Source organism: Epilithonimonas sp. JDS, from assembly GCF_021261315.1.
Taxonomy (GTDB): domain Bacteria; phylum Bacteroidota; class Bacteroidia; order Flavobacteriales; family Weeksellaceae; genus Epilithonimonas.
The window spans coordinates 519043-576713 of the sequence record NZ_JAJSAX010000001.1 but is presented as its reverse complement, the minus strand read 5'-3'; the positions used below and the strand labels follow the sequence as shown (position 1 = coordinate 576713).

48 protein-coding genes and 5 tRNA genes (2 of these 53 only partly in view) are annotated in these 57671 nt (G+C 37.7%); 37 read left to right on the top strand and 16 right to left on the bottom strand.

Going from position 1 to position 57671, the window contains the following annotated elements; genetic code table 11:
• The 8 genes from LUD75_RS02675 to LUD75_RS02640 form a co-directional block, all read left to right on the top strand.
• Nucleotides 1-548: the 3' portion of a pyruvate dehydrogenase complex E1 component subunit beta gene (locus LUD75_RS02675; RefSeq protein WP_034966457.1), read on the top strand. 436 nt of this gene lie to the left of the window's left edge; only the last 548 of its 984 coding nucleotides appear in the window; its start codon lies off the left edge, out of view; its stop codon occupies nt 546-548.
• A gap of 510 nt (nt 549-1058) precedes the next feature.
• Nucleotides 1059-1256 (top strand): 30S ribosomal protein S21, encoded by a 198-nt coding sequence (rpsU, locus tag LUD75_RS02670; RefSeq protein ID WP_232704162.1) that lies wholly within the window; start codon nt 1059-1061, stop codon nt 1254-1256.
• Between the two features lie 76 nt (nt 1257-1332).
• Nucleotides 1333-2211: a tyrosine-type recombinase/integrase gene (locus LUD75_RS02665; protein WP_232704161.1), complete on the top strand. Its 879-nt coding sequence runs from the start codon at nt 1333-1335 to the stop codon at nt 2209-2211.
• Between the two features lie 68 nt (nt 2212-2279).
• The gene (locus tag LUD75_RS02660; RefSeq protein WP_034976831.1) at nt 2280-2570 is read left to right on the top strand and encodes an HPF/RaiA family ribosome-associated protein; all 291 of its coding nucleotides are present in this window, start codon (nt 2280-2282) and stop codon (nt 2568-2570) included.
• Between the two features lie 275 nt (nt 2571-2845).
• A tRNA-Thr gene (locus tag LUD75_RS02655) sits at nt 2846-2919 on the top strand.
• A gap of 18 nt (nt 2920-2937) precedes the next feature.
• A tRNA-Tyr gene (locus LUD75_RS02650) sits at nt 2938-3018 on the top strand.
• A gap of 86 nt (nt 3019-3104) precedes the next feature.
• Nucleotides 3105-3177, top strand: a tRNA-Gly gene (locus LUD75_RS02645).
• Between the two features lie 38 nt (nt 3178-3215).
• Nucleotides 3216-3287: transfer RNA gene (locus tag LUD75_RS02640), tRNA-Thr, on the top strand.
• 119 nt (nt 3288-3406) lie between these two features.
• On the opposite strand, the gene LUD75_RS02635 is transcribed toward LUD75_RS02640, so the two are convergent.
• Nucleotides 3407-4921, bottom strand: a complete 1515-nt coding sequence (locus LUD75_RS02635) for a DUF4394 domain-containing protein (protein ID WP_232704160.1) — start codon at nt 4919-4921, stop codon at nt 3407-3409.
• A gap of 238 nt (nt 4922-5159) precedes the next feature.
• Between LUD75_RS02635 and tuf the strand changes: the two genes are divergently transcribed.
• The 4 genes from tuf to nusG all read left to right on the top strand — a co-directional run bounded on the left by tuf (nt 5160) and on the right by nusG (nt 7253).
• Nucleotides 5160-6347, top strand: a complete 1188-nt coding sequence (tuf, locus tag LUD75_RS02630) for an elongation factor Tu (RefSeq protein ID WP_028123380.1) — start codon at nt 5160-5162, stop codon at nt 6345-6347.
• A gap of 55 nt (nt 6348-6402) precedes the next feature.
• A tRNA-Trp gene (locus LUD75_RS02625) sits at nt 6403-6473 on the top strand.
• Nucleotides 6474-6486: 13 nt separating this feature from the next.
• Nucleotides 6487-6690 carry a preprotein translocase subunit SecE gene (gene secE, locus LUD75_RS02620; RefSeq protein ID WP_034977874.1) on the top strand — a complete coding sequence of 68 codons (204 nt, stop codon included), beginning with the start codon at nt 6487-6489 and terminating at the stop codon, nt 6688-6690.
• 17 nt (nt 6691-6707) lie between these two features.
• Nucleotides 6708-7253 carry a transcription termination/antitermination protein NusG gene (nusG, locus tag LUD75_RS02615; protein WP_232704159.1) on the top strand — a complete coding sequence of 182 codons (546 nt, stop codon included), beginning with the start codon at nt 6708-6710 and terminating at the stop codon, nt 7251-7253.
• 51 nt (nt 7254-7304) lie between these two features.
• On the opposite strand, the gene LUD75_RS02610 is transcribed toward nusG, so the two are convergent.
• Nucleotides 7305-8153, bottom strand: coding sequence for an AraC family transcriptional regulator (locus LUD75_RS02610; RefSeq protein ID WP_232704158.1), 849 nt, complete (start codon nt 8151-8153; stop codon nt 7305-7307).
• A 121-nt stretch (nt 8154-8274) separates the two neighbouring features.
• Here LUD75_RS02610 and LUD75_RS02605 point away from each other — a divergent pair, with 121 nt between their 5' ends.
• The 12 genes from LUD75_RS02605 (at nt 8275) to LUD75_RS02550 (ending at nt 29510) form a co-directional block, all read left to right on the top strand.
• Nucleotides 8275-9504, top strand: coding sequence for an MFS transporter (locus tag LUD75_RS02605; protein ID WP_232704157.1), 1230 nt, complete (start codon nt 8275-8277; stop codon nt 9502-9504).
• Entirely contained in the window at nt 9494-10978 is a 1485-nt protein-coding gene (treF, locus tag LUD75_RS02600) for an alpha,alpha-trehalase TreF (RefSeq protein ID WP_232704156.1), read from the top strand. Before LUD75_RS02605 ends, treF begins: the two co-directional genes overlap by 11 nt.
• A gap of 14 nt (nt 10979-10992) precedes the next feature.
• A complete protein-coding gene (locus LUD75_RS02595; protein ID WP_232704155.1) occupies nt 10993-13443 on the top strand; it encodes a TonB-dependent receptor in 2451 nt (816 codons plus the stop codon).
• A gap of 389 nt (nt 13444-13832) precedes the next feature.
• The gene (gene rplK, locus LUD75_RS02590) at nt 13833-14276 is read left to right on the top strand and encodes a 50S ribosomal protein L11 (protein WP_034966475.1); all 444 of its coding nucleotides are present in this window, start codon (nt 13833-13835) and stop codon (nt 14274-14276) included.
• Nucleotides 14277-14287: 11 nt separating this feature from the next.
• Nucleotides 14288-14980 carry a 50S ribosomal protein L1 gene (rplA, locus tag LUD75_RS02585; protein WP_034966476.1) on the top strand — a complete coding sequence of 231 codons (693 nt, stop codon included), beginning with the start codon at nt 14288-14290 and terminating at the stop codon, nt 14978-14980.
• Nucleotides 14981-14997: 17 nt separating this feature from the next.
• Nucleotides 14998-15591, top strand: coding sequence for a 50S ribosomal protein L10 (gene rplJ, locus LUD75_RS02580; protein ID WP_232704154.1), 594 nt, complete (start codon nt 14998-15000; stop codon nt 15589-15591).
• A gap of 48 nt (nt 15592-15639) precedes the next feature.
• Nucleotides 15640-16005, top strand: a complete 366-nt coding sequence (gene rplL / locus LUD75_RS02575) for a 50S ribosomal protein L7/L12 (protein WP_232704153.1) — start codon at nt 15640-15642, stop codon at nt 16003-16005.
• A 553-nt stretch (nt 16006-16558) separates the two neighbouring features.
• Nucleotides 16559-17881, top strand: a complete 1323-nt coding sequence (locus LUD75_RS02570) for a hypothetical protein (protein ID WP_232704152.1) — start codon at nt 16559-16561, stop codon at nt 17879-17881.
• 30 nt (nt 17882-17911) lie between these two features.
• Entirely contained in the window at nt 17912-20497 is a 2586-nt protein-coding gene (locus LUD75_RS02565) for a T9SS type A sorting domain-containing protein (RefSeq protein ID WP_232704151.1), read from the top strand.
• 404 nt (nt 20498-20901) lie between these two features.
• Complete coding sequence (gene rpoB, locus LUD75_RS02560) at nt 20902-24729, top strand: DNA-directed RNA polymerase subunit beta (RefSeq protein ID WP_034976851.1); 3828 nt, start codon at nt 20902-20904, stop codon at nt 24727-24729.
• 123 nt (nt 24730-24852) lie between these two features.
• Nucleotides 24853-29118: a DNA-directed RNA polymerase subunit beta' gene (rpoC, locus tag LUD75_RS02555; RefSeq protein WP_232704150.1), complete on the top strand. Its 4266-nt coding sequence runs from the start codon at nt 24853-24855 to the stop codon at nt 29116-29118.
• 86 nt (nt 29119-29204) lie between these two features.
• Nucleotides 29205-29510, top strand: a complete 306-nt coding sequence (locus tag LUD75_RS02550; RefSeq protein WP_063970465.1) for a DUF3467 domain-containing protein — start codon at nt 29205-29207, stop codon at nt 29508-29510.
• A 201-nt stretch (nt 29511-29711) separates the two neighbouring features.
• Here the strand turns inward: LUD75_RS02550 and LUD75_RS02545 are convergent, their stop codons facing one another.
• Together LUD75_RS02545 and LUD75_RS02540 are read right to left on the bottom strand one after the other, a co-directional pair.
• Nucleotides 29712-30275, bottom strand: a complete 564-nt coding sequence (locus LUD75_RS02545; protein ID WP_232704149.1) for a hypothetical protein — start codon at nt 30273-30275, stop codon at nt 29712-29714.
• Between the two features lie 48 nt (nt 30276-30323).
• Nucleotides 30324-31442: a GTP-binding protein gene (locus tag LUD75_RS02540; protein ID WP_232704148.1), complete on the bottom strand. Its 1119-nt coding sequence runs from the start codon at nt 31440-31442 to the stop codon at nt 30324-30326.
• Nucleotides 31443-31761: 319 nt separating this feature from the next.
• Between LUD75_RS02540 and LUD75_RS02535 the strand changes: the two genes are divergently transcribed.
• Both LUD75_RS02535 and LUD75_RS02530 read left to right on the top strand, forming a co-directional pair.
• Nucleotides 31762-32964 carry a hypothetical protein gene (locus tag LUD75_RS02535; RefSeq protein WP_232704147.1) on the top strand — a complete coding sequence of 401 codons (1203 nt, stop codon included), beginning with the start codon at nt 31762-31764 and terminating at the stop codon, nt 32962-32964.
• Between the two features lie 158 nt (nt 32965-33122).
• Nucleotides 33123-34403 carry an ectonucleotide pyrophosphatase/phosphodiesterase gene (locus LUD75_RS02530; protein ID WP_232704146.1) on the top strand — a complete coding sequence of 427 codons (1281 nt, stop codon included), beginning with the start codon at nt 33123-33125 and terminating at the stop codon, nt 34401-34403.
• Nucleotides 34404-34569: 166 nt separating this feature from the next.
• On the opposite strand, the gene LUD75_RS02525 is transcribed toward LUD75_RS02530, so the two are convergent.
• Nucleotides 34570-35634, bottom strand: a complete 1065-nt coding sequence (locus LUD75_RS02525) for an NAD(P)-dependent alcohol dehydrogenase (protein ID WP_232704145.1) — start codon at nt 35632-35634, stop codon at nt 34570-34572.
• Between the two features lie 51 nt (nt 35635-35685).
• On the opposite strand from LUD75_RS02525, the gene LUD75_RS02520 reads away from it, so the two are divergent.
• Nucleotides 35686-36117: a VanZ family protein gene (locus LUD75_RS02520; protein WP_232704144.1), complete on the top strand. Its 432-nt coding sequence runs from the start codon at nt 35686-35688 to the stop codon at nt 36115-36117.
• Here LUD75_RS02520 and LUD75_RS02515 read toward each other — a convergent pair.
• Nucleotides 36104-37786 carry an OmpA family protein gene (locus LUD75_RS02515; protein WP_232704143.1) on the bottom strand — a complete coding sequence of 561 codons (1683 nt, stop codon included), beginning with the start codon at nt 37784-37786 and terminating at the stop codon, nt 36104-36106. The two genes, LUD75_RS02520 and LUD75_RS02515, sit on opposite strands and share 14 nt — an antisense overlap.
• 91 nt (nt 37787-37877) lie before the next feature.
• Entirely contained in the window at nt 37878-38225 is a 348-nt protein-coding gene (locus LUD75_RS02510; protein WP_232704142.1) for a T9SS type A sorting domain-containing protein, read from the bottom strand.
• Between the two features lie 112 nt (nt 38226-38337).
• On the opposite strand from LUD75_RS02510, the gene hemB reads away from it, so the two are divergent.
• The gene (gene hemB, locus LUD75_RS02505; RefSeq protein ID WP_232704141.1) at nt 38338-39324 is read left to right on the top strand and encodes a porphobilinogen synthase; all 987 of its coding nucleotides are present in this window, start codon (nt 38338-38340) and stop codon (nt 39322-39324) included.
• 279 nt (nt 39325-39603) lie between these two features.
• On the opposite strand, the gene rmuC is transcribed toward hemB, so the two are convergent.
• The 3 genes from rmuC to LUD75_RS02490 all read right to left on the bottom strand — a co-directional run bounded on the left by rmuC (nt 39604) and on the right by LUD75_RS02490 (nt 42475).
• Nucleotides 39604-40947, bottom strand: a complete 1344-nt coding sequence (gene rmuC, locus LUD75_RS02500; RefSeq protein ID WP_232704140.1) for a DNA recombination protein RmuC — start codon at nt 40945-40947, stop codon at nt 39604-39606.
• Between the two features lie 79 nt (nt 40948-41026).
• Nucleotides 41027-41905, bottom strand: coding sequence for a polyphosphate kinase 2 family protein (locus LUD75_RS02495; RefSeq protein WP_232704139.1), 879 nt, complete (start codon nt 41903-41905; stop codon nt 41027-41029).
• 78 nt (nt 41906-41983) lie between these two features.
• Nucleotides 41984-42475 (bottom strand): DUF1573 domain-containing protein, encoded by a 492-nt coding sequence (locus LUD75_RS02490; RefSeq protein WP_232704138.1) that lies wholly within the window; start codon nt 42473-42475, stop codon nt 41984-41986.
• Nucleotides 42476-42593: 118 nt separating this feature from the next.
• Between LUD75_RS02490 and LUD75_RS02485 the strand changes: the two genes are divergently transcribed.
• The 7 genes from LUD75_RS02485 (at nt 42594) to LUD75_RS02455 (ending at nt 50818) form a co-directional block, all read left to right on the top strand.
• A complete protein-coding gene (locus LUD75_RS02485; RefSeq protein WP_232704137.1) occupies nt 42594-45212 on the top strand; it encodes a valine--tRNA ligase in 2619 nt (872 codons plus the stop codon).
• Between the two features lie 66 nt (nt 45213-45278).
• Nucleotides 45279-45923, top strand: a complete 645-nt coding sequence (locus LUD75_RS02480; RefSeq protein WP_232704136.1) for a DUF4241 domain-containing protein — start codon at nt 45279-45281, stop codon at nt 45921-45923.
• Nucleotides 45924-45997: 74 nt separating this feature from the next.
• Nucleotides 45998-46906, top strand: a complete 909-nt coding sequence (locus LUD75_RS02475; protein ID WP_232704135.1) for a ribokinase — start codon at nt 45998-46000, stop codon at nt 46904-46906.
• A 56-nt stretch (nt 46907-46962) separates the two neighbouring features.
• Entirely contained in the window at nt 46963-47826 is an 864-nt protein-coding gene (locus LUD75_RS02470) for an alpha/beta fold hydrolase (protein WP_232704134.1), read from the top strand.
• A gap of 109 nt (nt 47827-47935) precedes the next feature.
• Complete coding sequence (locus LUD75_RS02465; protein ID WP_232704133.1) at nt 47936-48580, top strand: HD domain-containing protein; 645 nt, start codon at nt 47936-47938, stop codon at nt 48578-48580.
• 28 nt (nt 48581-48608) lie between these two features.
• Nucleotides 48609-49205 carry a hypothetical protein gene (locus tag LUD75_RS02460; protein WP_232704132.1) on the top strand — a complete coding sequence of 199 codons (597 nt, stop codon included), beginning with the start codon at nt 48609-48611 and terminating at the stop codon, nt 49203-49205.
• A 323-nt stretch (nt 49206-49528) separates the two neighbouring features.
• A complete protein-coding gene (locus tag LUD75_RS02455) occupies nt 49529-50818 on the top strand; it encodes an aldehyde dehydrogenase family protein (RefSeq protein WP_232704131.1) in 1290 nt (429 codons plus the stop codon).
• Between the two features lie 238 nt (nt 50819-51056).
• Here the strand turns inward: LUD75_RS02455 and LUD75_RS02450 are convergent, their stop codons facing one another.
• Complete coding sequence (locus LUD75_RS02450) at nt 51057-52085, bottom strand: L,D-transpeptidase (protein WP_232704130.1); 1029 nt, start codon at nt 52083-52085, stop codon at nt 51057-51059.
• Between the two features lie 116 nt (nt 52086-52201).
• Complete coding sequence (locus LUD75_RS02445; protein WP_232704129.1) at nt 52202-53164, bottom strand: YpdA family putative bacillithiol disulfide reductase; 963 nt, start codon at nt 53162-53164, stop codon at nt 52202-52204.
• 66 nt (nt 53165-53230) lie between these two features.
• Here LUD75_RS02445 and LUD75_RS02440 point away from each other — a divergent pair, with 66 nt between their 5' ends.
• Nucleotides 53231-53842, top strand: a complete 612-nt coding sequence (locus LUD75_RS02440; RefSeq protein ID WP_232704128.1) for a hypothetical protein — start codon at nt 53231-53233, stop codon at nt 53840-53842.
• On the opposite strand, the gene LUD75_RS02435 is transcribed toward LUD75_RS02440, so the two are convergent.
• From LUD75_RS02435 to LUD75_RS02425, 3 genes are all read right to left on the bottom strand, one after another.
• A complete protein-coding gene (locus LUD75_RS02435) occupies nt 53839-54144 on the bottom strand; it encodes a chaperone modulator CbpM (protein WP_232704127.1) in 306 nt (101 codons plus the stop codon). The genes LUD75_RS02440 and LUD75_RS02435 overlap by 4 nt on opposite strands.
• Nucleotides 54145-54146: 2 nt before the next feature.
• Nucleotides 54147-55058: a DnaJ C-terminal domain-containing protein gene (locus LUD75_RS02430; protein ID WP_232704126.1), complete on the bottom strand. Its 912-nt coding sequence runs from the start codon at nt 55056-55058 to the stop codon at nt 54147-54149.
• Nucleotides 55059-55340: 282 nt separating this feature from the next.
• On the bottom strand, nt 55341-55883 hold the full coding sequence (locus LUD75_RS02425; protein WP_232704125.1) for a lipocalin family protein: 543 nt from the start codon (nt 55881-55883) through the stop codon (nt 55341-55343).
• A gap of 151 nt (nt 55884-56034) precedes the next feature.
• Between LUD75_RS02425 and LUD75_RS02420 the strand changes: the two genes are divergently transcribed.
• Nucleotides 56035-57465, top strand: coding sequence for a M20/M25/M40 family metallo-hydrolase (locus LUD75_RS02420; RefSeq protein WP_232704124.1), 1431 nt, complete (start codon nt 56035-56037; stop codon nt 57463-57465).
• Nucleotides 57466-57542: 77 nt separating this feature from the next.
• On the opposite strand, the gene LUD75_RS02415 is transcribed toward LUD75_RS02420, so the two are convergent.
• Nucleotides 57543-57671, bottom strand: partial view of a 2Fe-2S iron-sulfur cluster-binding protein gene (locus tag LUD75_RS02415; protein WP_232704123.1) — the final stretch only. It continues 204 nt past the right edge of the window; only the last 129 of its 333 coding nucleotides appear in the window; the start codon falls outside the window, past its right edge; it ends in the stop codon at nt 57543-57545.

Genomic DNA, 57671 nt, shown 5'->3' with positions numbered 1-57671 from the left:
TCATTCCTTCCAATCCTTACGATGCAAAAGGACTTTTGAAATCTGCGATCCAAGACAATGATCCAGTGATCTTTATGGAATCTGAGCAGATGTATGGTGACAAAATGGAAATCCCGGAAGAAGAATATTACATCCCGATCGGAAAAGCAGACATCAAGAAAGAAGGAAAAGATGTGACTTTGGTTTCTTGGGGTAAGATTATGAAAGTAGCTTTGCAAGCTGCAGAAGACTTGGAAAAAGAAGGAATCTCTGTAGAAGTGATCGACCTTAGAACAATCCGTCCTTTGGATTACGATACGATTCTGGAGTCCGTAAAGAAAACAAACAGATTGGTAGTTCTGGAAGAATCCTGGCCATTTGCAAGCATCTCTACCGAGATCACTTATATGGTTCAGCAAAAAGCATTCGACTATTTGGATGCGCCGATCAAAAGAATCACCACGCCAGACGCATCAGCGCCATATTCTGCGCCATTGTTCGCAGAGTGGTTCCCGAAAGTGGAAAAAGTGAAAGAAGAGATCAAAAATGCTCTTTACATCAAAGCATAATACAAAACTCTCGGATTCATTCGGGAGTTTTTATTTTGTAGAATATTTCAGGAGCTGTTTGACGCAAGTCGAATAGCTTTTTTAGATTTTTTATTTGGAGCTATTTGATTACATCGAACAGTTTTTATTGATTTTATTTTTGGAGCTGTTTCCCGCTTTCCGTTGCAATCTTTTTTGCCCGACGATTTCCCTCTACTTAGAACGTTGAGCAAATGCAAAAAAGGATTTCCACTGCAATCGGGGCTAGGGGTTTGTCATCCAATCAACATTTAGTATAAAATACAATCTTGCCATTCCATAGGGAACCTAACGTTTGATTTATTTCTTTGATGAGTTTTACGCCTTTGCGAACCTTAAAAATATTTTCAATAATGTCAAAAAATCTCTGCGGACTTTGCGTTAAAATTATTTAGATGAAAAAAGTTCTTGATAATTTTAAAAATAACTCTCCAGAAATTTGCGAATTAATAAATAATTCATATTTTTGCAATCCAAAATGAGATGTAATATATGTTAATAATTCCAGTAAAAGACGGAGAGTCTATCGACAGAGCTTTAAAAAAGTATAAGAGAAAATTTGATAAAACAAGAGTTGTAAGAGAACTTAGATCAAGACAACAATTTATCAAGCCTTCTGTAACTTTGAGACAATCAAAACTTAAAGCAGCTCACAAACAGAGAAACGCAAGCATCGAAGAACAAGCTTAAGTTCTTTTTTTGCAAAACATAAGATAAATCACTTTCAAATTTCTATATTTGGAAGTGATTTTGCATTTATAGACCTATGATAGAAAGATTCCTGGAGTACATCGAAGTGGAAAAAAGATATTCTCCACACACGCTTACCAATTACACAAAAGACCTTTCGGACTTTTCAGCTTTCGTCTTGAAAACAGAAGCAACGGAAGATGTGGTCCACGTTCACAAAAAAGTAATTAGAAACTTTATCGTAGAACTCAGCAATTCCGGACTCAGTAAAAGAAGCATCAACCGAAAACTTTCATCACTCCGCAGTTTCTATCTATTTTTGCTCCGTTTGGAGGAGATAAAAGTCTCGCCAATGGAAACCATAGATTCGCTCAAATTCTACGCAGAAAAGCGCATTCCGTTCTCTGTGGAAGAGATGGACACAATGAAAACGGAAGTGGAGGAGAAGGGACAAATGACACTTCTCGAAAAACTCATCATAGAAACGCTTTACCAAACCGGAATCAGAAAGGCCGAACTTTGCAATCTCATGTTAAATAACGTCGATTTCTCAAAAAAGGAGATCTTGGTCATCGGAAAAGGAAACAAGGCAAGGATCATCCCTATTGCAGACGAATTGCTTTCCGATTATCAGACCTATCTTGCTACAAGACTTCCGGATTCTGAGAACCAGCAATACTTTTTCATTAATAAAAAAGGAAAAAAACTGGGCGAAAAATTTGTTTATGTAGTCGTTAATAGGTACTTTAGTAATGTTACTTCCAAGCAGAAAAGAAGTCCACATATTTTAAGACATACTTTTGCTACACACATTCTAAACGAAGGTGCAGAGATATCAAAGGTTCAAAAATTGATGGGACATTCCAGTTTGGCAAGTACGCAAGTTTATACCAGTGCGAATATTGAGAAGCTGAAAGAAGTTTACAAGAACGCACATCCAAGAGAAAAAAAATAAATTTGATAAAATAGAGAAGATGGAATGATTTTTACTTTTTTATTGTTTAACCATTTAAAACAGACGTTATGAAGATTACAATTCAGACTGCAGGTGTTACACCGCACGAACCATTAAAAGAAAGAATTGAAAAAAAATTAGCCAAGCTTGAGACCTTTTATGACAAAATTGTTGAAGCTACGGTTTACCTTAAAGTTGAAAATACTACCGAGAAGTTAAATAAAACGACCGAGCTCGTTATCAAAGTTCCTGGTGATGATATCGTCGTAAAAAAGACTTGTGCTACTTTTGAGGAAAGTTTAGACGAATCTGTTGATACCGCTAAGAAACTGTTAATCAAGAAAAAAGAATTAGCTTAAAAAAAAATACGTTTTTTTTGTAAAAAAACATTTGTAGGTTTCAAAAAAGAGTCTCATATTTGCACTCGCAAAACGGAAGCAACCGGATTGCAGAAATATGATCTTTAATTTGAAACCTACTTTTTTGTTTAAACTGAGTGTTTAGATTAAATAAAAAAAATCAAATTTTTTTTAAAAAATATTTGCAGGTTTGGAGAAAAAAGTCTCATATTTGCACTCGCAAAAAGGAAGTAACCTTAGCGCAAGATTGACGATCTTTATCAAAAAAAATAAATGCCTCCATAGCTCAGTTGGCTAGAGCAGCTGATTTGTAATCAGCAGGTCGTGGGTTCGAGTCCCTCTGGAGGCTCATTTATAGAAAAATTTTGGGGAGATACCAGAGCGGTCAAATGGGGCTGACTGTAACTCAGCTGCTTCGGCTACGTAGGTTCGAATCCTGCTCTCCCCACTTTTTTTATAAAAAAAATTATTTGCAGGTTATAAGATTTATTTTTAGATTTGCACACCATTAACCAACCTTTTTGGAAACAAAATGCGAAAGTAGCTCAGTTGGTAGAGCGTCAGCCTTCCAAGCTGAATGTCGCGGGTTCGACCCCCGTCTTTCGCTCAAAATCACAAACCTTACGGAATGTGATTTTTTTTTAGGCCGACTTAGCTCAGGGGTAGAGTGCTTCCTTGGTAAGGAAGAGGTCACGGGTTCAAATCCCGTAGTTGGCTCAGAAGGTCCCGAATCCGTTCGGGATTTTTTATGTTTAAATTAAAACTGTTGTTAAAATAAGAAGCCCGGAATAGATTTCTATTCCGGGCTTCTTTATGAAAATTTAAGGATTGTGTTTTTAGAATCCTAATCCTACTGTAAAACCTTTTACCATATTCGGGTAGTTTGAAACAGCTGTGGCGGCTCCAGTCGTAGTGTTTACCGTATAGATTTTAGTTTCGGTTCCAACAGTCGCTACCAAGTAAGCTTTTTGGCTTGTACTTCCAATATCAAATCCATTGTTTGAAGTAATATTAATTCCCAAAGCACCTCGTTCAACTAATGTTCCTGCGTTCGGTGGATTTTGTAGATATAACTTATCAGAGTTGTGGTCGATTACAAACAGTGAAGTCGTTGTTGCTCCAACGAAATTGTCTGTGTATGCGGCAGAGCTTAACGTCGGTGTTCCTGGGTTTATAATACCATCTACTGCAGCCACAGCGCCATCAATTGGATTTAATCTAAGATTTTGTCCAGCATCACTTACGACTCTAATTCTGTCAACCGTTGGATTGAAGTCAAATCCAAATTCGGTTCCGATGAGAGGCGTAGAAAGTGTTCCAGAGCCAACTTGAGTAGCAGCGCCAGTTCCTAGATTGATCGTGTAGATTCTGCTAGAGCTTCCCAAAGCGTAAAGCTGTCCGTTCAATGGTCTAAAGTCGATTCCCAAAATACCTTCTCCATTCTGCAATCCAGTGATCGCTTTTGAAACTGGTTCCGGTTTGTTCGGGTTAAAGATTTGAAGTGTATTCGAAGCGTCAATAGCGTAAGCCACTGCATCAGTTGGAATCGCAAGGTCGATTACTTTCTGAGACAAAGTTCCAATGTTGGTTGTTTTCCCATTGGTAAGATCCAGCGTATAAAGATTGTTTTTGGAATCCTTGGTAGCTGCAATTAATGCTACAGAATTATCTGGATTAATATCAAATGCTGCCTGGCCGGTAAAAGTGATTCCCAGACTTCCAACTTCTACTAAGGTTCCGTTATTCGGCGGATCCTGTTTAAATAATTTTCCTGAAGTCATATCAAGATCGTACAAAGTTGTTGCTGTTGCACCGGATTTGCTGTTAGTGTAAGCAATACCTGCGATTGAAGAAGAGGTTGCAATGCTACCGTCCGTTGCGGCAACAGCACCATTTTCAGGATTCAGACGCAGATTTTGGCCGGTGTTTGTAACCAATCTGATACGGTCAACAGTCGGGTTGAAATCAATAGACGCAATGGCACCGGAGATTGCAGGTGTAAAAGCTGTTGTACTTACTGTTCTGCTTGTCGCATTCGCAGTGTTGATGATGTAAAGTTTGCTCGCATTCGATAATGCGTACAATTCTCCGGTTGCTGGCCGGAAATCAATACTTAATAATTTTTCTCCTGCTGCAATTCCCGAAATAGCAGTTTTTGAACTGAACATTGCTGGGTTGTTGGCATTGAAAGCTACAAGTTCATTGTTCTCTGTCAGTCCGTAAGCCATCAGGTTTGGGCCTACAGTTGCAGCTGGTTCTTCCGGCATTCCTACAATGTCATCGTCATTGTCACAAGAGATTACCGAGACTATGGCAAAGGTTGCCAGACAAAAGTTGAATAATTTTTTCATAAAGATTATTTTTTAGAGTTTCAATATCATATACGAGATAAAAATAATCTTGGATGTGATGGGCTTTTTTTAATTGATTATTTTATGTAAATTTGCAACGTCAAAAGACAAAAATTCTTTGGTTTGTGGTTTTTGAATTTGAATATCGAAATTTTTAATAAAAATATTTTTGATATTCAAAAAATCGTTATATTTGCAAACCGAAAAAAATAAATAATTAATTAATAAATATTAAATCATGGCAAAGGAAACGTTTAATCGTAACAAACCCCACTTGAACATTGGTACTATTGGTCACGTTGACCATGGTAAAACTACACTTACAGCTGCAATCAGTAAAGTGTTATCTGATAAAGGATTCGGAACTGCAAGAGATTTCTCTTCTATCGATTCTGCACCAGAAGAAAAAGAAAGAGGTATCACTATCAATACTGCTCACATCGAGTACGAAACTGCAAACAGACACTACGCTCACGTTGACTGTCCAGGTCACGCGGATTACGTAAAGAACATGGTTACAGGTGCTGCTCAAATGGATGGAGCTATCCTAGTAGTAGCTGCTACAGACGGACCAATGCCTCAAACTAGAGAGCACATCTTGCTTTGCCGTCAGGTAAACGTACCTAACGTACTTGTTTTCATGAACAAAGTAGATATGGTAGATGATGAAGAATTATTAGAATTAGTAGAATTAGAGATCAGAGATCTTCTATCTTCTTACGAATATGACGGTGACAACGCTCCAATCATCCAAGGTTCTGCTTTAGGAGGATTGAACGGAGATGCTAAATGGGTAGGAAAAATTGAAGAATTGATGGATGCTGTTGATACTTGGATCGAACTTCCAGTTAGAGATCAGGATAAACCATTCTTGATGCCAATCGAAGACGTATTCTCTATTACAGGTAGAGGTACTGTTGCAACTGGTAGAATCGAGTCTGGAGTTATCAATACAGGAGATCCTGTTGATATCGTAGGTATGGGTGATGAGAAATTGACTTCTACTATTACTGGAGTTGAGATGTTCAGAAAAATCCTTGATAGAGGTGAAGCTGGAGATAACGTAGGTCTATTGTTGAGAGGTATTGAAAAAACTGACATCAAGAGAGGTATGGTTATCGCTAAGAAAGATTCTGTTAAACCACACAAAAGCTTCAAAGCTGAGGTTTATATCCTTTCTAAAGAAGAAGGTGGACGTCACACTCCATTCCACAACAAATACAGACCTCAGTTCTACGTTAGAACAACTGACGTTACAGGTGAGATCTTCTTGCCAGAAGGTGTAGAAATGGTAATGCCTGGAGATAACTTAACTATCACTGTAGAATTGTTGCAACCAATTGCTCTTAACGTAGGTCTTAGATTTGCGATCAGAGAAGGAGGTAGAACAGTAGGTGCTGGTCAGGTTACTGAAATCACAGACTAATTATCTAAATAATATAAAAAGTTCCGTAAGGAAACTTACGGGACTTTTTTAATCTACGGGCATCGTCCAATGGTAGGATACCGGTCTCCAAAACCGTTGATCTGGGTTCGAATCCTAGTGCCCGTGCAAAAAGAAAATAATGAGCTTAGTAGAATTTTTAAAAGGTTCTTACACAGAATTCAAAGATAAAGTAGAGTGGCCAAAATGGGCAGACTTGCAATCTTCTACGATTGTGGTTTCTATCACTACTGTTATTCTTGCTTTATTTACATTCGGAGTGGATTCACTTTTCAGTGTAACGATAAAGAATTTTATTGCGACGTTTATTAATATGTTTAACTAATCCTAATTACTTTCCTCATGAGCGAATCGAAATGGTATGTGCTGAAAGCTATTAGCGGACAGGAAAATAAGGTGAAGAACTATATTGAGAGCGAAATCCAGAGAATGAATATGGAAGCTTACGTCACTCAGGTAGTAATTCCTATGGAAAAAGTAATCCAAATCAGAAACGGTAAGAAAGTTCCGAAAGAGAAGCCTTACTATCCTGGATATCTGATGGTAGAAGCTGATCTTGTTGGGGAAGTTCCTCACGTTATCAAAAATATTCCTGGTGTAATTTCATTCTTAAGTTTAACTAAAGGAGGTGAGCCAGTTCCAATGAGAAAATCTGAAGTAAACAGAATGCTCGGAAGAATGGATGAACTTTCTGAGTTTGCTACAGATGTAGAAATTCCTTTCATCGTGGGAGAAAACGTAAAAGTGATCGAAGGTCCTTTCAACGGATTCAACGGAACGATTGAAAAAATCTTGGAAGACAAGAAAAAAGTTGAAGTTTCTGTTTTGATCTTCGGAAGAAAAACACCAATGGAACTTAGCTTTATGCAAGTAGAAAAGGTAGTTTAATCTACTTTTATATAAAATTTAAAACCATCTCGAAACTTCGGGATGGTTTTTTTATTTGACTAATTCATTATTAAATTCGGTTGGCGTTTTTCCCATGTACTTTTTAAATGTCCTGCTGAAGTAGGAAATGCTGTTGTAACCACTATTGTAGCAGGATTCAGAAATGCTTTTTCCTTTCAAAATATCCGTACAGGCTTTGTCAATTCTATACTGATTAATAAAATCCGTAAAAGTAATCTTTGTTGTCTTCTTGAAGAAGTTACAGAAAGCGGGTAAAGTCAGGTTGACCAGATTTGCTATGTCGTTAATGTCAATTTCCTTATCATAATTTTTTTCAACAAAAGTAAAGATGGTTTGAAGTCTTTCTTTATTTTTCGAAATGACGGTATGAGGCATTACTTCTTTATTTAATAGAATATAATCTTTGGTTTCTGCTAATTCAATAAGAATATTAAGTAGAATAAAATACCGCTTTGAATTTTCAGTTTCCAGCATCTCGTAAAGCTTCGGCAATATTTTTCGCTTCACTTTTGGACTAAACAAAATGCCATATTGAGCTTTCGAGATCAATCGGTCAAGTGAGGACATTTCTTCCACCTCTTTCGGAAAGCGAATGATCTCTTCTTTGAACTGAAGGACAATTTCTTCGTGCGGATCCAGGGAATTCAATCCAAATCCGGAATGCGGAATGTTCGATCCTATTAATACCAGATCGCCATTCGTATAATTACTTTTATGATAACCAACTTGCCGAGTTCCATTGCCAGCTATGACGCAAACGAGTTCCATTTCCTGATGGTAGTGATATTCCCATTTATGCTCTTTCACGGGAACTCTGAAATGTAAAGTACAAAATGACGAATTCTTGTCCGGCGTAATGTTTTCGTAACTGACTCTCATTAATTTAATCTAAATATCTGATAAATATAACAATTTATATTAATACAGTGAAAATAGTGGTTTACTATGTTAAATTAATGTAAACAAAACATTAATAGATTTGCATCAATCAATACAACCAATGAAAAACCTGGGGATCAAATTAGCTTTATTCATCAATTACTTTGTTTTTGCAGCATTGCTGAACAGCGTAGGATTGTTGATTCAAAAATCTCAGAATGTCTATGGCATTACTGAGTCTAAGGCCAGTGTACTGGAACCTGCCAAAGATTTGACGATAGCTTTAGTCGCATTTTTAATCGGTTCTTTTTTACCAAAACTGGGTTATAAAAAAGGGATGTTGATAAGTTATGCTTTGGTTTTTCTAGGTTGCTTCATTATGTATTTCGGCAACTCGTTTTGGAGTGTGATTTTACTCTTCGCTTGCACTGGATTTTCATTTGCGATTATCAAAGTTTCGGTTTTAGCATTAATAGGCGTCGTAGCAGATAACGAAAGTGATCACAAATCATTTATGAGCTATATAGAAAGTGTCTTTATGCTAGGGATTGTTTTTGCTTATGTGATTTTCCCAATGTTTTACAGCGAGACAGACCCGAATGCTTGGCTGACTGTTTACCTCATTTTAGCTGGTTTGATTGCTATTGTTTTTCTATTCATCTTGTTTTCCAATTTTGATTTGCCAAAGGCAGAAACTACAAAATCTGTAGCTGAAGATTTCAAAGATATGATCCAGCTGATGAGAAGACCATTGCTGATTTTATTCGCCGTATTTGCTTTTATGTACGTGATGACGGAGCAGGGAATTATGTCTTGGTTACCGACTTTCAATCAGAAAGTTTTGCATCTGAGTGAAAAATTAGCCGGTCAAATGGCAGTTATATTAATGCTTTCAATAGCTTTTGGAAGATTCGTTTCCGGGATTATAGTTAAGAAGATTCATTGGTATGTTTATTTGACTGTTTGTCTAATTGCGGCGGCCTGTCTTGTGATTTTCGTTCTGCCAATGGCTTCAAATCTAGCAGTTACAGAAATTAAAAAACTAAGCGATGTTCCATTGATCGGATTCGTCTTTCCATTGATCGGATTGTTTTTAGCACCGATTTATCCACTCATTAATTCTACAATTCTGAGTGCAACTGAGAAGCAATCGCATAGTTCGGTTGCGGGAATTTTGACATTTTTCTCAGCGTTCGGCGGGACTTGCGGATCTGTCATCATCGGTTATCTTTTTCAGAATGTTGGTGGTCACAAAGCGTTTTACTTTTCATTAATCCCAATGACAGTGCTCATTATCGTCATCTGTTTCATTAATAAAATCAATAAAAAATCAAAATTAAATGCAGCCTAATTTATACATAGAAGAAATTTTTGATTTGTTTGATGCCGTTCAGAAGTATGAGATTTTCGAAGATCAGAAGGCTATGGCAGATGCAATTCCGTTGTTCTCAATTTCTGTAATTAATGAAAATTATGAATCGCAAAAAGATAACGAAGGATTTGATCTAAAAGAATTTGTATTAAAACATTTCAAATTTGATCAGCCGGAATCATCCATTCAACGAGAAGAAAAATTACCGATAGAAAATCATATCGAAAAACTTTGGGATGAATTGACCAGAACAGCTTACGAGGAAAAGGGAACTTTGCTGAAACTTCCGAAACCTTACATCGTTCCTGGCGGACGATTTAATGAATTTTTCTACTGGGACAGTTACTTTGTAATGTTGGGATTGCAGGTTTCCGGCAGAATTGAGATGATGAAAAATATCGTTGACAATTGTGCATATCTTATTAATGCATTTGGATTTGTTCCCAATGCCAGCAGAACTTATTTCCTGAGCCGCTCTCAGCCGCCCTATTTTTCTTTGATGCTAGATTTAGTTTTTGAAAGCACAAATGATGAAAAAATCTATTCTCAATATTTTGAAACATTAGAAAAGGAATATCGGTTTTGGATGGATGGAGCAGAAGATCTGGAGAATGGAAATCAGTACAGAAGAATTGTAAAAACTCAGGATGGCGATATTCTAAACCGATATTTTGATGATGAAAATGCACCACGTCCGGAAAGTTATATGATCGATGTGGAAGATGCGGAAACTTCTTCAAATCAAGAATTTTACAGAAATGTAAGGGCAGCGTGCGAATCGGGTTGGGATTTTTCCAGCAGATGGTTTGCAGACGAAAATTCAATTCAGAGTATTGAAACTTTAAATCTTGCTCAGGTTGATCTTAACTGTCTTCTTTGGCATTTAGAAAAAACTTTAGCAAAGGCATCAGAACTTCAAAAATTTGAGGACAAGAAAAATGATTACAGCAAAAAAGCTGAAGCCAGGAAAATTGCTATCGATAAATATTTCTGGAACGAAGAGGAGAGAATCTATAAAGACTACAACATCAAATCACAATCTCAAACTTCGTCAGAACACATTGCAACGCTTTATCCCTTGTTTTTGAATTTATCAAATCAAGATCAGGCAAAAGCAGTTTCAGAAACTATCAATGAAAAATTCCTGAAAAAAGGAGGTTTGATTACAACAACCAAAGATTCCGGACAGCAATGGGATGCTCCAAATGCTTGGGCACCTTACCAATGGTTGGGATTTTTGGCGATGAAAAATTATGGTTTTGATGATCTGGCAGAAAATATTAAGAATAACTGGTGTTCCAACGTAGACAGGATTTACAATAATACGGGAAAACTGATGGAGAAGTACAATGCGATTGACACCACAAGTATTGCAGGAGGTGGAGAATATCCAAACCAGGACGGATTTGGATGGACCAATGGAGTTTATATAAAATTAAAACACAACTATTAAATAAACTTAAAAACATGACAAGAAAATCGCTCATCTTGGTTGCAGGAATTGCAACGATGTACTTCCAGAATGCCTATGCGCAGGAAGTTAAAGACTCCGTAAAAACCAATGATATTGATCAGGTGGTTATTACAGGAAACTCCCGCCCGAAACAGAAAATAGAATCCAGTACGGCAATTTCTACTTTCAGTGCCAAGGAAATTATGAAGGTAAACCCAATCAGCGCAGCTGCTTTGTTGCAGAGAGTTCCTGGTTTTGCTGTAGAATCTTCCGGTGGAGAAGTCGGAAACAACCTATTCTCCAGAGGTATTCCTTCTGCTGGAGGCTATGAATTTGTGCAGGTTCAGGAAGACGGATTGCCTGTTTTCGAAGATGGTGCACTACAGTTTGCAAACGCTGATAATTTTTTCCGCGTTGATAATACGACAGGAAGACTGGAAGCTTTGAGAGGAGGTTCAGGTTCTATCTTTGCTACCAATTCTCCGGGTGGACTTATCAACTTTATTTCGAAAGAAGGGAGTAACACTTTCAAAGGAATTGCAAAATTGGAAACCAGTACATATGGATTGATGAGAACTGATATTAATCTTGGTGGTGCATTGATTGAGGATAAACTATTCTTCAATGTTGGTGGTTTTTACAGAACAGACGACGGACTTAGAAAAACCGGTTTCAAAGCAAACAACGGCGGACAAATCAGAATGAACTTGAAATATGTTTTCGATAAAGGTTATGCGAAAGTGTATTACAAAAAGCTGGACGACAGAAATACTTTCTTCCTGCCAATTCCTTTGAACCGTGATGGAAATGACATCAAAGAATTCCCGGGATTTGATCCTAATTATGGAACTTATAGCTATAGTTCAATTAGTCAATTAAATATTCCACAAGCTGGCGGCGGTTATTTTAAGAGAAATTTACAAGACGGAATTCATCCGAAAGTAGATGCAATTGGTGCAGAATTCAAATATGATTTGGGCAATAATTTCTCTGTTTTGAATAAGACCAGATACACCAATATCGATATGAATTACACGGGGATTTTCCCGGCTGGCGGACCTCAAACAATGGCAGAATATGCCAATAAAGCAGTAAAAGATGGAGGAGCAGGAATTGTGGGAAATAATTACCAATATTCATTGGTAAGCAACGGTCAAGTTGTAAATCCTGCTTATGTGCAAAAATTAGGATTCTGGGCAATTGACAAACAAATGAATAATTATGTGAATGATTTGCAGTTCAGCTACAAATTGGACAAAGGAAATTTGACCGCTGGTTTTTATAAATCAAACTGGAAGTCCAACCAATACTGGAACTGGAGCAACATTCTGACTACAGCAACAGATAAACCACAGCTTCTAAATTTGGTAGATACTTCACTTAATCCAAATGATGTTGGCTATTCCAAGACTTATAATGGTGTTACCCAAATGTCATTCCTGCAAAGAAATACACAGACGCAGGGAAGTCTTAATGACATCTATGCAAACTTCGATTATAACGTAACTGATAACTTAAACATTAATGTTGGTGCACGTTACAGCAGAGATTTCTACAGAGGTTTTTTTGCAAATACAACGTCATCAAATCTTAACAATTCCGGTTTGACAACAGATGGCGTTCACGGTTTTTCAACTACAACTGCAGATGATGGAATGAGCGTTTTGGGAAATCAATACACTTATTGGAGATATGATATTGATAAATCGTCTTACACGGCCGCGGCGAATTATAAGATTAATGCCAACAATGCGGTTTATGGTAGATTCTCTCACGGATTCAGATCGCCTAACGAAGAGGCTTACTACAATTATTTCTCCACGACTAATCCTGATCAGCCTTTAAAATCTGTAACAACAAATCAAATTGAAGTTGGTTACAAATATTACACAAGTAATTTCAGCATCGGAGCCATTCCTTTCTATTCAACACTGAAAGATCTTTCCTTCACGGATGTATTCTCAGACGGAAGCTCCGAAAATACCTTTGCTGATACCAAAAACTATGGTTTGGAGATTGAAGGAAATGCAAGACTTTTCAATAATATTTTGGATTTGACATTCAACGGAACCTTTCAGAATCCAAAATATACTGGATTGGCAGGCAGCAGTGTTCTTGAAGGAAACACCGTTCGAAGAATGCCGAAATTATATTTCAATATCACTCCGGCGATTAATATTACCAAAGAATGGAGAACTTACGTGAGCTATAATTATTATGGAAAGCGTTTCCAGGATCAAAACAATCTTGATACTTTGCCATCGTTCGGAGAAGTGGGAGCGGGGACATCTTACCAATTAGGAAAAATAAGATTTGCTGTTGATGCAACCAATGTTTTCAATACGATCGGACTTACGGAAGGAGATCCAAGATCGCCAGCAACACAGCAGGCAGGAACTACAACCATTATGGCAAGACCAATTATGGGTGCTGCGGTAAGAGGTTCTATTACACTAGAATTTTAGATTAGATTTTTTCATACTTTTATTAGGATTCATCCCGGGCTTGTTCTGGGATGTTTTTTTTGTTGCAATTGGAATCTATAAAACCACATAGGCACATAGAAACATAGAAATTAATTAGAAAACGCAACAAAATGTTAGTGAAAATCTATTTGTCCTTAATTTTTTCTCTATAAAACTTATGTGCCTATTTGGTTAAAATATTAAGTAAGATTTTAATTTAAATATTATTTATAGAAATTTCTAAAAATCAACACATTCCGTTTGCTATTTCAAAAATTATTTATACTTTTGCAATCCGAAATATAGGTCTACTTTTATGCGAAGTGGCTTATATCGAATAATTAATGCTTCCACATTCAATTATTTATTAATCAAATCAAAACATTAAAATGGCTAAAAAAGTCTTTAAAATGGTAAAACTTCAGGTGAAAGGTGGCGCTGCCAACCCTTCTCCACCAGTAGGTCCAGCATTGGGTTCTGCAGGTGTGAACATCATGGAGTTTTGTAAACAATTCAACGGTAGAACTCAGGATAAACCTGGTCAAGTTCTTCCGGTAGTTATCACGGTGTATGAAGACAAGTCTTTTGAATTCATCATCAAAACACCTCCAGTTGCAATCCAATTATTGGAAGCTGCAAAATTGAAAGGTGGTTCTGGAGAACCTAACAGAAACAAAGTAGGTGCTGTATCTTGGGCTCAGGTTCAGAAGATTGCAGAGGACAAAATGGGAGATCTTAACTGTTTCTCTGTAGATCCTGCAATTTCTATGGTAGCTGGTACTGCTAGATCTATGGGATTGAGAGTAACAGGAACTAAACCAACTAACGCTTAAAACTTAAAGAAATGGCAAAATTGACAAAAAAGCAAAAAGAAGCTTTAAGCAAAGTGGAAAAAAATAAAATTTACAATCTTGACGAAGCATCTGCTTTGGTAAAAGAAGTAAATTTTGCAAAATTTGACGCATCTGTAGATATCGCTGTTAGATTGGGTGTAGATCCAAGAAAAGCAAACCAAATGGTAAGAGGTGTTGTATCTCTTCCTCACGGTACTGGTAAAGATATCAAAGTTTTGGCTTTGGTAACTCCAGACAAAGAAGCAGAAGCGAAAGAAGCTGGTGCAGACTATGTAGGTCTTGACGAGTATTTGACTAAGATCAAAAACGGTTGGACAGATGTTGACGTTATCGTGACTATGCCTGCAGTTATGGGTAAACTAGGACCATTGGGTAGAGTTTTAGGACCAAGAGGTCTTATGCCAAACCCTAAGTCTGGTACTGTAACTATGGACATCGGAAAAGCTGTAGCTGAGGTGAAAGCTGGTAAGATCGACTTCAAAGTAGATAAATATGGTATTATCCACGCAGGTATTGGTAAAGTATCTTTCGATGCTGCTAAACTTAAAGAAAATGCTGCTGAATTAATCTCAACATTAATTAAGTTGAAACCAACTGCTGCAAAAGGAACTTATGTAAAAAGCATCTATTTGTCTTCTACAATGAGTCCTGGAATTGCAATTGATACTAAATCTGTTAACTAATTATAATCCTTAAGACAATGACAAAAGACCAAAAAGTTGTAGCAATACAAGAGATCAAAGACTTGCTTCAGGATGCAAAAGTAGTTTATGTAGCAGATCTACAAGGTTTGAACGCTGCAAAATCTTCTGATTTCAGAAGACAGGCTTTCAAACAAAATATCAAAGTAAAAGTTGTGAAGAACACATTGCTTCAAAAAGCAATGGAACAGATCGAAGGTGTAGATTACGCTGAGATGTTCGAAACTTTCAAAGGAAACTCTGCATTGATGATTGCTGAAACGGCTAACGCGCCAGCAAAATTGATCAAAGATTTCAGAAAGAAAGAAGAGAAACCAGCTCTTAAATCTGCTTTCGTACAAGAAACTTTCTATGTTGGTGATGAGAACCTAGACGCTCTAGTAAGCATCAAGTCTAGAGAAGAAATGATCGGTGAAATCATCGGATTACTTCAGTCTCCAATCCAAAGAGTTGTTTCTGCTCTTCAAAACAAATCTGAAACTGCAGAAGCTAAAGCGGAAGAAGCTGCTCCTGCTGTAGAAGAAACTCCTGCTGCTGAGGCTCCAGAAGCTCCAACTGCAGAAAGCACTGAGGAAACTCCAGCTGCTGAATAATTAGAACTCAAAAAAATCAATCAATAATCAACAAAAAACATTACAACAATGTCAGATTTAAAAAATTTAGCTGAAACGCTAGTAAACTTAACAGTAAAAGACGTAAACGAATTAGCTGCTATCCTTAAGGATGAGTACGGAATTGAGCCAGCTGCTGCTGCAGTAGTAGTTGCTGCAGGTGGTGGAGAAGCTGCTGAAGAGAAAACAGAATTCGACGTAATCCTTAAAGCTGCTGGTGCTTCTAAATTAGCAGTTGTTAAATTGGTAAAAGATTTAACTGGTGCAGGTCTTAAAGAAGCTAAAGATATGGTAGACGGTGCTCCTGCTGCAATCAAGCAAGGTGTATCTAAAGACGAAGCTGAAGCTCTTAAGAAACAACTAGAAGAAGCTGGTGCTGAAGTAGAATTGAAATAATTCTGGTTTACATCCAAATATAAACGCCCAAACTTAGGTTTGGGCGTTTTTTTATGCTTTATTTTCAGACAATCTGCTGTTATGTTGGGAATTAAAGTAATCATATTTAATTTTTGTTATAATGTTTTCAATGGTAAATTATTATAATTGAAAATTTAGGTGTAATAGTTATTTATTTTTATATGAAAGCTTTATATTAAGTATTTTGTATTGTTATTTGTTTGTTATTAAGTAATATTTTTATATTTGCAACGAAAACACATTTGACGATACTACTAATAGAAAATTCCCTCTTTGAGATTTTCTTACATTCCCTTCACAGATTTGGCCAGATCAAATTTTCTTCAGGAAGGATGTTAATTTCCTAGTTTTTCAAATTGTTTTTATAAAAATGCACAAGTTGGTTTTTGTTTCAAAGATCAATGTGATTTCAGAACTGCAGTTAATATTTTTTTAATGACTGCTGCAGGCTGTGATCGGCGTAATTCTATTTAAAAAGATGATTGCTTATTAAAAAATAGACTTAATAGATTTTAATTTAAAAACAGACAATATGAAAAAAAACTTTACCCTCACGGCAATTGCTGTGGTATTTTTCAACTGCTACAATGCACAAGTAGGTGTCAATACACAAACTCCGAAAGCTACCCTGGACGTCATAGGTGATGCTTCAAACGCTGCGAAGCTGGACGGCATCATTGCGCCGAGGATTACAGGAGATTTGCTGAGAGCGAAAACGTCCTACGGAACCGATCAGAATGGCGCTATAGTCTATGTTACAGCTGCGGACTCCGCACCTGCAGGACAGACTGTTGATGTATTATCAGAAGGTTATTACTATTTCAGTTTTCCTGCCAACAAATGGATAAAAATGGGCGGCGGATCTCAATCAAATGATTGGCATGTAACAGGGAATACGGAAGATGAAATTAGTACAACAACGGAAGTGTTGGGCTCAGCTCCAGCATCAGCCAATTTCCTTGGTACAAAATCACCTAGTGACGATCTGGTGGTAGTGACAGGCGGAGCGACCCACGCTGTACTTGATTCCAAAGGTAATTTGAAAGGTGGTAACAAAGCTGCCAATGCCTCTATTGCTTGGGGAAACAACAATGCAGTGAACGGTACAGCTTCTAATATTGCTTTAGGTAAAGATAATACAGCAACAGGATCTGGTAACTTTTTATCTACAGCCATAGGAACCGGTAATATTCCTAGTGGAGGTGCTACAGCAATTGGATTTAAAAACGGTTACTCATTTGTAGACGGTGGTGCAGGAGATATTGCACAAGTGTTATCCGGAACAGGATCTTACGCTATTGGTAGATATAATTATGGTAATGCTGGATTTTCGTTTGGTTTCTCTAATAATACTTCAGGTGGTTGGGCAATTGGATCTGGTTTGAAAGTAAGCTCAAATGGCTTCGCTTTCGGAGGAACTAACAATCCTGCAAGTACTCCGCCAGAGGCTTTTGGTACCGGGTCAATGTATATTGGTGTAGCAGGGGGGCTGGCAAAAAGTGGTTTTTCTCTATATTCTAATGCAAGTCATATCTTTTCCAGTGATACAGATGCTGCAGGTAATGCGCTTGCAGGTTCATCAGTGGTAGGTATTAATATTACACCACCTACAGACAAAGATGGTGGTGGTATAGGAAATCCGAGAAATGAAGCAGACTTATATCTTAATAAAGGGTTAAATATTAATGCTAGTACTGGAACTACAATTTCCCCTACAAATACAACTCTCAAATCCGAATGCAATAGTAATACCGAGGGTAATATTATCTATTGGCTAAACACATCTACGAATGTTGGGAATTTTTATGGCTGTAGAAGAAATGGAGCTTCAACATTTGTTTGGCAACCATTTTAATTAAAAAATAATTTTTAATAACACATACATATGAAAAAACAAACTTTTAAATTTTATGCAATGCTTCTTGGCTTCTTACTGATGCCATACGTAGTATTTGCGCAAGGCTACACGCCTATCCGTGGGATGGGTACAGAAGCGAAAGCTGTAAACGGAGGTGGTATCTGTCTCGGATGTTACAACGGAAGTCTAACTCCCGTAGTAGATGCAAATCTTAATAACAGTGTCAGTATGGGTAATTTCGCTACTTTGGCAAGTGGCAACGGTATCTCGGTTAAGAATACAAATACAACTTATCCCGCAGGATACATAACGGGTTTTAATGTGGACTTGGGAACAAGTTTTATTACTGCAACGCTTTTGAGTTCTATTAAAATAAGTACTTACAAAGCCGGAGTCCTTCAGGAATCTACCACTAGTTCAACATTATTGTCTGTACCTGCATTTGGGGGTACTAAAACGAGAGTTTTTTTCCATTTTAAAACAACCAAAGAATTCGACGAAGTAAGATTGTACCAAACCAATACCTTGGCATTATTCGGAGCGATGAATGTCTATTACGCATTTGCATTCGATCCTGCAGCTATGCCTGTAGACAATAATAATATCTGTGATGATATTATTTCGGGAAGCGGTGTAGATGGTAACGTTTCGGGAAGTAGCAGCTTTATAGCACCGCTTTCATTCGTTTCTGATAGAGAGAAAATCAGTGACGGGGATAAAAACTCTTATGGTATTATTGCATTGCCAGCTGGTTTATTAGGATCCTATTCTGTTGGGCTGCTAGATAAAAATCAAATTTATCCTGCAGGAAACAGAGCCGGATTTGTAATTTCTCCTGATGATGAAGGTAAATTGCTAAGTGCTGAGTTTTTGAAAAATGTCACAATAGAAACCTATCTATTCGGAGAATTGCAGGATTCCAGAACCTTGTCAGACGGCGGTGGTTTAATTAATATTAAAGTTTTAGGTTTCGGAAGCGGTAAACAAAAAGTAACGCTTACCACTACAAAACCTTATAACGAAATTCGTTTAAAAGTTACTCAGACGGTTGGTTTCAACATAGGCGCATTAAAAGTGTATTATGCTTTTGAAGAGCCTTTAACGTGTGAGTGTGACGATAAAATCCAAACCAGCGGATCTGCTGTTCCCGGAGATTTGCAGACAGGTTCTTCCTGGACATCAGGACCGGGACTGTTCGGTCTTATTTTAGGCAAAATGGTATACCCGGAAAGAATTGTTGATAATAATACATCTAATTATGCTACTGCAACTGTACCGGCTGCATCATTATTTGGTATTTTCTCAGCTTATGTGACAGTGAAGAGCAACGAACTGCTTCCGGCAAATACTTTCGCAGGATTTACAATTGAAAAATCTGCAAACCTTATCGGAGTTGGTGTATTAGAAAATATTACGGTAACATTGTATAACAACAATACAGTTACAAATACTTTTGTGGGAACAGGCAGCTTAATTAGCGGAAACTTCTTTACGACAGATTCCAATAAATTTTATGTCGGTGGGAAAGCAACAAAACCATTTAACCGTATCAAAATAACATTCAACAGTGGGACAGGAATTCGTTTCCCTCAGGAATATTATATTTATAACGCTTTTGCAAGCAAAGACGCAGATAATGATGGTATTGCTGATTGTTTCGATCTTTGCCCGGGTGGTAATGACAGTATTGACAACAACGGTAACGGTATTCCGGACTGTGCAGAAGGGTGTTCAGCTGTAAATGATAAGTCTCCGACTAGAGATTCCGATGGCGATGGCATTGAGGATGCTTGTGATCAGGATTCTGATAATGACGGTATTCCTGATGTTCTGGAAGATGTTAATACAAACAATTTATTTGAAGATGATGATAGTGAAGGAGATTTAGGATTTATAACTGTCTTAGGAGATGGAACCGCAAATTACTTAGATTTGGATTCTGACAATGATGGTATCTTAGACCTTTTCGAAGCTGGTATCCCAACCTCAATTATTGATCAGATTGATAAAGATCACAATGGCATCATAGATGCTGACGTAGCTGTAGGAAGCAATGGTCTTGCTGATATTTTAGAAACTGCTCCTGATTCTGGAATTTTAAAATATTCAATTAAAAATACTGATGGTGATAATCTTCCGGACTATTTGGATAGATCTTCTAATAATTTGCAAAATGATATTGATGCAATCGGAAAATCAGATTTTGATGTATTAGGCGGAGGTTTCATTACTCCAATAAGAGATGCAGACAAAGATGGTATTATGGATCAGGTAGATACAGACCTTGTTAATAGAGGTGCTCCTAATTCTCCATTGTCACCTTACGCTGTAGCTAATAAAACAGCTGGCAAAATGACACCGGATACTGCAACTGCAAATGATATTAAAATATATCCTAATCCGGTAAAAGCTGGAGAAAGTTTGTATATCCAAACAAACAAATCTGACTTAGAGACTGTTTACAATGTTTACTCTGCACAAGGTCAGCTTGTGAAATCCGGTAAGTTTACCGGAAATGGAGTAGTTTCAACTTCTTCGCTTACAACAGGCGTTTATATTGTAAAAACACAATCAGGTAAAACAGTTAAGTCTTACAAGATTATTGTACAATAATAATTTCAAAATTATTTAAATCCAAAGACCATTCGAAAGAGTGGTCTTTTTTTATTGTTGTGAATTACAGATAAATATCCTATCTTTGCACCATCTTTTGGCGCGACTTAATATTATACTTTAAATAACGAATACTCTTTCATAGTAATGGAAGGGCATTTTCTGTTTAATGATACCATTAATTCAAACCGAATAAAAAAATAAAATATTTTGCACTACACCGTGAAAAGATATACCGGTGTTGCTCTTAGAAAGATTTGAGAATCAAGAAATAAGACCTGAGACTAATTCTGATAGCGCCAAAAATCATATAGTCTTTATTCTTTGCTCTATATTCTTCCATATCTATTCTGATATTTTTTGTGAATCAAAATATTTTTTAACCCATTTTTTCTTATAATTTTATGAGTAAAACACAGGCCACACAAAAAGTGAAAGGAACGGAAAGAATCAACTTTTCCACTGCGAAAGGTAGAATCGACACCCCTGACTTTTTGGACATCCAAATCCAGTCTTTCAAGGAGTTTTTCCAGTTAGACACGCTTCCTGAGCAACGTTTGAACGAATCACTTTACAAAACGTTCCAGGAAAATTTCCCAATTACAGATTCTAGAAACCAATTCGTTTTGGAATTCCTGGATTATCTGGTAGATTCTCCTCGTTACTCTATAGATGAGTGCGTTGAGAGAGGTTTGACGTACAACGTGCCTCTAAAAGCTAGACTTAAACTATACTGTACAGATCCGGAACACGAAGATTTCCAGACTGTTGTACAAGATGTGTACTTAGGTCCGGTTCCTTATATGACACCATCTGGTTCATTCATCATCAATGGTGCAGAACGTGTTATCGTAACTCAGTTACACAGGTCTCCGGGTGTATTTTTCGGACAGACTTACCACGCAAATGGTACAAAACTTTACTATTCAAGAATTATCCCTTTCAAAGGATCTTGGATGGAGTTTACTACGGATATCAATAACGTAATGTATGCGTATATCGACCGTAAGAAAAAATTACCTTTAACTACATTGTTAAGAGCAATCGGTTTCGAGTCTGATAAAGAGATTCTTCAGATATTCGACCTTGCCGAGGAAGTGAAAGTTTCCAAAGCAGCGCTTAAAAAAGTAGAAGGAAGAACATTAGCTGCGAGAGTTTTGAACACTTGGTTCGAAGATTTCGTAGACGAGGATACAGGTGAGGTGGTTTCTATCGAAAGAAACGAGATCATCCTAGACAGAGAGACGATTCTTGAAAAAGAACACCTTGATGTTATTTTGGATTCTGGCGTTAAGTCGATCTTGATCCACAAAGAAAATAGCAGCGAGTTCTCTATCATCCAGAATACTCTACAAAAAGATCCAACCAACTCCGAAAAAGAAGCGGTTGAATATATCTACCGTCAGTTGAGAAATGCTGATGCGCCAGATGAGGAAACTGCAAGAGGAATTATCGAAAAATTATTCTTCTCCGAGCAGAGATATTCATTAGGTGAAGTAGGTCGTTACAGACTTAATAAAAAATTGGGTCTTAACATCTCTCAGGAAAATCAAGTATTGACGAGAGAAGACATCATCTCTATCGTAAAACACTTGATCGAGCTAGTTAACTCAAAAGCTGAGGTAGATGATATCGATCACTTGTCAAACAGAAGAATAAAGACTGTTGGAGAGCAATTGTCTGGACAATTCGGCGTAGGTCTTTCTAGAATTGCCAGAACGATCAAAGAAAGAATGAACGTTAGAGATAACGAGATCTTTACACCGGTTGACTTGGTAAATGCTAAGACTTTGACGTCTGTTATTAATTCATTCTTTGGTACCAACCAGCTTTCTCAGTTTATGGACCAGACCAATCCTCTATCAGAGATCACGCACAAGCGTAGACTTTCTGCCCTAGGACCTGGTGGTTTATCAAGAGAAAGAGCAGGTTTCGAGGTACGTGACGTTCACCATACACACTATGGCCGTATCTGTCCGATCGAAACGCCAGAGGGACCAAACATTGGTTTGATCTCTTCTCTAGGAATGTATGCGAAGATCAACACGCTTGGTTTCATCGAAACGCCTTACAGAAAAGTTGAAGATGGTAAAGTAGATCTACAAGCCGCTCCAACTTATCTTAATGCGGAGGATGAGGAATACAAAGTAATTGCTCAGGCAAACGTTGAGTTGGATGATAATGGTGTTTTCCAAACAGACAGAATCATTGCTCGTCTGGATGGAGATTATCCGGTAGTTGAGCCTCAACAAGTGGATCTAATTGATGTTGCACCAAACCAGATCTCTGGTATTTCTGCTTCATTGATTCCTTTCTTGGAGCACGATGATGCGAACAGAGCATTGATGGGATCGAATATGATGCGTCAGGCCGTTCCATTGTTGAATCCTCAAGCACCAGTTGTAGGTACAGGTTTGGAAAAACAAGTAGCTAGAGACTCTAGAGTTTTGATCAATGCAGAAGGAACTGGAGTTGTAGAATATGTGGATGCTGAGAAGATCACGATCAAATACGAAAGAAGCGAGGAAGACGATTTAGTTAACTTCGACTCTGCGACTAAAACTTATAAACTGACCAAGTTCAGAAAAACCAACCAGAGTACGACTATTACACTAAGACCAAACGTAAGAGTAGGTGATGTAGTAGAAAAAGGACAAGTGCTTTGCGACGGTTACGCAACTGAAAACGGAGAGTTGGCATTGGGTAGAAACCTAGTGGTAGCCTTCATGCCTTGGAAAGGTTACAACTTTGAGGATGCGATCGTAATCAATGAAAAAGTAGTTCGTGAGGACTGGTTTACATCGATCCACGTAGACGAATATTCTCTTGAAGTTAGAGATACTAAATTAGGGATGGAAGAACTGACAGCAGATATTCCTAACGTTTCTGAAGAAGCTACCAAAGATCTTGATGAGAACGGTATGATCAGAATCGGAGCAGAAGTGAAGCCTGGTGATATCCTTATCGGGAAGATCACTCCAAAAGGTGAATCTGATCCAACACCGGAAGAAAAACTTCTTAGAGCGATCTTCGGAGACAAAGCTGGTGATGTGAAAGATGCTTCATTGAAAGCAGATTCTTCATTGAGAGGAGTTGTGATCAACAAAAAATTGTTCTCTAGAAATATCAAGGACAAAAAGAAAAGAAGCGAAGAGAAGATCAAATTGGAAGAGATCGAAAATACTTACAAAGCTAAGTTCGACGGTCTTAGAAATACTTTGATCGACAAATTGAATACATTGGTTTCTGGGAAAACTTCTCAAGGTGTACAAAACGATCTTGAAGAAGAAGTGATCAGCAAAGGAACTAAATTCACATTGAGATTACTTCAAAATGTTGAAGATTATAACAATATCAGTGGTGCAGACTGGACCGTTGATTCTGACAAGAATGAATTGATCAAACAATTGGTTCACAACTACAAGATCAAATACAACGATCTTGCAGGTGTTAAAAACCGTGAGAAATTTGCATTGTCTATCGGAGATGAGTTGCCTGCAGGGATTATCAAACTAGCTAAAGTTTACATCGCTAAGAAACGTAAATTGAATGTTGGAGATAAGATGGCTGGTCGTCACGGTAACAAAGGTATCGTTTCAAGAATCGTTCGTGAAGAGGATATGCCATTCCTTGAGGATGGAACACCAGTAGATATCGTATTGAATCCACTTGGGGTACCTTCTCGTATGAACATTGGTCAGATCTACGAAACTGTTCTTGGATGGGCTGGTACCAAACTAGGACTTAAGTTCGCAACACCAATCTTTGATGGTGCAACTTTGGAACAAATCACTGAATACACAGAACAAGCTGGCGTTCCGAAATTCGGAAGTACACACTTGTACGATGGTGGAACTGGGGAGAGATTTACTCAGCCTGCAACCGTAGGTGTGATCTATATGTTGAAACTAGGACACATGGTAGATGACAAAATGCACGCACGTTCTATCGGACCATACTCATTGATTACGCAACAGCCATTAGGAGGTAAAGCGCAATTTGGAGGTCAGAGATTTGGAGAGATGGAGGTTTGGGCTCTGGAAGCTTTTGGAGCATCCAATATCTTGAGAGAGATCTTGACTGTGAAGTCAGATGACGTGATTGGTAGAGCAAAAACTTATGAAGCGATCGCGAAAGGAGAAGCAATGCCTGAACCAGGTATTCCGGAATCTTTCAACGTATTACTTCACGAGTTACAGGGTCTTGGACTTGATGTAAGATTGGAAGAATAATTTAAATTAAATTATCAAAAAATTTAAAATTAAATTATTAACCAATGGTTGAAAAGAATGATTTCTAAAAGTAATTTTTTAATCATTTAATGTTTCAATCTTTTAATCAAATACATAAAACAAATGTCAAATAAAAATAAAACAAGTAGATTTACTAAAATCACTATTGGTTTAGCTTCACCAGAATCCATTCTTCAGGAATCGAGAGGAGAGGTTTTAAAACCAGAAACGATTAACTATCGTACACACAAGCCGGAAAGAGATGGATTGTTCTGCGAGAAGATCTTTGGTCCTGTAAAGGATTACGAGTGTGCTTGTGGAAAATACAAACGTATCCGTTACAAAGGGATCGTTTGTGATAGATGTGGGGTAGAAGTAACAGAGAAAAAAGTACGTAGAGAAAGAATCGGACACATCGGTCTGGTTGTTCCTGTAGCGCACATCTGGTACTTCCGTTCTTTGCCAAACAAAATCGGTTATCTATTAGGTATTCCTTCCAAGAAATTGGATATGATCATCTATTACGAAAGATACGTTGTGATCCAGCAAGGTATTGCTAAGAAAGCAGACGGTTCTGACTTTGATGACAAAGAATTCCTTACAGAAGAAGAATATCTGGACGTTCTGGAAACGCTTCCTGTAGAAAATCAATATCTTGATGATTCTGATCCGAACAAATTCCTTGCGAAAATGGGAGCAGAAGCGGTTGAAGAATTGTTGAAGAGAATCGACCTTGATTCTTTATCATTCGATCTAAGACACAAAGCGCACAACGAATCTTCTAAACAAAGAAGAACTGAGGCTCTTAAAAGATTAAATGTTGTAGAAGCACTGAGAGGTGCCAATACAAGAATGATCAACAAGCCTGAGTGGATGATTATGCGTGTACTTCCTGTAATACCACCAGAATTGAGACCATTGGTTCCATTGGATGGAGGACGTTTCGCAACTTCTGATTTGAATGACCTTTACAGAAGGGTGATCATCAGAAACAACCGTCTGAAAAGACTATTGGAGATCAAAGCTCCGGAAGTGATCTTGAGAAATGAGAAGCGTATGCTTCAGGAATCTGTAGATTCATTATTCGATAATACAAGAAAATCTTCTGCTGTAAAATCTGAATCAAACAGACCATTGAAATCCCTTTCTGACTCATTGAAAGGTAAGCAAGGTCGTTTCCGTCAAAACTTGTTAGGAAAAAGGGTAGATTACTCCGCTCGTTCGGTAATTGTTGTAGGACCTAGTCTTCAGCTTCACGAGTGTGGTATCCCGAAAGATATGGCAGCAGAACTTTACAAACCATTCATCATCAGAAAACTGATCGAGAGAGGAATTGTAAAAACTGTAAAATCAGCTAAAAGAATCATCGACAGAAAAGAGCCTGTAGTTTATGATATCTTGGAAGGTGTAATGAAAGGTCACCCTGTACTATTGAACAGAGCACCTACTTTGCACAGACTTGGTATCCAGGCGTTCCAGCCGAAGATGATCGAAGGTAAAGCGATCCAACTTCACCCATTGGTAACGACGGCTTTCAACGCCGATTTCGATGGGGATCAGATGGCGGTGCATTTACCTCTAGGTCCAGAAGCTATTTTGGAAGCACAACTATTGATGTTGGGTTCTCAGAATATCCTTAACCCTGCAAATGGTTCTCCTATCACGGTACCATCTCAGGATATGGTTTTGGGTCTATATTTTATGACCAAACAACTGGATTCTACAGATGATATGAAAGTAAAAGGCGAAGGTCTTGCTTTCTATTCTCCGGAAGAAGTAGAGATCGCTTATGCTGAGGGACAAGTTTCTCTTAATGCAAAAGTAAGATGTCGTCTTCCTATCAAAGAGAATGGTGTCATTACAACTAAGTTATTCCCTACGACAGTTGGTAGAATTTTATTCAACCAAATCGTACCGAAAGCTTCTGGTTATATCGATGAGTTATTGACTAAGAAATCTCTTAGAAACGTCATTGGTCAGGTATTGGCAGACACAGATTTCCCAACTACGGTGAAGTTCTTGGATGATATGAAAGATCTTGGATATGCAAACGCATTCAAAGGTGGACTTTCATTTAGTCTTGGAGATATTGTGATCCCGGTTGAGAAAAAGAAAATGATCGCGACTTCTATCGAAACTGTAGATGAGATCAAGGCTAACTATAATATGGGTCTTATCACAGATACAGAGCGTTATAATCAGGTAATTGACGTTTGGACTAATACCAACGCCAGCCTTACTGAAATGATTATGAGCAGAATGAAGGTAGATCAAGGTGGCTTCAACTCTGTATATATGATGCTTGATTCTGGTGCGAGGGGTTCTAAGGAACAGATCCGTCAGTTATCCGGTATGAGGGGGTTGATGGCAAAACCACAAAAAGCAGGTTCTGTTGGTGCTGAGATTATTGAAAACCCGATTCTTGCAAACTTCAAAGAAGGTTTGTCAATTTTGGAATACTTTATCTCTACCCACGGTGCTCGTAAAGGTCTTGCGGATACCGCTCTTAAAACTGCCGATGCTGGTTACTTGACCAGAAGATTGGTGGATGTTGCACAGGATGTTATCATTACAGAACAAGACTGTGGAACACTTAGAGGTACAGAGATCACTGCACTTAAGAAAAACGATGATATCGTAGAAAAAATCGCTGAGAGAATTCTTGGTAGAGTTTCGCTTCACAATATCTATCACCCGGAAACGGATGAGATCTTGGCACAAGCGGACGAGTTGATCGTAGAGGCAGTGGCTAAGCAGATCGAGGAAGCTGGAATCGAAGCTGTAGAGGTTCGTTCTCCACTAACTTGTGAGGCTAAAAAAGGTATCTGTGCGAAATGTTACGGTCGAAACCTTGCAACAGGTAAAGGCATCCATATGGGAGAAGCTGTAGGTGTAATCGCTGCACAGTCTATTGGTGAGCCGGGAACTCAGTTAACATTGAGAACTTTCCACCAAGGTGGGGTTTCAAATAACATCTCAGAAAATCCAAGTATCGTTGCAAAACGTGATGGTATCGTTGAGATGGATGAGGTTAGAACTATTAAATCGGAAGGTGAAAATGGAGAGTCAGCAGATATCGTTGTTTCCCGTTCAACAGAATTCCGTTTGGTAGCAGATAACGAAGCTAGAACACCGATTATGATCGCTAACGTTCCTTATGGATCCGAGTTGTTTGTACAGCCAGGCGACAAAGTGAAAAAAGGTGATATGATCGCGAAGTGGGATGCTTATAACGCGGTAATCATTGCAGAGAATTCTGGTAAAGTAGAGTACGAGGATATTATCCAAGGTGTCTCTTTCGTATTGGAGATCGATGAGCAGACTGGTTTCGAAGAGAAAGTAATCTCTGAATCCAGAAATAAAAAAGCCGTTCCTACCCTTAAAGTTGTTGACTCCAAAGGTGTAGAGCAAAAAGGTTACAACTTACCGGTTGGCGCCCACATTATGGTAAACGATGGTGAGAAAATTAAGGCTGGTAAGGTCTTAATCAAGATCCCAAGAAAATCTGCGAAAGCAGGGGATATCACTGGAGGTCTTCCGAGAGTTACCGAGTTATTCGAAGCCAGAAATCCTTCCAACCCGGCGGTTGTTACAGAGATTGACGGTGTAGTATCTTACGGTAAAATCAAAAGAGGTAACCGTGAGCTTATCGTGGAAGCCAAAACTGGAGAGATCAAGAAATATTTGGTTAAATTATCCAACCAGATCCTAGTTCAGGAAAATGACTTCGTGTACGCAGGAGGCGCACTTTCCGACGGTTCTGTAACACCAGACGATATCTTGAAAATCAAAGGTCCAACTGCGGTTCAGGAATATTTGGTTAATGAAATTCAGGAGGTTTACCGTCTTCAAGGGGTGAAGATCGATGACAAACACTTCGAGATCATTGTTCGTCAGATGATGACAAAAGTATCGATTGTGGATGGAGGAGATACACAGTTCCTGGAAGGTGCTTTGGAACACAAATACGACTTCTTGCAAGAGAACAACAGAGTATTTGGTCTGAAAGTAGTAATGGAAGCGGGAGATTCTAAAGAATTCAAACCAGGACAGATGATCACAGCCAGAGAACTTAGAGATGAGAACTCGAAACTAAGACGTGAAGATCAGGCATTGGTAGAAGTTAGAGAAGCACTTCCTGCAACTGCAACTTCTGTACTACAAGGTATTACTAGAGCGGCACTTCAAACCAAATCATTTATGTCTGCAGCATCGTTCCAGGAAACGACTAAGGTTCTAAACGAAGCAGCAGTGTCCGGTAAAATCGACTTCCTGACAGGTCTTAAAGAAAATGTAATTGTAGGACACAGAATCCCTGCAGGTACAGGTCTTAAGGATTACCAAAACGTGATCGTAGGTTCTAGAAAAGAATTCGAGGACATCAACTAAAATTAATCAATTGAAATTTGAGGTTTGGAATTATTTTTTATATTTTCACAACCTCAAATTTTAAATAAAAAAATAACAAAACCAAAATGGACAACAATCAAAATCAAGATCCAAACAACATCAATATCCAACTAAACGAGGTGATCGCAGCTGGAGTATATGTAAACCTAGCTTTAGTAAACCATTCTCCATCAGAATTCGTATTGGATTTCATCCAGTTGATGCCAGGTGTACAGCAGGCGAACGTGCGTTCTAGAGTAATTCTTGCGCCACTTCACGCAAAGAGAGTATTGGCTGCACTTCAGCAAAACATCACTAACTATGAGCAGCAATTCGGAGAAATCAAAGAATTGGAGCCTTTCGTAGTTGGAGGTAACAACGTACAAGCTTAAGATTTTTCTTAACATAAATATTAATCCCGTCCCGATGTAAAATCGGGACGGGATTTTTTTTGTTTTAAATTTAATGAAAAGGAAATTTAATTGGAATAGATCGTCACATTGCTCTGTAGGAGTAAAATATTTGTTGGATGCCTAGAACATAGGGAAAAAGAGCTCCGTAGGAGCGACAACTTTATCGCAATAATGTAAAAACTAATAATCCTTAAGAAATTCGAAAATAACCTTTTGAAATTTTGACTTATTAAAACCTGGAGTTGACGGATGATGAAGCCCAATTGCTTTGCAAGTTCCGCCATCATAGTCTAATTCTCGAATGTTCCAGCGTTCATCTATCTTGTCAAGATGCTTTCCCCATACTGCTTTATTAAAACAATGTTCCCAAATACGGCTAGAAAAAACAATCACTTTTTCTGGCTCTGTAATCTCAAGATATTCTCTGAAAGCTTTTTCAGCAATATCTTTTTCTGCGTTTGTCGGAACTTGGTTTGAGGAAGTAAAAGCACTTTGAATAGAATTTGCAAAGGCAATATTCTTCCAAAAATCTGCGTGTTTTTGATACCCAAAAACTTCAAGAATAGTTTTGTGAAATTTACCAGCAATTATATCCAGTTCAGCAATTTGAGCTTTTGTAAAATCGTTCAGATTATTAGGTAAACCATTATTGAAATAATGAGAATCTCCAATTATTAATAATTTCCCAAGCTCAGAATTGCCATAGTTTTTGCCAATCCAAGGATTATAGATTAGGTTTTGCATGTTTTTAAAATAAATAATTTTAGAAATTATATAACTAAAATTTAAAAACTACAGTGCATCATTTGCGTCATTTTTTAAATTTTCAAAAAGTTCTTCAGCTAATAATTTTGATTCGTTCAAAATTTCTTTTCCCATATTTGATGTTAGTAAATATCCTATTGTTGCCGACAGAGCTTGACCTACAAATGGTAACCATTTTCCAATAGATTTGGTAGTTTCAGCAGCGACATATTTTTTTAAAAGAATAATGATACCTTCTTTAGAGCCAAATTTTACTAAAAATTGTCCGACTTTTCCAGTAAGTAATTTCATTTTGGCAGATCCTGTAATGTCTTCCAATCTTTTCAGATTTTCTCTTGTTAATCCAAAAATGGCAGCAATGTCGCTTGTCATTTTTAGTAAAAGTCCTATGTCAACCGATATATCCAAACCTGGAATAGGATTTAGTCCATTTGCCGCAGCTAAAGCAGAGTATCTTATCACTAGCCATTCTGCAATTTTTTCCTTTTCATTTAATATTTCTTGTGAAGAAACAGAAACTGCAGATAAAAATTTTTCTTTTTTAATATCAGATAAGTTTTTTGATATATCTGAAAGCAATCTGCCCAAATCATATTCTGTAGGATATTCAGATGAAGTTAAATAGATACCTTTATATTTACAATCGATTACACTTTCTCTTATATTATTGTAAATTTTGGTCAAAGTTTCAGATTCTTCAACTCCTCGTTTTTTTGCTTGGGAAATAGAAATATCCATTTTAGATCTTACTAAAAAAATTGGAACAGGTATTTTATTAATTTCAGTTATAAGAAATTTATCGTCTTCGTAAAAACGATCGGACGTGACAAAGATGACGCAATCTAACTCGTCGACTTTCATAGTTCTTAAATATGTTTCTTTTGGGAAACGTTCTGTAGATGCTCCTGGTAAATCATAAATTAAAAGACCATTTTGTTCATACGCTTCACTAATAGATTTTGTAGATTCAATCTCATCTACTTGTGCAATTTCTTGACCTGCAATAGCATTTATTAATGAAGATTTTCCAGTACCACTTCTTCCGATTATTCCACATTTAATTCTAGCGTTCTTATAATCAGCAAGTTCTTGTGCTAATTGTTGTAGATGTTCACTAACATTGATAGTAATTTTTTCTGTTGACATATTTTATTTTTAATTTTTTCCACAAATCCACTTCCAACCTCAGACAAATAAACGTCCAAGCAAAGAGCAAAACACAATTTTTTGCTAAGCTAAACCAAAGCTTTGCAATATTTTTACGGTTTTCCGTAAACGCTTGCAAAATATTTCAACAAACTTAAGATCTCAATCAGACAAACTGAGTCCTTCAGTAATTGAGATAAATTTTTTTCATCATTTGTTTTTCGAGTCACAATTTATGTTAATTTGCTGTCGATTTTCTGTACAATTCTGTACAATTCTGATGTGTTTATATCTATATTTGGATTCCATTTTTAAAACTATGAACCAAGAAATAAGTGTTGCGAATCAATTACGGAAAAATATCGAAAAGCAATTCGGTAAGGACATAAAAACAGCCACAGATTGTGATAATTTGGTAAGCGTCATCCTCCGAGATTGCAAAACAAACATCAGTTCTCAAACACTTCGTCGGTTTTTTGGCTTAATCAAAACCACCACGGAATCCAGCCATTTTACTTTGGATTTGCTTAGCAAATTTTGTGGATATAGCAATTTTAACGAGTTTAGAAATGCTTGCAACAATCAGGAACTCGAACTGTTTTTCGGAAATTCAGAACATACAAATTATAATTTTTGGGACAGAAGTGAGCAATTGTGCAAGCAGATTATCAAGTCACCAGAGCTTTTGGTACGCACACATCACCGGTTAATGTCTTTTCCGATGGCCAGAAAATATTTTATGGAAAATCACCCGCTTCGTGATTTATTAGGTTCGGTTTATGCCCAGTATTTCTCGGCTTATCTAAAATACAACACGAGCAACGAAGCTAAAATATTTGCCTACGGTTTTCTTTTTCAAAGTAGTTTTCTTCTACAGAATAGTGAGATGATGGATTTGTATTATAAAAAAGTGAGAGAAACAGAACTTTCGGCTGAAGTCCACGTGATTCCTGCCGGTTTGAAATACGGCGTGCAGCTTCTTTACGCCGATTCTACAGGCAACGAAGCTCTTTTTAAAAAATATTTTACCGAAATGAAAAAAGCAAGACTTCTTTATCGAAATGCGTCAGAAAAATCGGTTTGCAGTTTTGAATCTACAGTTCTCGAATCCCTTATCTTTACCAATCGGACTAAAGAGATGAAATTTTTGATTGATAATAATACCTTTCAATTAAATAACGATGAAGATTACATTCCTGCAAAAAGAAAAGAAACGCACGATGAGGTTTGGAAAATTCTCTGCGCCGTAGCTTATCAAAAAATGGGAGACAGGAAAAATACAGAGCGCTTTTTGAACCAAATTAGTTTAGAGAATTTGGGAACTGGTTGGGAAAAATATTACTCATTGCTGTACTATACAGTTTATTTTCATTCAGCTCCGCTAGACCAAAAAATAGAATGTATTTCCAAATTTAAGATCTTGGTTGATGAAACTTATTTCAGCTATTATCAGAATTATTTAATTGAGTTTTCAAAAGAATTGGAGCTGTTAGCAGTAGGGAGTAACAAAGCACAAGCTTAATGTTATTCTTAAATTACTTTTTTTCTTGAAATAAACTTTGCGATAAGTAATCCAACAAACTATTCTTCAAATAAGATTTTTAGGATTAATATTTTATTAATGCTTCATTCTTTCAGTTAAAAGATCCAGAGTTTACCTTTGCCTAAATATTTTTTGTAATGAAGAAATCCTTTGCCGTCCTCTTTTTCATTTTTTCAATTACCATTAACGCCCAACAGGTAATTTCGGATACAGCACAAGTTATTATTCCGAATCGTTTTAATAATGCAGAAGCGATGAAAAAACCTTACGTCATTATGATTTCTACAGACGGTTTCAGATTCGATTATGCCAAGAAATACAACGCTGAGAATCTTCTGAAATATTCAAATTCCGGTGTTCAGGCCAAGGCGATGATTCCGAGTTATCCAAGCATTACATTCCCGAACCATTGGAGTCTGATTACAGGATTGTATCCTTCGCATCACGGTTTGATAGATAATTTTTTCTATGATTATCAAACGAAGAAAAAGTATGCAATGAGTAATAAGGAAAATGCAGAAGACGGCAGCTGGTATGGCGGAACTCCGCTTTGGGCATTGGCTGAAAAACAGGGATTGATTTCAGCTTCTTTGCAATGGGTAGGTTCTGCAAGTGATGCGGGAGGAATCCGACCAACTTATTATTATCATTATCACGAAAAATTCAAACCTGAGGAGAAGATTGAGAAAGTCATCAACTGGCTGAAGCTTCCTGAAGCGCAACGGCCACATTTCATATCGCTATACTTTCCTGAAGTTGACGGCGCTGGACATCATTTCGGTCCGGAAAGTAAAGAAACAGAAACAGCTGTTCATTTGATTGATGATGCGATTGGAAGTTTGGTTCAGAAAGTGAATGATTTGGGTCTTAAGAATGTCAACTTTATTTTCGTTTCAGATCACGGAATGATTCAGGTGGATGGCGGAAATCCTTTGGAGATTCCGCAAATCCTTCTAAATAAAGATCGTTTTGATTTTTATAATTCCCAGACTTTACTCAGAGTTTATGTGAAAAATCCGAAAGAAGTGAAATCCGTTTTCAAGGAATTGAAAGCGAATAAATCGGATGATTACGAAGTTTATCTCGATAAGAAATTGCCGAAATATCTGCACTTTGCTACAAGAGACGATCATTATCACAGAATAGGACAGATTTTATTAATTCCAAAAGCACCGAAAGTTTTTCTTGAAAAAGGGCAAAAAACTTCTGCCGGAAAACACGGATATGATCCCAAATTAGTTCCTGAAATGAAAGCCACATTCTTTGCCTGGGGTTCGGCTTTCAAAAGTAATCTTGTCATTGATGAATTTGAAAACGTGAATGTTTATCCTTTTGTTGCTGAGATTTTAGATTTAAAAGTAGATCAGAAAATCGACGGGAAATTGAAAATCTTGAAGCCGGTCTTGAAAGGAAAATAATTAATTTTTTGATTTAGTTTTCAAGGTCAAAAATTGTTATAGCTTGCTTAATAAAAATCAAATCGCAAAAGATTCCTGATTTATCAAAATCTAATCTGAATAATAATAAAACAAAAAAGGAAACACAAATCTGTGCTTCCTTTTATTACTACTTAAAGAAATAATTTTAATCCTTCAAACTTTTCATATCGATTACGAATCTGTACTTCACATCGCTTTTCAGCATTCTTTCGTAAGCTTCGTTGATGTCCTGCATTTTGATGATCTCGATGTCAGAAACGATATTGTGCTCTCCACAGAAATCCAGCATTTCCTGAGTTTCTTTGATGCCGCCAATTAAAGATCCAGCAACAGAACGTCTTTTGTAAATCATCGGTTTTGTGCTTACAGCATCGTTTTCAAATTCACCAATAAATCCTACAAGAACCAAAGTTCCGTTTACGGCTAGTGTCTGCATATAAGGATTGATGTCGTGCTCGTACGGAACGGTATCAATGATCAGATCAAATTTGTTGAGTGCCGCTTTCATCTCTTCTTCGTCTGTGGAAATGATGACCTGATCGGCTCCCAGTTTTTTAGCATCATCCGTTTTTCCTGCACTTCTGGAGAACAAAGAAACTTCTGCTCCAAGACCTTTTGCCAGCTTAATCGCCATATGTCCAAGCCCGCCAAGTCCAACTACTGCAACTTTTGAATTTTCAGTTACATTCCAATGCTTCAAAGGTGACCAGGTTGTAATTCCTGCGCAAAGAAGTGGTGCAACGGATGCCAAATCTAGGTTTTCCGGAACGTGCAAAACGAAATGCTCATCCACAACCACGGATTCTGAATAACCACCATACGTTCTTTGAGTTTCGATGTATTTGTCTTTGCTGTTGTAAGTTCCCGTGAAACCGCTTTCGCAGAATTGTTCCAGATCCTGAGCACAACTGCTGCAAGTTCTGCAAGAATCAACCATACATCCTACAGCGGCGAGATCTCCAACTTTGAATTTTGTGACATCTGCTCCAACGCCGGTGATTCTACCAACGATCTCGTGACCAGGAACGGCAGGATAAACCGATCCGCCCCAATCATTCCTTGCCGTATGAAGATCTGAGTGGCAAACGCCGCAATAAAGGATGTCTATTTCTACATCTTTTGGCTGGATCTCTCTTCTTTCAATGGTTATTAATTCTAAGTCATTCTCCGGAGCTTCTGTTCCGAAGGCTTTTACTTTGTGTGTCTGCATTATTTTGAATATTTTTACTAGAAATTAAATTAATTATTTATTCTTTCTTTGATGACGAAATTACTTTATAAGTTCTATCCTCCCTTTATCAATGTTTATACCGTTTGGATGTTGTATCTGCTTTTTTTTGCAACTTTCCGATATTCTCCAACTATACTTTTTGAAATCAAAACTGTTCCTTTTGAAACGATAAATGAATATTCAACAAAAGTTATTCTGTGGGATAAAACGGAGGCTTTCAAAAATATCTTTGGAAATATAATACTATTTATTCCTTATGGTTTTCTTGGGATTCTATATCCAAAACTCAACAGATTTATATGGCTGTTGCTGACATTTTTTATTGTTATTAATATTGTCGAGTTTTCTCAATATTATTTCAGAAGAGGATTTGCAGATGTAGATGATATTATCCTCAATACTACTGGTGCTATTATCGGATTTATCGCTTATAAAAGTTTTTTCTTCATCAATGACAAATAACCTTCATCTCAGTCCTTCTGTTGGTTTGATGCTGCTCCTCAGTACAGTCAACATCATTACTGCATTTGTTAAGAAGTTGAGATTCGCCGTAACCAATTGGTTTAAGTCTGGCTTTGTCAATTCCTTTTGAAACCAGATATTCAACAGCCGCATTTGCTCTGTTTTGGGACAGCGTTTTGTTGTAGTCATCAGATGCTCTGGAATCTGTGTGAGATGCCAATTCTACTTTTACATTTGGATTGTCTTTCATAAACTGAAACATTTTATTCAATTCAGCTTCAGCGTCTTTCCGGATGAAAAATTTGTCCAGATCATAATGGATGTTTTTCAGATTGATAGGTTTCCCACAGCTTGTTTCCTCCATACAGACTTGCAGATTGAGGAAAAGCGTATTGCTTCTGTCAACGTTTTTGGAAGTTACAGTTTCGGTTTGTGAAAAGTAATTTCCTTTCTTTCCGTAAATATTATAAGTCGAATTCTTATCTGCTTTGAAATAGAATTTACCTTCGATGTTTGTTTTGATTTCCTGAACTATTTCAGTTTCATTATTTCTAATGACCACTGTCACGTCCCTCAACGGATTTTTAGAATTACAGATATTAACCTGACCTTTCACGTAAAACTTGTCGCTGTCTGTGGAGATTTCTTTTCGGATGGTAGAATTCTTAACAAATTCAGATTTATTGGTTTTAGTTGAATTGAGTTCGATGGTATTAAGCTTCCCTCTGATTTCGTAATTTTCCGGCTTAATATTTTTGAAGAACGCCACACCTTGTGCATTGGTTCTTGCCAGATAATTGCGCTTTCCGTCTTTGTAAAGTTCAATGAACGTATCGGGTAAAACCAATCCCGTTTCCTTGTCTTTTGCAACAACATTCAGATTATATTCAGGCTTAGCTTCTTTGATTGGAAACCTAAAAGTCAATCCCGCAAACACGCCGACTGAATGTATCTCGTGATCCAAAACCGAAGTTCGGATTTCAGCATTCGCCGGAGAAATTAAATTCTGATTATCATTGCTCGTAAAAGGAATATATCCCGCAGCATTTCCATTTGTCACGATATCATTAGTTTTAAAATGCTGAAGATAGTAACCACCAACATTCAACCCTATATTTTCTGAGAAAAACCAGTTAAATTCCACTTCTCCTTTTCCGGAAAAAACACTTTTTACATCATAGCCATTATGGAAATTGAGATTGTAATTGGTGGCTCCGTTTGCTGAGATCAACGACGTTTCACCACCTTTAATATTCGAAATTCCACCTTTCAGTTTGAAGGTCACTCCCATATCATCATTGATCACCCATCGGAAGTTTGGACCAATTCCAAAGAAATAACGCTGGATGTTATTTTCTGTCAATGTAGGATTCGAAAGTTTAGCAGCTCCTAAATAGAGATTTTCTGTTGGATAAGAATTTTTAGGTTTATTGGAAAGATAATCTGCGTCTATCCCCAAACCGATCCAATTAAAATAATAGTCTGCCGAAATGCCGAGATTGAGATTGGGTTTATAATCAATATATTTAGTCTGATTGTCATACGAAGGAAAATCCAATCCGCCTCTCAGAGAAACATTAATTTGATTTTCATCGTAAAGCGAATTTCGAAATTGAGAATTAAAATATTGAACAAAAATCAATGAAAGAAGGAGTAGAGATTTTCTCATAATTAAGTTTTCTAGGTTAAGCAAATTTACTGAAATTATCCCATAAAAAAAGCCGACAAAAGCCGGCATTGTATGGTATCAATCAAATCATCTACTGTTTGATGATCTGCGTAATTTTTTGAGTATTATCATCCAAAGTGTATCTCATTAGATATTTTCCGGGACGCAATCTGTCAAGTCTCAATTCTGTATTATTACTGTTGATGTTATATTCAGCAACCTGAGCTCCCAAAATTGAGAAGAACGTGACTGTTTTAATCTTAACAGAAATATCCTTTGATTTCAGCATCAAAACATCCTTAGTTGGATTAGGATAAGCCACCAAAACACCGTCATCGGTTCTTTGGTTAGAAATTGTACGTGCAGTCTGTGCTTTCATTTCTCCCGAAAATCCCACTGATACTACCGTAAATATGATAAAGAATAAAAGTTTTTTCATTCGCTTTAGTCTGTATTTGAACAATTATAACAAATATATTTTAAATAAATTACTTATGCAATAGTCTATCCATAAAAGTATAATTAAATTTGCATAAATATTTTTATCAAAGATGATCTCAAGAAATAGAAGACTCAGAACCAACGATTCTATCAGAAGTCTAGTCCGCGAAACCAGCCTTACAACAAACGATTTGGTATTGCCAATGTTCGTTACAGAAGGTGATAACAAAAAAGAAGCCATTTCATCTATGCCGGATGTTTTTCGCCAAAGTTTGGATCTTACGGTCAAGACGGTGAAAGAAAATTATGACCTTGGAATCAAAGCGATCAATCTCTATATGAAGGTTTCTGAAAACCTGAAAGATAACACCGGAAAAGAAGCCTGGAATCCAAACGGATTGATGCAGACGGCCATCAAAGCTATCAAAGACGCCGTTCCCGGAATCATCATTATGCCAGATGTGGCCTTGGATCCATATTCGATTTACGGTCACGACGGCATCATCAAAAATGGAAAAATTGACAACGATTCCACTGTAGAAGCACTCGTGAAAATGGGAGTTTCCCTTGCAGAAGCCGGCGCAGACATTCTCGCACCAAGCGATATGATGGACGGCCGTGTTCTGGCAATGCGCGAAGGTCTGGAAGAAAACGGATTCACAGATGTTGGGATTTTGTCCTACGCCGCCAAGTATGCAAGTGCTTTCTACGGCCCGTTCAGAAGTGCTTTGGATAGCGCACCGGTTGACAATCAGGATATTCCAGCGGACAAGAAAACCTACCAAATGGATTTCCACAATTCCCGCGAAGCCATTGATGAAGCCTTGAAAGACGTGGACGAAGGCGCCGACATCATTATGATAAAACCCGGAATGCCTTACCTGGACATCGTTTCCAAAATCCGCGAACTCATCACGCAGCCAATCGCCGTTTATCAGGTCAGTGGCGAATATGCGATGTTGAAAGCGGCAGTGCAAAACGGTTGGCTGGACAACGACAAAGTGCTCATAGAAAGCCTCACAAGCTTCAAACGTGCCGGCGCCGATATGATCTTCACCTACGCCGCTCCCGAAGTTGCAAAACTTTTGAATCGATAGAATTTTTAGGAGCTATTTCCCGCTTTCCACTATATCTTTTTTTGTTTTCCCACGTTTTGTCATCAAAATAAATTATCAGTAAAAAACAAAAAAAGGATGCCGTTGCAATCGGGGCTATGGGTTTTGTCATCCAAACATAGCTTTGTAAAAGTCATTCCATTTTATTATAGAAAGCTACGGAGTAGCGACCTATTGATGGAAAAATGTAGTCAAGATAAGCAAAGCTCCAGAGGAGCGACCTGTAAAAACAGACATTAAAAAACAAATATGCATAAAAAATCAATCTTCCTCACCCAAACCTCGAGGAAGATTTTTTTTGTTCTTTATTCCCAGACCTTTCAACTTCTGAGTCTGGATGATCAAATTATCATTCCCTGAACTCAACTGTTTGAACGCCTCATTGTAAGAATTTTTAGCCTGGTCGATATTTTTCCCAACGCGTTCCAGATTATCGACAAAGCCAACAAATTTATCGTACAATTTCGCACCTCTGTCTGCAATTTCCATCGCATTTCTACTTTGATGTTCTCGCTTCCAAAGGTCTTGGACCAACTTTAATGAAGTAATCAAATTAGTCGGGCTCAATAATAAAATCCTTTTGTCATAGGCGAAATTCCAAAGATTGGGGTCGGTTTGCAGAGCCGTCATATAAGCGGCTTCACTTGGCACGAACATCATCACAAAGTCCAAGGACTTATCAAAATCATCATAAGCTTTCTGACTCAGTTGCACGATGTGATTCTTAACCGATTGCAAATGTTGATTCTGTTTGATGGTGAAAATTTCAGCATCCGTTTCGTCCGTCATTTCCACAAAAGCGGTGAGAGAAACTTTGCTGTCGATGATGACGTTTCTATTGTCTGGATATTTTACAACCGCGTCAGGACGCATTTTTTTGCCGGAAAATTCGGAGAAGATCGCTTTGTTGTTTTCATCCCGGAGTTCATGCTCCATAAAATATTCCTGATTTTTCCTCAATCCAGATTTTTCCAGAATACTTTCCAGGATCATTTCGCCCCAGTTTCCCTGGGTTTTGCTTTCGCCTTTCAGAGCGCGCGTCAGTTTTTTTGCGTCTTCGGAAATTTGTTGGTTCAGGTCTTTCAGTTCACGTACTTTTTCGCCAAGAGAGAAGCGTTCTTTCGATTCCTTATCATAAGTTTCGTTCACCGTATTTTTCAGTTCGTTGATCTTCTCCTGAAAAGGTTCGAGAATCAACTTTAACTGATTCTGATTGAGTTGCGTAAACTTCTCAGATTTTTGTTCCAGAATTTGATTTGCCGTTTTCTCAAACTGAAGTCGATTCGTTTCCTGAAGTTTTACAAAATCCTCTTTTTGATGTTCTAGATTTTCCTGCAAATTTTTATAATGCGCATTCAGTTCTGCATTGGTAAAAAGCAATTCTTCCCTACTTTTTTGGATCAATGAATTTTCTTTCGTCAATTCAAGATTGGAAAGTTTTAGCTCTTCAATTTTCTGTTGATAATTTAGTTCGTTTTCCTGCGCGCGAATCAGTTTTTCATTGGCTTCATCAAAGTTTTTTTTGCTGACGGAATTTGATTTTGTCAAGAGGAAGACCAATATTCCACCGATGATTGAGCCAATAAATAAGTAAATGATTTCCATTTTTATTCTTCGTTATTTTTAACAATATTAAAATAACTTATATTTCTAAAACTGAGGTTTTCCGTAAAATTTAAGAATCTTATTTCTCGTTTTCCAACTTATTTTTAGATTCTGCCAAAGCTTTTTTCTCTTTGCCTGAAAGTTCGGGAAATTGCAGATCCATTTCTTCAAGTTTATCAATAATGATTTGAATCGCCGCAACTCTGGAAAACCATTTCTGGTCAGCCGGAATCACAAACCAAGGCGCAGAATCTGTGGAAGTTTCTTGGATTGCCTGCTCGTAAGCCTTCTGATAATCATCCCAAAAGCCTCTTTCTGTAAGATCGCCTTCCGCAAATTTCCAGTTTTTATCTTCTTCATTGATTCTGTCCAAAAATCTTTCCTTCTGCTCCTCTTTGGAAACATTCAGAAATATTTTGATGATCTTGGTTCCATTATTCGCTAAATGCTTTTCAAAATTCCGGATGCTTTCATATCTGTTTTCCCAGAATTGATCATCAAATTGTTTCACATCCGTCCAGGTTTTTTCGCTGAGGTTATATTCCGGATGTACTTTGCAAACCAAAACACTCTCGTAATGTGAACGGTTGAAAATCCCAATTTTTCCTTTCGCAGGAAGCGCTAAGTAATGTCGCCAGATAAAATCGTGTGAATATTCCTTCGTGCTGGGACTTTTGAAGCTCGTGACTTCGCAGCCTTGTGGATTCACACCACCGAAAACGTGTTCTATCAAACTGTCTTTTCCTGCAGCATCCATCGCCTGGAGCACAATTAGTAAAGACTGACTTCCATCGGCATAGAGCTTTTCCTGCAGCAAACGCAGTTTCTCTTTTTCGATTTCCAGAAGCTGCTTTGCCTCATCCTTGTTGATCTTTCCGCTATATTTTGTATCCTGTTTTTTGATGTCGAATTTCGAGTTTTCTTTAATCAAAAAATCATCTGAGAAGTTGTAATTCATTATCGTTGATTTGTGTAAAGATAAAAAAACCGCCTCGTTATAAGACGAGACGGTTTATAAATTTTTGAGATTTACTATTTACTTAGCAGCCTCTACTTTTCTAACTTCTTTTTTTACTGCTCTTTTAGCTGTTGCAGGTACTGCTTTTGCTGTAGCTACAGGAGCAACAGTTAGGTTAGCTTCTTGTGCAACAGGTGCTCCAGCAACATCTTCTACATTACCTTTGATGTAAAGAACAGATCTGTTGTTTGCCGGATCATTAGAATATACTTCAATCAATTTGTTGAAAGGTCCTTTAATTCCGGTATTGTATCCAACTTTGATCTGAGCCGTTTTTCCTGGTAAGACTGGATCTTTGCTCCATTCTGGAGTAGTACATCCGCAAGAAGGTTTTACTTCGCTGATAATAAGCGGTTTATCACCTGTATTTTTAACTGTAAAGAATCTGTGGCCATCTGCCCCAGCTTTTACATTTCCATAGTCGAAAGTTGTTTTGTCAAATGAGATTGTTTGAGCAGATGCAAAAGCCAAAGCTCCTGTCATAAATAATCCTGCAAGAATCTTTTTCATATTTTTTTTGTTTTAATTAAATTTTAAAGAACAAAGTTATAAATAATTTGAATATGTGATGTTAATTTTTTCACATTATCTTATTTTTGCAACTTATAAGCCAAAAATAACTTACGACATGCAGATCGCCGACAAATATAGTCCACAGGAAACTGAACAAAAATGGTATGACTTCTGGTTGGAAAACAAATATTTCCACTCAACACCAGACGACAGACCGCCTTACACGATTGTAATTCCGCCGCCAAATGTGACCGGAATCCTTCATATGGGACATATGTTAAACAATACGATTCAGGACGTTTTGGTCAGAAGAGCGAGAATGCAGGGTTTCAATGCTTGTTGGGTTCCTGGAACGGATCACGCATCTATCGCAACCGAAGCAAAAGTTGTAGCGAAATTAAAGTCTGAAGGCATCAGCAAAAAAGATATCACCAGAGAAGAATTCCTAAAACACGCCTGGGAATGGAAAGAAAAATATGGCGGGACGATTCTAGAACAATTGAAAAAACTAGGTTGTTCTTGCGATTGGGACAGAACGAGATTCACGATGGAGGAGAATCTTTCCAAATCTGTGATCAAAGTTTTTGTTGATCTTTATAATAAAGGATTGATCTACCGAGGTTACAAAGTGGTAAACTGGGATCCGGAAGCTCAAACCAATATTTCTGATGAAGAAGTGATCTTCAAGGAACAAAACGGAAAACTTTATTATTTAAAATATAAAATCGAAGGAACAGAAGGTTTCTTAACTGTTGCGACAACGCGTCCTGAAACCATTTTTGGCGATGTTGCCGTTTGTGTGAATCCAAATGACGAGAGATATGCTCATTTGAAAGGCAGAAATGTGATTGTTCCAATCGTTGGTAGAGTAGTTCCTATCATCGAGGACGATTATGTTGATATTGAATTCGGGACTGGAGCTCTAAAAATTACGCCGGCTCACGATATTAATGACTACGAAATTGGACAAAGACACGGCTTACCAATTATCGATTCTATGGATAATGATGCGGTTCTGAACGAACACGGAATGCATTACCAAGGTCAGGGAAGATTTACCGTTAGAAAAGAAATTGCCAAAGAATTAGAGAAAAACGACCTTCTTCTGAAAGCGGAAGATTACGTAAATAAAGTTGGAACATCTGAAAGAACTGGCGCCGTAATCGAGCCGAAAATTTCGGTTCAGTGGTTCCTGAAAATGTCCGAAATGGCAAAACCAGCTTTGGATGTTGTGATGGATGATAAGATCAAATTCCATCCTGAGAAATTCAAAAATACTTATCGCCATTGGATGGAGAATGTTCACGATTGGAATATTTCTAGACAACTTTGGTGGGGACAGCAGATTCCGGCATTCTACTATGGAACGGGCGAAAATGAATTTGTGGTAGCCGAAAATATCGAAGATGCTGTAAAATTAGCGCAGGAAAAAACGTCCAACTCCCAACTTCAAGCTTCTGATTTAAGACAAGACGAAGATGCGCTAGATACTTGGTTCTCCTCTTGGTTGTGGCCGATGTCGGTTTTCGAAGGGATTTTGGATCCGGAAAATAAGGACATCAATTATTATTATCCAACGGCAGATTTGGTTACCGGTCCGGATATTATCTTCTTCTGGGTTGCCAGAATGATTATGGCTGGATTGGAATATAGACAAGAAGTACCTTTTAAAAACGTTTATTTCACAGGAATTGTAAGAGATAAGCAAAGACGAAAAATGTCCAAGCAATTAGGAAACTCACCAGATCCAATTGATTTGATCGAGAAATATGGTGCAGACGGCGTTCGTGTGGGAAGTTTGTTGAGTTCCGCTGCAGGAAATGATCTTTTGTTTGATGAAGATCTGATGTTGCAAGGGAGAAATTTCGCTACCAAAATTTGGAATGCATACAAACTGATCCAAGGTTGGAAACGCGACGAATCTATCAAAGCGCAAAACCACGACCTTCAAACCATTGAATGGTTCGGTGAACAACTGAATAAAACGATTGGCGAAATCGAAGATCAGTTCTCGAAATTCAGGATTTCAGACGGATTGCATTTGGTTTACAAACTGATATGGGACGATTTCTGTTCTTGGTATTTGGAAGCCGTAAAACCGAATTTCGGGGAAGCAATCAGCGAAGATGTTTATCAAAAAACAATTGGTTATTTTGAAGAATTGATGAAATTGTTGCATCCATTTATGCCTTTCTTGTCAGAAGAACTTTGGCAGTCGATTTCGGACAGAAAGATTGATGAAGCTTTAATCATCACGCAACAGAAAAAATCTGAAAGTTACAACGAGCAGACCATCAAAGATTTTGATTTTGCTAAAGAAGTGATCTCCGGCGTTAGAAATTACCGTCAGTCCAAAGGGATTTCGCCAAGAGAATCAGTTGAGGTTTTTACAAATGCGACAGAACTTAAGGATGCTGAGGTTGTTCAGAAATTATCAAATATTTCAGAAATAAATTTCGCTCAGAAAACGGATAAGCCAAGTTTCACATTCTTAGTTGGTTCCAATGAGTTCTCAATACCATTAAGCGAAAATCTTGACCTTGGTGAAGAAAAAATCAAAACTGAAGAAGAAATTAAATATCTGAAAGGCTTCTTAATTTCTGTTGATAAAAAGCTTTCAAATGAAAAATTTGTGGCTAATGCAAAACCAGAAGTTGTAGAAATCGAACGTAAAAAACAGAAAGACGCTCAGGACAAAATTGTCCTTTTAGAAGAAAAATTGAAAAGTCTTTAATCAAATTAAAAGATTTAACATCATCAAAACTTCGGACTTCAGGCTTCTGACTTCCGACCAAAGATTATGACACACATCGAAAACATCAAAAAACTATTCTCCAAAAACTTTGTAGAAAACCCACTTTTGGAAACGTATGAGGCTGGAGAGATTCACATTTCTTCAGGTTTCATCGTAGCCAGTGATCCTTTGATTTCGCCCGATCATTCAGCTTTCACGCAGGAATTTCCCAAAGGTAATTTTCCGGTTCATGTTTATAAGGAAACAGAATCCAATTGCGTGGCTTACGCAGAGATTGTTTTTGATAAAAATAAAATCGCTGAAAACTGGAAATTAGCTTTGTCCGATGGTCAGAGTCTGAAAGATTTGAAGGGCGAAGAAATCTACGGTTATCTTGTAGAATCCGGAATGGGAAGTTTTATGGACAGAGATGCTCAGAACGCTTTGAATCAGCTGGAAAAAGATATTTTTGACCAAAAAGGAGAACTTTTTCAGGGGATTTATGATGAGTTTTTCCACCGCCACTTTTTTGACGATAATGGCGCAATAGATCAGTTTGCAATATTGAAACCTTGTGATGATAAAAAGGAAAATATAGCCGCTTTCGAAACTGGATATGGCGAAGGATTTTATGCAACGTATATCGGTTATTCAGATGATAATCAAGTGGTTAAATTAATTTCTGAATTTATAGAAATTGGTATGGATTAAATTATTACTTTAGCCTCTACCGAAATCGAAATCATCGATTTCATTTGACTTTTGAAAACAATGAACGTCAGCAAATGAAACTGAGTAATACAAAACCGCAAATCGTAGTTGTAGGAAGTTCTTCCATAGATTTGATCCTGAAAACTACTGTAATTCCTACCGCAAACAAAACCGTTCTTGCCAGAAATTTATCGAGTTATCTGGGTGGGAAAGGCGCCAATCAGGCGATTGCAACTTCCCGTTTGGGTGCGCATACATCTCTTGTAAGCTGTGTTGGAATGGATCCTTATGGACAGCAGGTTTTGCGGAATTTGGATGACGAAGAAGTGAATGTGGCTTACGTTTTCGAAGATGAGGAAGAAGCTACTGGAACGGCTTATGTGACAGCGTCGGACGAAGGAAACTCTATTGTTGTAGTTCCTGCAGCCAATTATAATTTATCTTCATCCAATATTGATGAAGCTGAAAAATACCTGGCAGCTGCAGATCTGATTTTGACGCAGATGGAAATTCCTTCCAAAACGGTGGAATATCTTTTCCAAAAAGCCAAAAGACTAAATAAAAAAATCGGAATCTACGCAGCGCCTGCAAGCAGACTTTCTCAAGAAGTTATAGATTACGCCACTTTTATTGTTGCCAAAAGTACAGACCTGGAAATCATTTTTGGAGAAGGTAATCATGAAGATATTATGAAACATCTTCCTAATAAACTATTCGTGAGAGACGGCGCCAACAGCACCAGTTATTTTGATGGTTCAGAGATGAAATATTTCCGTAAAAATCCAAGCACAGAAGCGCACAGTATGGGATTGGGCGATGCTTTTACTTCGGGATTTTCTATTGCTCTTCTTCACGGAAATTCTACCGAAGATTGTGTGAAATTTGGAAACGAAGTGGCGTTGAAGGCAGCCGATTACAGAGGTTCTCAAAAAGGTCTTCCTTATCTCAACGAGATGAAAGAATTAATATCTCTTGCATATTAAAAGCTAAAAATACCCGGTCAAAATTTTCTACTTTTACTGAAATCTAACCGCTTTTCATGAAAAGTACCGATGTTTTGACAAGTGACAATTACACTTTGTCTGTCCATCTTTTTGAACCACAAAATCCCAACGATAAATTATTATTGATCAATTCGGCGACGGGTGTTAAGCAGCAGATTTATTTTTCGTTTGCGCAGTTTTTTGCCGAGCAGGGTTTCACTGTCATCACTTATGACTATCGTGGAATTGGGCTTTCGAAACCGAAAAAGATGAAAGGCTTCCAGGCTTCGATGAGAATTTGGGGAACTGTGGATTACAGAGCAATTACAAATTATATTATAATAAATTTTCCTGATTATCGGAAATTCTGTCTCGGACATTCGCTTGGTGCACTGATTTTGGGAATGAATGCAGATTCGAAAATGTTTGAAGAACTTGTTTTCGTAGGAACTCAGAATGCTTTTGTGGGAAATTTAAAGTTTAAAACAAAAATCGAAGCCTATCTTGGCTTTGGAATTGCACAGCCGTTGTCGACGAAAATTTTAGGTTATTTCCCTGGAAATTGGTTTGGTTTGGGCGAGAGTTTACCCGCTGGAAGCGCTTTCGATTGGCAGACACTTATTCTTAATAGAAAATCGACCAACAAGTTGTTAGAAAAGGTGAAGGATTATTCGAAAGACCTGACTCAAAAGGTTTTTGTCATCAGAGCAGAAGACGATGCCTGGCTCACAGAAAAAGGTGTGCGATCGCTTTTGGAAGGCACTTACCCGAATATGAAACCAACTTACCGGTTAATAAAAACGTCCGAATCCGAAAAGAACGAAATAGGACACATCAACTTTTTCCGAAGCTACAACAGGAAACTTTGGAATATTATTCTTGAGGAGTTGGAAATTGGAGGTCGGAAGTCAGAAGATTAAAAAGGTGAAAATGATTTCTTTCTTGATGAATGAAACGTCCTTGCGAATCTTAAAATATTATCAATTTAAATAAAAAAATCAGTGCGCAGTTTGCGTTTAAAAAAGTAATATGGAATTAATTAACAAAACTATAGAATTAGTAAAACAAAAATTAGAGGGCACAGAATCCGGTCACGACTGGTTTCATATAGAACGTGTTTGGAAACTTAGTTTAAAAATTCAGGAAAAAGAAGGCGGAGACAAATTAATCATCGAATTAGCAGCACTTTTGCATGACATCGCAGACCCAAAATTCCACAACGGCGACGAAACTTTGGCAACGAAAATCGTCACCGAATTTCTGACCGAACAAAACGTCGATTCAGCAATTATACAAAAGGTCATTTTCATCATAGAAAATATGTCCTTCAAAAACAGAAACGACGCGCCGAAAGATCTGCCTTTGGAACTGAAAATAGTTCAGGACGCAGACCGTTTGGATGCCATTGGTGCGATCGGAATTGCTAGAACTTTCAACTTTGGCGGCTACAAAAACAATCTGATGTACCATCCGGACATCGAACCAAAATTGGCGCAATCCAAAGAAGATTATAAAAAGTCCAATGGAACAACAATCAATCATTTTTATGAAAAATTGCTGCTGTTAAAAGATCTTTTGAACACCAAAACAGCCAAAGAAATCGCCGAACACAGACATCAGTTTATGCTTCAGTTTCTCGATGAATTCTACAAAGAATGGAATGTCACTTTTTAATTAAAGAGAAACCATTATCTTTGTTTCAATGATAATCATTCTAATCCTCATTTTTCTCATTATTGCATTGTTTCTTTCGGCTGCCCGAGGAGAAAAATGGAATTTTTGGAACAAAGTCGCTCGGACAATTATTACCATTTCTGCCGCTGCCTATTTCACATTTTGGTTTGTGGAGAGGAGCGTTTCTCAGTTTTTGGAGAACTCTCTGGCGGTACAGGTTATCAATTATCTGCCACAGCCGATAGATTTTTACATCATCAGAATTCAGGATCAGGTTCCTGATGATCAGAAATTCAGTTCCAAACACGTTGGTCAGATCCGCCCGGAATATTTCCGGATCGAGTATCTCAATATGCAGAAATCCGATGAGTTTTGGGTTGTCGGTTATATTGGAAAAGGAAATTTGGTATATTTTTCACAAGTTGCAGTTCCAAACAAAAATGAGGACAAAATCATCGAAGTTCGAAATTACATCAACCACAGCCAGAAATTGTCCGCAATTGCATCCCAAAAAGTTGAAGATCTGAAATATGAAAACATCAAACTCAGCATTTGGGTCACCTTAGATTTGCTGTTGATATTCCTCAACGCCGTTTTACTTTTCAGAAGCAACAAGAAAAAGTAAAATTATTTGGGGCAGCTTTTCCGCCTTCCACTCCCTCCCGATTTTACATCGGGATCCGTTCAAGTCGGGCTGCGATGATGGCCCAGTTTCGAAACGTATCTGACAATTCAAAAGTCTGAGCCATAATTTCATATTTATAGATTTTAAGTGGAACTGAATCACAACATTTTACAAATCTCCGATTTCATTATTTATAAAATTTAATACCTGAATTTATAAAAAGTATAAAATCAGGTTTTCGGTTGATGAGCAACTTTGTACATTTAGCAATTCAAAAAAGTGGTACAATTACTGCAGCCTAATTAGACAAAAAATATTTCAAAATGAATCTATCAAACCATATAAATTCAGCACAGAAAACTTTCCTGGAATGGAAAAAAGTACCGTTCACAGAAAGACAAACTTTACTTCTGAAACTTGCTGACGTTCTGGAAAAAGACAAAGAAAAATTCGCAAAACTCATCACCACAGAAATGCACAAACCGATTTCGCAGTCCATTGCAGAAATCGAAAAAAGTGCGGGAATGATAAGATATTATGCAAAAGCAGAAAACGTTCTTAAACCAGAAAAAATCAAAACAGAATTCGATGTTTCTGAAGTTCATTACGATGCATTGGGAATTATTCTAGGCGTGATGCCTTGGAATTTCCCGTTCTGGCAAGTTCTAAGATTTGCAGTTCCCGCGATTTTGGCAGGAAATGTAATCTTGCTGAAACACGCTTCCATCTGCTTCGAAAGCGGCGATGCAGTACAAAAAGTTTTCAAAGATGCAGGTTTCCCAGAATACATTTTCCAAAATCTGAGAATCGGTCACGAAGAAATCAAAGAGATTCTGGAAAATCCATATGTAAGAGGTGTAAGCTTGACTGGAAGCGAAAAAGCAGGTGCAAACGTGGCGGCACTTGCTGGGAAAAATATCAAAAAATCTGTTCTGGAATTGGGCGGAAGTGATGCTTACATCGTTTTGGACGATGCAGATGTAGAAAAAGCAGCAACAGAAGCACCAAGCGGAAAACTTCAAAATACAGGTCAGGTTTGTAATGCGGCAAAACGATTCATCGTGCATCAAAAAGTGGAGAAAGATTTCGTTCCGAAATTCGTAGCGGAATTTAATTCTTATCAGCCGGCGGATCCTTTCAAAATGGAGACTAAGCTGAGCAAAATGGCAAGACCGGATTTGGCGGACGAACTGGAAAGTCAGTATAAAAAAGCGTTGAGAAATGGGGCAGAAGTGGTTTTGGCCTTGGAACGTATTTCGGAAAGTGAGTTTCGTCCCGGAATCATCTTGGTGAAAGAAGGCAATCCGATTTTGCAGGAAGAGTTATTCGGGCCTTTGGCAATGCTGATGGTTGGGAAAGATGATGAGGAGATTCTGAAACTGGCGAATGACATTCCGTTTGGATTGGGAAATTCGGTTTGGACGAAAGATAAGAAACGTGCCCAGTTCTTTATAGAAAACCTTGAATCTGGAACGGTTTCTATCAACAAATCTACAAGTTCTGACGCAAGACTTCCTTTTGGCGGTGCAAAATCCTCTGGTTACGGCGTTGAGTTGTCTTTGCACGCCATCAAGGAATTTACGCAAATCAAAACGGTGGTCGGGAATATTTAAATACTAAGTAGAAAGCGCTTCGACTCCGCTCGGCGTGTCAACTATAAGAAAACCCTTTCAAACATTAATTTGAAAGGGTTTTTGTTTTATTTGAATGACAAATCTTGTTTTGAAGACCAATCCCATAGCCCCGATAGTAGCGGCATCCTTTTTTGTCTTTCCGAAAATTTCTATTTGATGACAAATCGTCAAGGACAAAAAAGATATAGCGGATAGCGGGATTAAGCTCCTAAAAAACTTAATTCATATTTGCTGAAAGCTGTGTCTGGCTTTTTAAGTTTGCGATAGAATCTGCTTTTGCTTTTTTCTCTGCTTCAACCTGTTGGATCACAACGTCTCTGTTTTCCTGCTCTTTCATAATGGTCGCAAGATGAGGTTCTATGATTTTGTTCATTTCGTCTTCGGAAATGTTGTTGGCTTCCGGAGAGTCTAGAAGTTTTTTCCACGGACGTCTTTTGCCCCACGGATAATCGCCGTAAACAATCAGCGGTGTTCCTTTGGCTCTGGTGCTCACGCCGCCTTTGTTCAAGACCCAAGTGTCTACCCAAGTGTACATCCATTTGGCGTCTTCCTCCAACATTCTGAGGCAGGAATGCGATGCAGGATAGCCCGGCATTGCGTACTGATGCCAGCCGATGCCGTCGAAATTGGCAACGTTGACGTTCCATCGCAGTTTCCACTCATCGCTGACGGTGGAGATAGCGACTTCTTTTTTCCAGTTGGCAAACATCAAACCTGTTTTGGTCTTGGTGGCTTTTTTGCCCATACTGGTTGGTCCCCATTTCACGATGTTTCCGTACTCATAAACGCCGTACGCCTGAATCGGGTAGGAGAAGAACACGAATTTTTTAACATTTTCCAAACTCGTTACGTGACCTGGAAATGGTGAATATATCAGGAAGTCATCCTCAATTTTTGCGGGAACTACCAATGTGTCGGCGGCACCGATGTTGGCTCTGTCCAAGCGATTGAGCGCAAGGATGGTGTAGAGTGCTTTGCCTGTAAATTCTTTTTTGTTTTTTTGAGAAACTGAATCGGTGTTTTTGTAAACCCAAGGGAAAAATCCGAAATCTTTTCTTGGAATCACAACGTCCGGAACTTTTGGTTTTTCGTCTTCTTTTTTCTCTTCCTCTTTTTTGTCATCGGAACCCAAAATGTCCGTGATGGGATTGTCTTTTTTCTCGGAAGGCACATTTTCGTCCTTTTTACATTGAACCAAAATTAAGCTCGAGGCAATAAATAAAGGAAGTAAGTTTTTAATTTTCATAGGATTCTTAGTGTTTTTTTTCAGCCTGAATATAAACAAAAAGAGTACCATTTGGGAATTAAAATGAGTATTGAATTATAATTGATGAAAGTTTAATTATAATCATCAATAATCATTTATGCTTTATCAATTATGTTTTTGATGATTTGTTTAGCGTGGATTCTGGAATTCTCGATAAACCAAAGATGCGTATCTTTCCCACCGCAAACGACGCCTGCGAGATAAATTCCTTCGATATTGCTTTCCATTGTATTTGGGTTGTAACTCGGATTAAGACAATCGTTTTGTAAATCGATACCGATGTTTTGGAGGAAATTAAAATCGGGCAGATAGCCTGTCATTGCGAGCACGAAGTCATTTTCGATTTCTTTGATTTCGCCAGTTTCTGTTTTGAAGATGACGGAATGTTCTTTCACTTCCAAGAGTTCAGCGCCGAAAAAAGCTTTGATGCTGCCTTCTTTGATTCGGTTTTCAATGTCTGGTTTGACCCAATATTTGACGCTTTTTGAGATTTCATTTTTACGGACAATCATCGTGACGTTTCCGCCTTTTCTGTAGATTTCCAAAGCGGCATCAACGGATGAATTGCTCGATCCAATAACCACAACATTTTGAAAAGCGTAAGGATAAGGTTCTGTGTAGTAATGTTTAACCTTAGGCAAATCTTCGCCCGGAATGTCCATCATATTTGGAATATCATAGAAACCTGTGGCGATGATGACATTTTTAGCAAAGTAAATGTGTTTACTCGTCTCGACCTGGAAAAAAGTTGATTTCTCAATATTCAGAACTTTCTCATACGGTCTGATATTAAGTTCTTTTTGACGTGCAATACCTTGGTAATATTCAAGGGCGTCTTGTCTGCCGGGTTTTGGTTTGGTGGTGATAAACGGAATTTCGTCGATTTCCAAACGATCCGCCGTCGAGAAAAATGTCATATACAAAGGATAGTTGTAAAGGCTGTTCGCAACTGTTCCTTTCTCTATAATGATATATTTTAAATTATTTTTTTTGGCTTCCAGTGCGCTTGCCAAACCAATCGGACCGCCGCCGACAATAAGAACATCGTATAATTCCATACCCAAATTTACGAAGATTAAATTTTGATTGTATATTTATGGCAATTATTTTGATAAAATTCAATTATGAAAATCAATGCCTTTTTATTGTCGTTAATTCTGATTGGCTGTAATAAAGTCGATCCGAATCAAGCTATTATTTCAAAAACAAAAACAGAACTTCCATCTGAAAAAGCAGATTCGGAAGAGAAAACGATTATGAATCTTAATAAAGAAATCGTTGAGCTTCTGAAAAATAAGGATTACGCGAAGCTTTCGAAGTATATTCATTCAGAAAAAGGAATTCACTTTTCGATGTACAGTTTTGTTTCCGACAAGGATAAAAGTTTCTCAAAAACCGATTTCGAAAATTATGTTGATTCTGATGAGAAATTTACTTTTGGTCACAAAGATGGTTCCGGCGCAATTTACATTGTGTCAATAAAAGATTATTTAGAAGATTGGGTTTTCAAAAAAGATTTCAGCAAATCAAAAATCAACTACAATAATTTTGAAGGTAAAGGAAATAGCCTGAATAATGTCAAAGAAAAATATCCCGACGCGGTAACTGTTGAAAATTACCTGGCCGGGACAGTAGAATATTCTTATATGGATTGGAATAGTCTGATTTTGGTTTTCGAAAAAGTTGATAATCAGTACTATTTGGTTTCGATTTGTAATAACCAATGGACAGTCTAAAACTCTGCGTCTTCCCAATTTGTAAAATCTTGGGACATTTTGGATAACCGTTTGTTTTCAATTCTCAATTCTTCCATTTGATTCAAAAGTTTATAAATGATTTCGATTCCCGGAAGATTGATTTCCAAATCGTAATGCCAGTTTGTAAACCGTTCCAAATGCGGTAATTCTTCATAAATAATATATTGAATGCTGTTTTCCGTTTCCGGATGCAGCAATTCAGATGCTATCAGTTCATTCAGGAACTGGTCGTCAATTTTATAGATTTGGATGACTTCTTTGATGGAAATTCTTTCGCTCATCATTAGGAATTTTGAAGTTGTTGGAATAGTTCTTTTTGCTTGTCAGTCAGGTTTGTCGGGATTTTTACATTGTAAGTCACATACAAATCTCCGTGCTCACCTTCTTTTTTGTAGACAGGAAATCCCTTGCCTTTGAGTCTTACCGTAGTTCCGTTCTGCGTTTCCGGCTTCACCTTCAGTTTTACAGAACCGTCAAGTGTTTCAATGTTTGCATCGCCACCCAGAATCGCAGTGTAAAGATCGATATCTACAGAAGTTCTAAGGTTGTCGCCATCGCGCTTGAAATCTTTATCTTCAGAAATATTAAATGTGATATACAAGTCGCCATTCGGTCCACCGTTCATTCCGGGATTTCCGTGTCCTTTCAGTTTGATTTGCTGTCCATCATAAACACCGGCAGGAATTGTAATTCGTACCTTTTTTCCATTGATGTCAAATGTCTGTTGATGCGTTTTTGCAGCGTCTCTCAGGTTAAGATTTAATTCCGCAGAAACATCCTGACCTTTGAATTTCCCGCTCGCACTACCTCTGGAACTTCGTCCGAAACCGCCGCCATTTCCGCCAAACATCGATTGGAAAAAGTCAGAAAAATCTTCGCCTTCACCAAAATCAGCTCCCGAAAATCTGCCGCCCGGATTGCCTTGATATTGCTGTCTTTGCTGCTGCTGTGCGCGCTCATATTCCTCGCCGTGTTTCCAGTTTTCGCCGTATTTATCGTATTTCGCACGGTTTTCCGCATTGCTCAGAACTTCATTCGCCTCATTTAGTTCCTTGAATTTTTTCTCCGCCTCCTTATCATTCGGATTCATATCCGGATGGTACTTTCTGGCAAGTTTCCGGTAAGCTTTTTTGATCTCGTCTGCAGATGCCGTTTTGCTTATTTCCAGCGTTTTATAATAGTCTATAAATGCCATATTATCAGTGGGTTTACTTCAAATTTTTATAGTTCTAAGTTACTTATTTTATCATCAAAAAACAAACTCATAACCTTGATTTTTAGGAGCATCACGATTCTACTTCTTATCCGGTTTCCAACCCGCTGTCCACTATATCTTTTTTGTCATTGCGAATGGCGGGAAGCAAAATTTTTGACACTTTTTCCGCAATGCCAAAAAAGGATGCCGTTCCCATCGGGGCTATGTTGAGGTTTTGTAACTTCTTTTCAGCGGACGCTTTTTTATTTTTTGATTTGTTTCTTATTTCTGTTCAACCCAAATCAGCGTCGAAGTGTCGTAGCCAACAGATTTTGCTTTTTCGAGAAAACGCGTTTTGATGTCTTCCGGAATAGTTTTCTCGCGGGAAAGAATCCAAAGATATTCAAGATTTTTCCCTGCAACCAAAGCATATTTGTAATTGTCATCCAGATCGATCACGTTGTAGCCGGACCAAAACGGTTTGAAGAAAGATACTTTTAATCTCGCTTCATTTTCTGCATTGACGAATTTTGCCTCGCCAGTACTTTGTTTCCATTCTTTTTTCACGTAGTCGTAACCGCGGTTTTCCACCTTGATAGTTCCATCCGGATTTTTGGAATAGGTGGCTGTCACCTGATTCATATTTTTTTCAAACTTGTAATCGAATCTTGCAATTTCGTACCATTTTCCAAGATATTTCTCCGATTCAAAATTCTGAATCGCAGTGGCTTTTTCCGGGATTCCCGCTGAGCAGGAATTAAATATTATTAAACCTAAAATTCCCAAAGTAACAGGAACAGCTATTTTTACAAATGATTTTTTCATATTGGAATATTTTGATAATCACACCATTCAAAAATAATTCCATAGCAAATCAACAATTTTGGATTGCAAAATCAAATTGGCAACAAATTCAATTATTTGTTAAGAAATTTAATTATTTTTACCGAAATAAAAGTTATAAAAATAATTATCAATGAAAATAAAATTACTTTCTATATTTTCTTTTGTCCTTTTCAATCAGATTTCGGCACAATCTGAGAAATTCTATGCCACCACCGATGCAAAAAATGCTTTAGAATTAAAATCGAAAATGCCGGATGAAGTTGAGATAATTGGCTCTAATGACAAGGAATCTGTGGTTTTTCTTTCACCAAAAGCCGCCGAATTTCTTCACCACAACGTTATCACGCACGGCCCTGGCTACATCTACAAATCTTCCGAACAGGAAGCCTTAAAGGCAATTAATCAAACCAAAAAATCCAGCAAGGTTTTGGCTTTTACCATTGATCAGGATGCTTTGGTGGCATCTGCGATTTCAAAAGTGAATGCAGATAATATCAAAGCTCACATTTCGGTAATGGAAGCTTACGGAACCAGAAGACATAACACAACTCAGGCGCAAACTTCCGTCCAAGATCTGAAAACGAAATGGGAAAGTCTGATCGCTGCAACAGGCAGAACAGATCTTTCTGTCCGCATTGTGAATCACGTCGGAACGCCGATGCCTTCTTTGGTTTTTACAATCAATGGAAATGCTGCTCCCAGCGAATATATCATTGTTGGCGGTCATATGGATTCTATTTCCAACACGGCTGTTGCGCCGGGTGCGGATGATGATGCTTCCGGAATTGCGACAATCACGGAAATGATCCGTGTGCTTCTGAATATCAATTATAAACCTGCCAGAACCGTTGAATTTATGGCGTATGCTGCAGAAGAAATTGGTTTGGTTGGATCGTCGGAGATTGCAAAAAACTACTCACTTAACGGTAAGAATGTCATTTCTTACGTTCAGTTTGATATGACCAATTATAAAGGTTCGAATCGCGATGTTTACATTTCAACCGACTCTTACAACAGCAATGATCTCAATCTTTTCTTAATCGAATTGATGGAGCATTACAACAAAACGGGAAGTCACGTTTTCACTTACGGTAATACGATCTGTAATTATGGCTGTTCCGACCATTTCAGCTGGGCTCAAAATGGTTACGATGCTGCTTTTCCTTTTGAAGCTTCTTTTTCGCAATCCAATCCTTACATTCATTCTTCCAATGATACTTTGTCCCGAAGTGGAAATTCGGCAACGCACGCTGCAAAATTTGCAAAACTCGGTTTGGAATTCATTATCGAAACGGCGAAAGGTTCTGTTTTAGCAACTTCAGAAACTTCAAATCAATCGGTAGAAATCTATGTAAAAAATAAATCTCTGAACTATCAATTAGGAAAAGAAGTGATTGAGAACCTGACGATCATCGATACAAGCGGAAGACAATTGTTGGAGTCGAAAAATATTTTGTCTATTGGGAAATTAGATCTTAACAAATTGAATAACGGATTTTATCTTGCCGTTTTCAAGACCAAATCCGGAAAAGTAATTACGAAGAAATTTATTCTGGAATAATTTATTTCTGATTATATAAAAAAGCGAGAACAGAATAATCCATTCTCGCTTTTTATTTGTTTTGCAGTTGCTTTTAATTAAGCTTCTGGTGCAAGTTCTACGACGAGACCTTCTAGTTCTTCGGTTACAGGAATCTGACAACCTAATCTGCTGTTTGGTTTCACGTTATAAGCTTCATCCAGCATTGCTTCTTCGTCCGGCAGCAT

Coding starts and splice junctions, on each gene's coding strand:
- rpsU (WP_232704162.1), top strand. CDS start 1,059: ATGTTAATAATTCCAGTAAAAGACGGAGAGTCTATCGACAGAGCTTTA.
- LUD75_RS02665 (WP_232704161.1), top strand. CDS start 1,333: ATGATAGAAAGATTCCTGGAGTACATCGAAGTGGAAAAAAGATATTCT.
- LUD75_RS02660 (WP_034976831.1), top strand. CDS start 2,280: ATGAAGATTACAATTCAGACTGCAGGTGTTACACCGCACGAACCATTA.
- LUD75_RS02635 (WP_232704160.1), bottom strand. CDS start 4,921: ATGAAAAAATTATTCAACTTTTGTCTGGCAACCTTTGCCATAGTCTCG.
- tuf (WP_028123380.1), top strand. CDS start 5,160: ATGGCAAAGGAAACGTTTAATCGTAACAAACCCCACTTGAACATTGGT.
- secE (WP_034977874.1), top strand. CDS start 6,487: ATGAGCTTAGTAGAATTTTTAAAAGGTTCTTACACAGAATTCAAAGAT.
- nusG (WP_232704159.1), top strand. CDS start 6,708: ATGAGCGAATCGAAATGGTATGTGCTGAAAGCTATTAGCGGACAGGAA.
- LUD75_RS02610 (WP_232704158.1), bottom strand. CDS start 8,153: ATGAGAGTCAGTTACGAAAACATTACGCCGGACAAGAATTCGTCATTT.
- LUD75_RS02605 (WP_232704157.1), top strand. CDS start 8,275: ATGAAAAACCTGGGGATCAAATTAGCTTTATTCATCAATTACTTTGTT.
- treF (WP_232704156.1), top strand. CDS start 9,494: ATGCAGCCTAATTTATACATAGAAGAAATTTTTGATTTGTTTGATGCC.
- LUD75_RS02595 (WP_232704155.1), top strand. CDS start 10,993: ATGACAAGAAAATCGCTCATCTTGGTTGCAGGAATTGCAACGATGTAC.
- rplK (WP_034966475.1), top strand. CDS start 13,833: ATGGCTAAAAAAGTCTTTAAAATGGTAAAACTTCAGGTGAAAGGTGGC.
- rplA (WP_034966476.1), top strand. CDS start 14,288: ATGGCAAAATTGACAAAAAAGCAAAAAGAAGCTTTAAGCAAAGTGGAA.
- rplJ (WP_232704154.1), top strand. CDS start 14,998: ATGACAAAAGACCAAAAAGTTGTAGCAATACAAGAGATCAAAGACTTG.
- rplL (WP_232704153.1), top strand. CDS start 15,640: ATGTCAGATTTAAAAAATTTAGCTGAAACGCTAGTAAACTTAACAGTA.
- LUD75_RS02570 (WP_232704152.1), top strand. CDS start 16,559: ATGAAAAAAAACTTTACCCTCACGGCAATTGCTGTGGTATTTTTCAAC.
- LUD75_RS02565 (WP_232704151.1), top strand. CDS start 17,912: ATGAAAAAACAAACTTTTAAATTTTATGCAATGCTTCTTGGCTTCTTA.
- rpoB (WP_034976851.1), top strand. CDS start 20,902: ATGAGTAAAACACAGGCCACACAAAAAGTGAAAGGAACGGAAAGAATC.
- rpoC (WP_232704150.1), top strand. CDS start 24,853: ATGTCAAATAAAAATAAAACAAGTAGATTTACTAAAATCACTATTGGT.
- LUD75_RS02550 (WP_063970465.1), top strand. CDS start 29,205: ATGGACAACAATCAAAATCAAGATCCAAACAACATCAATATCCAACTA.
- LUD75_RS02545 (WP_232704149.1), bottom strand. CDS start 30,275: ATGCAAAACCTAATCTATAATCCTTGGATTGGCAAAAACTATGGCAAT.
- LUD75_RS02540 (WP_232704148.1), bottom strand. CDS start 31,442: ATGTCAACAGAAAAAATTACTATCAATGTTAGTGAACATCTACAACAA.
- LUD75_RS02535 (WP_232704147.1), top strand. CDS start 31,762: ATGAACCAAGAAATAAGTGTTGCGAATCAATTACGGAAAAATATCGAA.
- LUD75_RS02530 (WP_232704146.1), top strand. CDS start 33,123: ATGAAGAAATCCTTTGCCGTCCTCTTTTTCATTTTTTCAATTACCATT.
- LUD75_RS02525 (WP_232704145.1), bottom strand. CDS start 35,634: ATGCAGACACACAAAGTAAAAGCCTTCGGAACAGAAGCTCCGGAGAAT.
- LUD75_RS02520 (WP_232704144.1), top strand. CDS start 35,686: ATGACGAAATTACTTTATAAGTTCTATCCTCCCTTTATCAATGTTTAT.
- LUD75_RS02515 (WP_232704143.1), bottom strand. CDS start 37,786: ATGAGAAAATCTCTACTCCTTCTTTCATTGATTTTTGTTCAATATTTT.
- LUD75_RS02510 (WP_232704142.1), bottom strand. CDS start 38,225: ATGAAAAAACTTTTATTCTTTATCATATTTACGGTAGTATCAGTGGGA.
- hemB (WP_232704141.1), top strand. CDS start 38,338: ATGATCTCAAGAAATAGAAGACTCAGAACCAACGATTCTATCAGAAGT.
- rmuC (WP_232704140.1), bottom strand. CDS start 40,947: ATGGAAATCATTTACTTATTTATTGGCTCAATCATCGGTGGAATATTG.
- LUD75_RS02495 (WP_232704139.1), bottom strand. CDS start 41,905: ATGAATTACAACTTCTCAGATGATTTTTTGATTAAAGAAAACTCGAAA.
- LUD75_RS02490 (WP_232704138.1), bottom strand. CDS start 42,475: ATGAAAAAGATTCTTGCAGGATTATTTATGACAGGAGCTTTGGCTTTT.
- LUD75_RS02485 (WP_232704137.1), top strand. CDS start 42,594: ATGCAGATCGCCGACAAATATAGTCCACAGGAAACTGAACAAAAATGG.
- LUD75_RS02480 (WP_232704136.1), top strand. CDS start 45,279: ATGACACACATCGAAAACATCAAAAAACTATTCTCCAAAAACTTTGTA.
- LUD75_RS02475 (WP_232704135.1), top strand. CDS start 45,998: ATGAAACTGAGTAATACAAAACCGCAAATCGTAGTTGTAGGAAGTTCT.
- LUD75_RS02470 (WP_232704134.1), top strand. CDS start 46,963: ATGAAAAGTACCGATGTTTTGACAAGTGACAATTACACTTTGTCTGTC.
- LUD75_RS02465 (WP_232704133.1), top strand. CDS start 47,936: ATGGAATTAATTAACAAAACTATAGAATTAGTAAAACAAAAATTAGAG.
- LUD75_RS02460 (WP_232704132.1), top strand. CDS start 48,609: ATGATAATCATTCTAATCCTCATTTTTCTCATTATTGCATTGTTTCTT.
- LUD75_RS02455 (WP_232704131.1), top strand. CDS start 49,529: ATGAATCTATCAAACCATATAAATTCAGCACAGAAAACTTTCCTGGAA.
- LUD75_RS02450 (WP_232704130.1), bottom strand. CDS start 52,085: ATGAAAATTAAAAACTTACTTCCTTTATTTATTGCCTCGAGCTTAATT.
- LUD75_RS02445 (WP_232704129.1), bottom strand. CDS start 53,164: ATGGAATTATACGATGTTCTTATTGTCGGCGGCGGTCCGATTGGTTTG.
- LUD75_RS02440 (WP_232704128.1), top strand. CDS start 53,231: ATGAAAATCAATGCCTTTTTATTGTCGTTAATTCTGATTGGCTGTAAT.
- LUD75_RS02435 (WP_232704127.1), bottom strand. CDS start 54,144: ATGAGCGAAAGAATTTCCATCAAAGAAGTCATCCAAATCTATAAAATT.
- LUD75_RS02430 (WP_232704126.1), bottom strand. CDS start 55,058: ATGGCATTTATAGACTATTATAAAACGCTGGAAATAAGCAAAACGGCA.
- LUD75_RS02425 (WP_232704125.1), bottom strand. CDS start 55,883: ATGAAAAAATCATTTGTAAAAATAGCTGTTCCTGTTACTTTGGGAATT.
- LUD75_RS02420 (WP_232704124.1), top strand. CDS start 56,035: ATGAAAATAAAATTACTTTCTATATTTTCTTTTGTCCTTTTCAATCAG.